49 protein-coding genes and 2 pseudogenes (2 of these 51 cut by a window edge) are annotated in these 57671 nt (G+C 36.0%); 30 read left to right on the top strand and 21 right to left on the bottom strand.

All coding sequences use genetic code 11. The annotated features are described in order from the left end of the window. A protein-coding gene (gene dmsA / locus JEP36_RS04295) for a dimethylsulfoxide reductase subunit A (protein WP_198629894.1) crosses the window boundary here: on the bottom strand, positions 1-1292 show its 5' portion. Its footprint begins 1147 nt before the window's first position; 1292 of the gene's 2439 nt are visible here — the first part of the coding sequence; its start codon is at positions 1290-1292; its stop codon lies off the left edge, out of view. Between the two features lie 677 nt (positions 1293-1969). On the opposite strand from dmsA, the gene JEP36_RS04290 reads away from it, so the two are divergent. The 12 genes from JEP36_RS04290 to JEP36_RS04235 all read left to right on the top strand — a co-directional run bounded on the left by JEP36_RS04290 (position 1970) and on the right by JEP36_RS04235 (position 14081). Then, positions 1970-3340 carry a sucrose-specific PTS transporter subunit IIBC gene (locus JEP36_RS04290; protein ID WP_102086687.1) on the top strand — a complete coding sequence of 457 codons (1371 nt, stop codon included), beginning with the start codon at positions 1970-1972 and terminating at the stop codon, positions 3338-3340. Further along, a complete protein-coding gene (locus JEP36_RS04285) occupies positions 3341-4747 on the top strand; it encodes a sucrose-6-phosphate hydrolase (RefSeq protein WP_198629893.1) in 1407 nt (468 codons plus the stop codon). It abuts the gene before it with no gap. A gap of 63 nt (positions 4748-4810) precedes the next feature. After that, positions 4811-5821 (top strand): substrate-binding domain-containing protein, encoded by a 1011-nt coding sequence (locus tag JEP36_RS04280; protein ID WP_102086689.1) that lies wholly within the window; start codon positions 4811-4813, stop codon positions 5819-5821. Positions 5822-5910: 89 nt separating this feature from the next. Next, positions 5911-6624, top strand: a complete 714-nt coding sequence (locus JEP36_RS04275; RefSeq protein WP_232805408.1) for an AzlC family ABC transporter permease — start codon at positions 5911-5913, stop codon at positions 6622-6624. Beyond that, entirely contained in the window at positions 6621-6935 is a 315-nt protein-coding gene (locus tag JEP36_RS04270; RefSeq protein WP_075673103.1) for an AzlD domain-containing protein, read from the top strand. Before JEP36_RS04275 ends, JEP36_RS04270 begins: the two co-directional genes overlap by 4 nt. Positions 6936-7248: 313 nt before the next feature. Next, the gene (locus JEP36_RS04265; protein WP_102086690.1) at positions 7249-8493 is read left to right on the top strand and encodes a PfkB family carbohydrate kinase; all 1245 of its coding nucleotides are present in this window, start codon (positions 7249-7251) and stop codon (positions 8491-8493) included. Next, positions 8493-9437, top strand: coding sequence for a tripartite tricarboxylate transporter substrate binding protein (locus tag JEP36_RS04260; RefSeq protein ID WP_102086691.1), 945 nt, complete (start codon positions 8493-8495; stop codon positions 9435-9437). The genes JEP36_RS04265 and JEP36_RS04260 overlap by 1 nt, the downstream gene beginning before the upstream one ends. A gap of 31 nt (positions 9438-9468) precedes the next feature. Next, positions 9469-9906: a tripartite tricarboxylate transporter TctB family protein gene (locus tag JEP36_RS04255; RefSeq protein ID WP_102086692.1), complete on the top strand. Its 438-nt coding sequence runs from the start codon at positions 9469-9471 to the stop codon at positions 9904-9906. A 15-nt stretch (positions 9907-9921) separates the two neighbouring features. Then, entirely contained in the window at positions 9922-11412 is a 1491-nt protein-coding gene (locus JEP36_RS04250) for a tripartite tricarboxylate transporter permease (RefSeq protein ID WP_102086693.1), read from the top strand. A gap of 135 nt (positions 11413-11547) precedes the next feature. Continuing rightward, the gene (locus JEP36_RS04245; protein ID WP_102086694.1) at positions 11548-12543 is read left to right on the top strand and encodes a dihydroxyacetone kinase subunit DhaK; all 996 of its coding nucleotides are present in this window, start codon (positions 11548-11550) and stop codon (positions 12541-12543) included. A 2-nt stretch (positions 12544-12545) separates the two neighbouring features. Then, complete coding sequence (locus JEP36_RS04240) at positions 12546-13151, top strand: DAK2 domain-containing protein (protein ID WP_232805407.1); 606 nt, start codon at positions 12546-12548, stop codon at positions 13149-13151. Between the two features lie 18 nt (positions 13152-13169). Further along, positions 13170-14081, top strand: coding sequence for a dihydrodipicolinate synthase family protein (locus JEP36_RS04235; protein WP_102086695.1), 912 nt, complete (start codon positions 13170-13172; stop codon positions 14079-14081). Between the two features lie 110 nt (positions 14082-14191). Here JEP36_RS04235 and JEP36_RS04230 read toward each other — a convergent pair whose 3' ends face one another. The 9 genes from JEP36_RS04230 to JEP36_RS04190 form a co-directional block, all read right to left on the bottom strand. Further along, positions 14192-15160 carry a threo-3-hydroxy-L-aspartate ammonia-lyase gene (locus JEP36_RS04230; RefSeq protein WP_102086696.1) on the bottom strand — a complete coding sequence of 323 codons (969 nt, stop codon included), beginning with the start codon at positions 15158-15160 and terminating at the stop codon, positions 14192-14194. Positions 15161-15164: 4 nt separating this feature from the next. Continuing rightward, a complete protein-coding gene (locus JEP36_RS04225) occupies positions 15165-15554 on the bottom strand; it encodes a RidA family protein (protein WP_102086697.1) in 390 nt (129 codons plus the stop codon). Positions 15555-15638: 84 nt separating this feature from the next. Then, entirely contained in the window at positions 15639-16385 is a 747-nt protein-coding gene (locus JEP36_RS04220) for a hypothetical protein (protein ID WP_102086698.1), read from the bottom strand. Positions 16386-16671: 286 nt separating this feature from the next. Then, positions 16672-19122 (bottom strand): glycogen/starch/alpha-glucan family phosphorylase, encoded by a 2451-nt coding sequence (gene glgP, locus JEP36_RS04215; protein WP_102086699.1) that lies wholly within the window; start codon positions 19120-19122, stop codon positions 16672-16674. A gap of 44 nt (positions 19123-19166) precedes the next feature. Then, positions 19167-20600, bottom strand: coding sequence for a glycogen synthase GlgA (gene glgA / locus JEP36_RS04210; protein WP_102086700.1), 1434 nt, complete (start codon positions 20598-20600; stop codon positions 19167-19169). Continuing rightward, a complete protein-coding gene (glgC, locus tag JEP36_RS04205) occupies positions 20597-21946 on the bottom strand; it encodes a glucose-1-phosphate adenylyltransferase (protein WP_102086701.1) in 1350 nt (449 codons plus the stop codon). Before glgC ends, glgA begins: the two co-directional genes overlap by 4 nt. Before the next feature lie 21 nt (positions 21947-21967). Beyond that, the gene (gene glgX, locus JEP36_RS04200) at positions 21968-24037 is read right to left on the bottom strand and encodes a glycogen debranching protein GlgX (RefSeq protein ID WP_102086702.1); all 2070 of its coding nucleotides are present in this window, start codon (positions 24035-24037) and stop codon (positions 21968-21970) included. Position 24038: 1 nt separating this feature from the next. After that, positions 24039-26222: a 1,4-alpha-glucan branching protein GlgB gene (gene glgB / locus JEP36_RS04195; RefSeq protein WP_102086703.1), complete on the bottom strand. Its 2184-nt coding sequence runs from the start codon at positions 26220-26222 to the stop codon at positions 24039-24041. Positions 26223-26586: 364 nt separating this feature from the next. After that, the gene (locus JEP36_RS04190) at positions 26587-27468 is read right to left on the bottom strand and encodes a LysR substrate-binding domain-containing protein (protein ID WP_102086704.1); all 882 of its coding nucleotides are present in this window, start codon (positions 27466-27468) and stop codon (positions 26587-26589) included. A gap of 135 nt (positions 27469-27603) precedes the next feature. Between JEP36_RS04190 and JEP36_RS04185 the strand changes: the two genes are divergently transcribed. Together JEP36_RS04185 and JEP36_RS04180 are read left to right on the top strand one after the other, a co-directional pair. After that, complete coding sequence (locus JEP36_RS04185) at positions 27604-28329, top strand: sulfite exporter TauE/SafE family protein (RefSeq protein ID WP_180949069.1); 726 nt, start codon at positions 27604-27606, stop codon at positions 28327-28329. 124 nt (positions 28330-28453) lie between these two features. Beyond that, positions 28454-29053, top strand: coding sequence for a sugar O-acetyltransferase (locus JEP36_RS04180; RefSeq protein WP_102086707.1), 600 nt, complete (start codon positions 28454-28456; stop codon positions 29051-29053). 53 nt (positions 29054-29106) lie between these two features. On the opposite strand, the gene JEP36_RS04175 is transcribed toward JEP36_RS04180, so the two are convergent. Together JEP36_RS04175 and JEP36_RS17720 are read right to left on the bottom strand one after the other, a co-directional pair. Further along, positions 29107-29874, bottom strand: a complete 768-nt coding sequence (locus JEP36_RS04175; RefSeq protein WP_102086708.1) for a GNAT family N-acetyltransferase — start codon at positions 29872-29874, stop codon at positions 29107-29109. A gap of 9 nt (positions 29875-29883) precedes the next feature. Further along, the gene (locus JEP36_RS17720) at positions 29884-30237 is read right to left on the bottom strand and encodes an FAD-binding oxidoreductase (RefSeq protein WP_102086709.1); all 354 of its coding nucleotides are present in this window, start codon (positions 30235-30237) and stop codon (positions 29884-29886) included. A 533-nt stretch (positions 30238-30770) separates the two neighbouring features. On the opposite strand from JEP36_RS17720, the gene leuE reads away from it, so the two are divergent. Further along, positions 30771-31418, top strand: coding sequence for a leucine efflux protein LeuE (leuE, locus tag JEP36_RS04165; RefSeq protein WP_102086710.1), 648 nt, complete (start codon positions 30771-30773; stop codon positions 31416-31418). Positions 31419-31491: 73 nt separating this feature from the next. Here the strand turns inward: leuE and JEP36_RS04160 are convergent, their stop codons facing one another. Then, on the bottom strand, positions 31492-32514 hold the full coding sequence (locus JEP36_RS04160) for a methyltransferase (RefSeq protein ID WP_232799493.1): 1023 nt from the start codon (positions 32512-32514) through the stop codon (positions 31492-31494). Between the two features lie 318 nt (positions 32515-32832). On the opposite strand from JEP36_RS04160, the gene JEP36_RS04155 reads away from it, so the two are divergent. The 3 genes from JEP36_RS04155 (at position 32833) to yqfB (ending at position 34749) form a co-directional block, all read left to right on the top strand. After that, the gene (locus JEP36_RS04155; RefSeq protein ID WP_102086711.1) at positions 32833-33441 is read left to right on the top strand and encodes a DNA-3-methyladenine glycosylase family protein; all 609 of its coding nucleotides are present in this window, start codon (positions 32833-32835) and stop codon (positions 33439-33441) included. A 77-nt stretch (positions 33442-33518) separates the two neighbouring features. After that, the gene (gene ada / locus JEP36_RS04150) at positions 33519-34367 is read left to right on the top strand and encodes a bifunctional DNA-binding transcriptional regulator/O6-methylguanine-DNA methyltransferase Ada (RefSeq protein WP_102086713.1); all 849 of its coding nucleotides are present in this window, start codon (positions 33519-33521) and stop codon (positions 34365-34367) included. Between the two features lie 61 nt (positions 34368-34428). Then, positions 34429-34749 carry a N(4)-acetylcytidine aminohydrolase gene (gene yqfB, locus JEP36_RS04145; protein ID WP_102086714.1) on the top strand — a complete coding sequence of 107 codons (321 nt, stop codon included), beginning with the start codon at positions 34429-34431 and terminating at the stop codon, positions 34747-34749. 59 nt (positions 34750-34808) lie between these two features. On the opposite strand, the pseudogene JEP36_RS04140 reads toward yqfB, so the two are convergent. The 3 genes and pseudogenes from JEP36_RS04140 to JEP36_RS04130 form a co-directional block, all read right to left on the bottom strand. Beyond that, positions 34809-36557: pseudogene (locus tag JEP36_RS04140) on the bottom strand (ABC-F family ATP-binding cassette domain-containing protein). Positions 36558-36937: 380 nt separating this feature from the next. Further along, the gene (locus JEP36_RS04135) at positions 36938-38113 is read right to left on the bottom strand and encodes an MFS transporter (RefSeq protein WP_102086716.1); all 1176 of its coding nucleotides are present in this window, start codon (positions 38111-38113) and stop codon (positions 36938-36940) included. A 139-nt stretch (positions 38114-38252) separates the two neighbouring features. Beyond that, entirely contained in the window at positions 38253-38684 is a 432-nt protein-coding gene (locus JEP36_RS04130) for a helix-turn-helix domain-containing protein (RefSeq protein ID WP_180949070.1), read from the bottom strand. Positions 38685-38885: 201 nt separating this feature from the next. Here JEP36_RS04130 and ddlA point away from each other — a divergent pair, with 201 nt between their 5' ends. Then, positions 38886-39986, top strand: a complete 1101-nt coding sequence (ddlA, locus tag JEP36_RS04125; RefSeq protein WP_102086717.1) for a D-alanine--D-alanine ligase — start codon at positions 38886-38888, stop codon at positions 39984-39986. A gap of 25 nt (positions 39987-40011) precedes the next feature. After that, a complete protein-coding gene (locus tag JEP36_RS04120; RefSeq protein ID WP_102086718.1) occupies positions 40012-40398 on the top strand; it encodes a VOC family protein in 387 nt (128 codons plus the stop codon). 56 nt (positions 40399-40454) lie between these two features. Here the strand turns inward: JEP36_RS04120 and JEP36_RS04115 are convergent. Both JEP36_RS04115 and JEP36_RS04110 read right to left on the bottom strand, forming a co-directional pair. Beyond that, positions 40455-40700, bottom strand: a pseudogene (locus JEP36_RS04115) (EamA family transporter); the annotation flags it as partial. Between the two features lie 211 nt (positions 40701-40911). Further along, positions 40912-42000: an alpha/beta hydrolase family protein gene (locus JEP36_RS04110; RefSeq protein WP_102086719.1), complete on the bottom strand. Its 1089-nt coding sequence runs from the start codon at positions 41998-42000 to the stop codon at positions 40912-40914. Positions 42001-42551: 551 nt separating this feature from the next. Between JEP36_RS04110 and JEP36_RS04105 the strand changes: the two genes are divergently transcribed. The 4 genes from JEP36_RS04105 (at position 42552) to JEP36_RS04090 (ending at position 46254) form a co-directional block, all read left to right on the top strand. Then, a complete protein-coding gene (locus tag JEP36_RS04105) occupies positions 42552-42929 on the top strand; it encodes a lysozyme inhibitor LprI family protein (protein ID WP_102086720.1) in 378 nt (125 codons plus the stop codon). A gap of 207 nt (positions 42930-43136) precedes the next feature. Next, on the top strand, positions 43137-43670 hold the full coding sequence (locus tag JEP36_RS04100; protein WP_102086721.1) for a carbapenem self-resistance protein CarG family protein: 534 nt from the start codon (positions 43137-43139) through the stop codon (positions 43668-43670). Positions 43671-43886: 216 nt separating this feature from the next. Further along, entirely contained in the window at positions 43887-44687 is an 801-nt protein-coding gene (locus JEP36_RS04095; protein ID WP_102086722.1) for a MetQ/NlpA family lipoprotein, read from the top strand. A gap of 283 nt (positions 44688-44970) precedes the next feature. Beyond that, a complete protein-coding gene (locus tag JEP36_RS04090) occupies positions 44971-46254 on the top strand; it encodes a cystathionine gamma-synthase family protein (RefSeq protein ID WP_102086723.1) in 1284 nt (427 codons plus the stop codon). A gap of 65 nt (positions 46255-46319) precedes the next feature. Here JEP36_RS04090 and JEP36_RS04085 read toward each other — a convergent pair whose 3' ends face one another. After that, the gene (locus JEP36_RS04085; protein WP_102086725.1) at positions 46320-46877 is read right to left on the bottom strand and encodes a GNAT family N-acetyltransferase; all 558 of its coding nucleotides are present in this window, start codon (positions 46875-46877) and stop codon (positions 46320-46322) included. 287 nt (positions 46878-47164) lie between these two features. Here JEP36_RS04085 and JEP36_RS04080 point away from each other — a divergent pair, with 287 nt between their 5' ends. Continuing rightward, positions 47165-47944 carry a helix-turn-helix domain-containing protein gene (locus JEP36_RS04080; protein WP_232797448.1) on the top strand — a complete coding sequence of 260 codons (780 nt, stop codon included), beginning with the start codon at positions 47165-47167 and terminating at the stop codon, positions 47942-47944. A 174-nt stretch (positions 47945-48118) separates the two neighbouring features. After that, the gene (gene nifJ / locus JEP36_RS04075; RefSeq protein WP_332872984.1) at positions 48119-51673 is read left to right on the top strand and encodes a pyruvate:ferredoxin (flavodoxin) oxidoreductase; all 3555 of its coding nucleotides are present in this window, start codon (positions 48119-48121) and stop codon (positions 51671-51673) included. 76 nt (positions 51674-51749) lie between these two features. Here the strand turns inward: nifJ and ydeE are convergent, their stop codons facing one another. Next, positions 51750-52937 (bottom strand): efflux MFS transporter YdeE, encoded by a 1188-nt coding sequence (ydeE, locus tag JEP36_RS04070; protein ID WP_102086728.1) that lies wholly within the window; start codon positions 52935-52937, stop codon positions 51750-51752. Between the two features lie 305 nt (positions 52938-53242). Here ydeE and accA point away from each other — a divergent pair, with 305 nt between their 5' ends. Together accA and JEP36_RS04060 are read left to right on the top strand one after the other, a co-directional pair. Beyond that, positions 53243-54205 (top strand): acetyl-CoA carboxylase carboxyl transferase subunit alpha, encoded by a 963-nt coding sequence (accA, locus tag JEP36_RS04065; RefSeq protein ID WP_100158242.1) that lies wholly within the window; start codon positions 53243-53245, stop codon positions 54203-54205. Between the two features lie 78 nt (positions 54206-54283). Beyond that, positions 54284-55171, top strand: a complete 888-nt coding sequence (locus JEP36_RS04060) for a LysR family transcriptional regulator (protein ID WP_102086831.1) — start codon at positions 54284-54286, stop codon at positions 55169-55171. Positions 55172-55174: 3 nt separating this feature from the next. Here the strand turns inward: JEP36_RS04060 and JEP36_RS04055 are convergent, their stop codons facing one another. Further along, entirely contained in the window at positions 55175-56677 is a 1503-nt protein-coding gene (locus JEP36_RS04055; RefSeq protein ID WP_102086729.1) for an MFS transporter, read from the bottom strand. 153 nt (positions 56678-56830) lie between these two features. Here JEP36_RS04055 and JEP36_RS04050 point away from each other — a divergent pair, with 153 nt between their 5' ends. Both JEP36_RS04050 and JEP36_RS04045 read left to right on the top strand, forming a co-directional pair. Beyond that, positions 56831-57427 carry a TetR/AcrR family transcriptional regulator gene (locus tag JEP36_RS04050; RefSeq protein ID WP_102086730.1) on the top strand — a complete coding sequence of 199 codons (597 nt, stop codon included), beginning with the start codon at positions 56831-56833 and terminating at the stop codon, positions 57425-57427. 22 nt (positions 57428-57449) lie between these two features. Further along, positions 57450-57671 carry the 5' portion of an MFS transporter gene (locus JEP36_RS04045; protein WP_308301892.1) on the top strand. It continues 9 nt past the right edge of the window, so 222 of the gene's 231 nt are visible here — the first part of the coding sequence; its start codon is at positions 57450-57452; the stop codon falls past the right edge of the window.

Here is a 57671-nt window from a genome sequence, read left to right as displayed (position 1 = left end):
GGCATACGAACAAAAGGAATACTGTAAGAGCCTTCACGAGCGCCAGTATTACCGCCGTTAATTCCCACATTACCTGTTAAAATAGAGAGCATTGCGATAGCACGAGAAGCAAGCTCACCGTTAGAACGACGTTGAGGACCCCAGCCTTGTGTAATATAAGCAGGTTTCGCTGTTGCGATTTCACGGGCTAATTTAACAATGCGTGAAGCAGGAATACCAGTGATCTGCGCCGCCCACTCAGGCGTTTTTGGCTGACCATCTGCACCATTACCTAAAATATAGGCTTTATAGTGGCCATTTTTTGGCGCACCCTCTGGCATAGTGGTTTCATCGTAACCAACACAATATTTATCTAAGAAAGGCTTATCAACTAAGTCTTCTTTGATCATGACATAAGCTAATGCATTAACTAATGCAGCATCTGTTCCTGGACGAATTGGGATCCATTCATCTTCACGACCAGCACCCGTATCGGTATAGCGTGGATCGATGATAATCATTTGTGCATCAGATTTTTCACGAGCTTGTTCAACGTAATAGGTGACACCGCCACCACTCATACGGGTTTCACCCGGATTATTACCGAACATCACGACAAGTTTGGTGTTTTCAATATCTGAAGGGCTATTACCATCTGCCCAACCACCATAAGTATAATTTAAGCCCGCTGCGATTTGCGCCGTACTATAGTCACCATAATGATTCAGATAACCACCACAACAATTCATTAAACGTGCAATTAATGTTGCACCTGGTGGCCAAGACTTCGTCATGGTGCCACCTAATGTTCCTGTACCGTAGTTTAGATAAATAGATTCATTACCATAATCTTTGATTAAACGTTTCATGGTATCTGAAATAGTATCAAACGCTTCATCCCATGAAATACGTTCAAATTTACCTTCACCACGTTTACCTACACGTTTCATTGGATAACGTAAACGGTCTGGGTTGTAAACACGGCGACGCATAGAACGACCACGTAAACAAGCACGCACTTGATGTAATTCTTCGTAGACATCATTGCCCGTGTTGTCGGTTTCAACGTATTTAATTTCACCATCAATCACATGCATACGTAATGGGCAACGACTACCGCAGTTTACAGTACATGCGCTCCACACGACTTTTTCGCTATTCGTTGTTGGTTTTGTTTCCGAGGCAATGGCTTGATGAAAGGGGAGTGATAATCCACCTGCGGTTATCGCTAAACCACCCGCTGCACCTGTTTTTACAAAACGACGGCGAGATAAGGGAGTGGAAAGTAACGCCATCTCTTTGATGTTTTTCATACATTACTCACTTGATTATTAAAATTTTAAGAAAAAACAGCAGCTAATAAGCTTATAAAGAAATAATGATTGTTATTGTTGTTAAAAAATAAGCACTTTAACGTAGGCAATAAAACCCAACTGTTAATGTGGATACTACGTATTTCCTGAAAGTTGTAGTTGCTTTACATCAAAGAAAAGTGATTTATTACAAGCGTTACCAGTTTTTAAGGTTATCTTAAGTTTTTGTATTGGTTATATTTAATCATTTGATTAACAACCTTTATATAAATAAATATATAACTATTAGTTAAGTGTTTGGATGTTATCAGTAACATTTATTAAGCCTGCTTACTTGTTTATATCTATATGATTTTGTTGGTTCAATAGTCATTTTTATTCATGCTTAACTATCATTTTTAGGGGCTATAATTATCTAACAACTAATTAACCCATTTAGCTAAACAAAAATTAAAGATAGTTTAGCTTTTCGTTGTTTTTAATTATTTAAAAGAGTCAAAACATGATTAATAAACGTGCTTTTTTGTAATTAAGATCACAATTAAACGACCTTTACCTGAGTTTTTATTGCTATCTTGAATTGATTTTTATTTAATCCAATTGTTAGCTAAACCGTTTTAGTTTTCAATTAAACTAAATACTCGCTACATAAATAAAAAAGAATGACAGAGGCTATGATGAATATTGAAAAAGTTGCTCACCAGCTTGTGCCTTTATTAGGTGGTGCTGAAAATATCGCAAGTGCAGCACATTGCGCTACGCGCTTAAGACTTGTTCTTGTTGATGACTCAAAAGCAGATAAAGAGGCAATAAATAAATTAGAGGGTGTAAAAGGGTGTTTTAGTAACGCTGGGCAAATTCAGGTCATTTTCGGCACAGGGTTAGTTAATAAAGTACATGCTGCATTTATTGCTGCCGCAGGTATTGGTGAATCTAGTAAATCTGAGGCTGCAAATATTGCGGCTAAAAAGCTCAATCCATTTCAACGAATAGCTAGACTGCTTTCTAATATCTTTGTCCCTATTATTCCTGCCATTGTAGCGTCAGGCTTATTAATGGGATTGCTGGGATTAATGAAAACTAACCAGTGGGTAAGTCCCGATAATGCACTCTATATCATGCTTGATATGTGTAGCTCCGCGGCTTTTATTATTTTGCCCATTCTTATTGGTTTTACTGCTGCAAAAGAATTTGGCGGAAATCCTTATCTTGGCGCGACATTAGGCGGAATTTTAACGCATCCAGCCTTAACTAACGCGTGGGGGGTTGCGGCTGGATTTAATACCATGAATTTTTTTGGGTTAGAAGTCGCCATGATTGGCTATCAAGGAACTGTTTTCCCAGTATTACTGGCAGTTTGGTTTATGAGTGTACTGGAAAAACAATTACGTAAAGTTGTTCCTAATGCACTTGATTTAATTATCACGCCATTTTTAACCGTTATTATTTCAGGCTTTGTTGCGTTATTAGTGATTGGACCTGTCGGTCGTCTTTTAGGTGATGGTATTTCATTAATACTAAGTACGTTAATTACGCAGGCAGGTTGGATTGCAGGGCTTATTTTTGGTGGTCTTTATTCTGTTATTGTTATTACAGGAATACACCATAGTTTCCATGCAGTCGAAGCTGGATTATTAGGGAATCCGAATATTGGCGTAAATTTCTTATTACCTATTTGGGCGATGGCTAATATTGCACAAGGAGGAGCCTGTATTGCCGTTTGGTTTAAAACCAACGATGCGAAAATTAAAGCTATTACGATCCCATCGGGTTTCTCCGCGATGTTAGGTATTACAGAAGCGGCAATTTTCGGGATTAATTTGCGTTATGGTAAACCTTTTATTGCTGCACTAATTGGAGGTGCTGCTGGAGGCGCTTGGGTTGTTGGCTCTCACGTTTATATGACCGCTGTTGGTCTTACCGCTATTCCGGGTATTGCGATTGTACAAGCGGGTTCAATTATTAATTATGTTATTGGTTTAGTGATCGCATTCTTAACAGCTTTTGTTCTTTCTCTTTTACTGAAATATAAAGTGGAGTCTGCATAAATGACAAAAAGCGAAGGATTATCTGCAATTTTACAAGCGGTTATGCGTAATAGTGCTAAAGCTGCAAAAGATAAATACTATCCGCGTTGGCATTTAGCGCCAATAACTGGGTTATTAAATGATCCCAATGGGTTTTGTTTTGATGGTAAGTATTATCATCTTTTCTATCAATGGGCGCCTCTGCCTTGTGAGCATAAAAATAAATGTTGGGGGCATTGGCGTTCAAAGGATCTTATTACTTGGCAACATCAACCTATTGCTTTATTGCCTGATGAATTTTATGACAAAGATGGCTGTTATTCTGGCAGTGCTGTGATCAATCAAGGACAATTAACGCTTTGTTATACCGGAAATGTAAAATTTGATGATGGCTCTCGCACTGCATGGCAGTGTTTAGCAGTTGAAAACCAGCAAGGTGGTTTTGATAAGTTAGGGCCTGTTTTAGGGCTTCCTGAAGGTTATAGCGGACATGTTCGTGATCCTAAAATTTGGCAACACAACGATAAATGGTACATGGTGTTAGGGGCGCAAACGTTAGATAAACAGGGTAAGGTTTTACTTTATCGCGCATCTCACTTATATCAATGGCAATTAATAGGCGAGTTAGCAGGAAGTCATTTAGGTGGATTAGATGATGTGGGTTATATGTGGGAATGCCCAGATCTCTTTGAACTTAGTGGACACTTTATTTTATTAACCTGTCCTCAAGGAATAAAAAAAGAGCAATATCGATTTTTAAATTCGCACTCTAGTGCTTATTTAATGGGCAGTTTTGATTATTCAACATTGCAGTTTCAACATGGTGATTTAATCGAACTTGATGCAGGTTTTGAGTTTTATGCGCCGCAAACCACACAAGTTAATGGTAGGCGTTTATTATTTGGTTGGATGGGGGTTCCTGATGGAGAGGAAATGTATCAACCGACCATTGCTAATGGCTGGATACATCAAATGACCTGTCCTCGTGAATTACAAATAAGCGAAGGGCAACTTTATCAGCAACCCGTAAAAGAATTACAGCAACTCAGACAAAATGTACAATATTGGCAAGGCATTGCAGATGATGCGCCTGAAATTAACGGGTTTTGTGTTGAATTAGAGGTGGAATTAATAGACTCTCTCTTAATTCAATTCTCTGATTCACTTGAATTAACCATTGAGAATAATCAAGCAATATTAAAACGTCGTAGTGTTAAAAATGGTGAATGGCAATCACGTTTCTGGTCTGGTGATATAAAACATCTTCAAATATTATGTGACAGTTCGAGCGTGGAGATTTTCTTTAATCATGGTTTGGGTGTGATGAGTAGTCGTTTTTTCCCTTCAGCAAAACAGATCATTAATTTTTCGGGTAAAAACACAATAAAGCTAACAACTTGGCAATTAAATGATGCATTGTTTAGTTAAATAAGATTAGATAAACAATAAATTAATTTAAATTCAGCAAATGCAGCCTTAAGTAAAATAATAGTGAAAAAACAAAAGCGTACGACTATTACAGATATTGCAAAACTAGCAGGTGTATCAAAAACAACAGCTAGTTTGGTATTGAATGGCCGAGGTAAAGAGATGCGTGTTGCTGATGACACCATTGCGCGTATTACCTCTATTGCCCAACAATATCAGTATCAACCTAACATTCATGCTCGCTCTTTACGTGATAATCGCAGTTATGCATTGGGATTGGTTATTCCTGATATTACTAACTACGGATTTGCCTCAGTGGCTTATGAACTAGAAATATTATGTAGAGAAGCGGGTATTCAGCTACTTATTTCCTGTACGGATGAAAATGCGGCTCAAGAGACTCTTGCAATAGAACATTTGTTATCACGACAAATCGACGGTTTGATTGTGGCTTCTTGTTTACAAAATGATTTTGAATATCAGCGCTTAAGTAAACAAATTCCCGTTGTGTTATTTGACCGTTATTTTAACGGTACAACATTACCTTTTGTTGTCACAGATTCAACTACCACGACACAACAACTTATTGCGGAGATTGCTTCAACAAAAGGCATTGATGAATTTTACTTTTTAGGTGGACAATCAACGATTTCACCCACAAAAGATCGCCTTTTAGGTTTTACGCAAGGGCTTTCTCAAGCCAATATTAATTTGAAAACAGAGTGGATCATTCACGGGCACTATCATCCAAGTTCAGGCTATGAAATGTTCGGCTCTTTATGTGCGTCTTTAGGTCGTCCACCCAAGTTTGTTTTTACTTCAGCCTGCGGTTTGCTAGAGGGTGTATTACGGTATTTAAGCCAAAATAAAATCATGCAAGATGATGTTTATTTAGCGGGTTTTGATGATCACTATCTTTATGATTCATTATCGATACCAATAGATACTATTGCACAAAATAATCCTGAATTAGCCTCTCACTGCTTTCGACTCATTATGGGATTAATTAACCAAGCAAATTTAGAAACTCACCAAATTTTTGTTCCAGCAAAAATACACCAACGACATAAATAAGATTGAGCAATTTTATGCAATATCATTTATCTTTACTGACTGATAATTATTCTCTATAGAATTAATGTATTAAAAGTGAAGACAGGTAAATGGAAAAAATCAAAAATAATAATGAAGATAGGCAAGTAATGCGTGCTTTTGGCCTTGGTGCTTTGCATGTTTTACCTTTATGCCTTGCGGTTATTCCTTGGGGACTATTAGCGGGATCAATGGCCGTTGATGCAGGATTAACCTTTGCACAAAGTGTCGGAATGTCTGCAATTATATTTGCAGGGGCGGCGCAATTGGTGACATTAGGATTAGTGGTTTCTGGTGCGGGAATGCTGACCATTATTGTTTCTGTCTTTTTTATTACAGCTCAGCATCTTTTATACGGACTAACCTTACGTCCTCATGTTGCCCATTTAAAATGGTATCAACGCATTACAATAGGTTTTTTATTAACGGATGAACTTTTTGCTGTTTCGGCACAACCTAAAGTAAAACTCACACCCGCTTATATGATAGGTGCGGGATTATGTTTTTATTTAGCGTGGGTTGCCGTTAGTATTGTTGGTATTATTATGGCAAGCCAAGTTTCTGATTTATCTCGTTATCATCTTGATTTTTCTATTGTTGCCACGTTATTGGCAATTGTTATTCCGTTAATAAAAACATTTAGTACATTAGTAGGCGTTATTGTCTCTTTTTGCCTATCTATTATTTTCAGCTGGTTGAATATAGAAGGTGGCGTAGTGATTGGTGGATTAACAGGCATGTTTATTGCTGTTTGTGTTGCTAGAGCCAGAGGAGAACAAAAATGACATGGTCGTTATTATTAATTTTGGCACTCGTCATTTTTATGTTGCGTTATTTCTTTCTTGAACCGGCGATCCCCGTCAAATTACCGTCTGTGATCAGACAGGCATTAGGATATTCTGCACCTTGTTTATTAACTGCAATTTGTGCACCCATTGTGCTGTTAGAAAAAGGCGAATTTAAAGGTATTCTAGATAATCCTTATCTTTGGGGAACCTTATTATGTGTAGGATTAGCGCTTAAAATACGTAATACCTTAGTGGTCGTGTTGCTGACATTAGTGGGCTTTTATCTGCTTAATGCCTTGTTAAACTAAATACCAAGGTGATTTTATTTAACATGATATTTACATTTTAAAACTATCACATCTGTAATAATCTAAGTTATTATTTTATCAGCCGTTCTTGAACGGCTGATTCTACCTCTCTTTTCTAAATCTCCATTCATTATTCGACTCGTTTCACCTCTCATTTTTAACGTATGCCAATTGATGTTGTGTTAAAAAAATGTGATCTAAATTGCTTTGATTTGGTTTTGCTTCTGTTTTTGGTTTTTTGTTTTGAATACCATCGCAGAATCACTGACCTAATCTCCTTATTCTCGTTATCAATGATACGGAGGCACTTTATATGTTTTCAGAAGAACGGCGACAGGAAATTTACACCATCATCAGAGAACAAAAGAAAGTTAAAGTGGCTCAGCTTGCGGAAAAATTCAGTGTCACATTGGAAACTATTCGCAGTGATTTGAAATACCTCGAAGGAGAAGGGTTGATCAAACGTTGTCATGGTGGCGCCATACTAGGGAAACAAGAAATTAAAAAAATAAGTAAATTTAGTGATAGTTTTGATATTTCATGTTTATTGCACGATTTATTAATCGTGAGAGAACGTAAAGATAGAAAGCCAGAAGGCAAAGTCTGTGTACTTGGGTCATTTGTGGTAGATATTATTGCCAATGTCGATTCTTTTCCAAAAGTCGGAGAGTTAATTAACTCTAAAAGCAATTCGATAGGTCCTGGTGGTAAAGGAACAAATCAGGCAATGGCTGCCAGTTTTTCTGATGCGAAAGTGCATTTAATAACAAAAGTTGGTGAAGATCATTTTAGTAAATATGCATATAAATATTTACAAGAAAGTGGAATTGATTCTTTCACTATTTTTCAAACAGAAATAGAGCCAACAGGCAGTTCAATTAGTTATTTAGCAGATAAAACACAAAACAATATTACAGCGACTTATTTAGGTGCGAACAATACATTCTCTGAGCAGGAGATTGATATTTCTTTGCCTTATGTAAGTGAGGCAGATGTGTTATTGCTCCAAGGTGAAATTAATATAGAAGCCAATATTAAAGCAGCGATGTTTGCAAAGTCTGTTAATAAAATTATCGTACTTAATGTTGCACCTTATAGCGAAGATTTAAAGCAACTTTATTCCACTCTTGATTTTATTACGTTAAATGCAAATCAAGCATCACACTGGGCTGACATTGAAATAAACGATATTAAAGACGCAACACAAGCGATTAACGTTATTTCAGGTGATGAAAATAAGAAAGTCATTATCTATATGGATGAGCTTGGTGTGGTCTATTTTGACGGACGCGCCACTTTTCATATTCCCCCTATGCCATCGTTACGAGTGGATACGATGGCAGCCACGGATGCTTTTAATGGCGCATTTGCTTCAAAAATAGCGGCAGGAGGCACAATGCATGAGAGTGTATTATTTGCCAGTGCTTTCCTCTCTGCATTTATAGAACAAAAAGGCGTAACAGCAATGCCTGTACTTTCTCAGGTTCAGGCTCGCCTTAAATCAAGGCTCGAAGATATTCGACCACAAATAATCTGCAATGAGAAAAGGTGCATATAATGAAAAAAACACTTCTGGCATTTACCCTATGCAGTTCCATTTTTACACTTCCAGCTTTTGCTCAATATCCAGAAAAGCCGATTACTATTATTGTTCCTTGGGCTGCGGGAGGTAATACTGATACTGTTGCACGCCTAGCGGCTAAAGGGCTACAAGAAGAATTAGGCGTGACCGTTAATGTGGTAAATAAAACTGGAGGTAGTGGTGTTGTAGGTCATGATGCCATTAAAAATGCAAAACCCGATGGTTACACATTAGGTATTGCAACGGTTGAAATTACCATGATGCATCATCAAGGAATGACAAATTTAACTTATCAAGATTACACACCGATTACACGTCTTGCCGTTATTTATGGTGGATTACAGGTTGGGAAATCTTCACCATTTAAAAATGCACAGGAAATTATTGATTACGCAAAAGCAAATCCGGGTAAATTAAAAGCATCTGGCAGTGGGTTAAATTCAATCTGGCATCTCAATACTATTGGTATGTTGCGTGCCGCAGGATTGCCTGATAACGCCATTCGCTTTATCCCATCTCAAGGTGCAAGTGCTGCATTACAAGAGCTTGCTTCTGGTGGTGTTGATATTGTGACCTCTTCATTAGGTGAGGCAGACAGTATGGTAAAGGCAGGATTAGTGAAGCATATGGCAATTATGTCAAATGAGAAATCGGCTTTTTATCCTGATGTACCATTATTTAAAGAAGCCACACCTTATAACTGGGATTTGCAAGCATGGAATATGCTAGTTGCGCCAAAAGGGCTAGATAAAGAAGTGCAAGATAAACTCACGGCTGCAATGAAAAAAGTGTATGCATCTGGTGAATTAGCCGAGTTTGCAAATAAACAAGGATTTGAAGTGATCGAGCTATATGGAGATGATGCCACTCAATTTATGGCCAATGAAGATAAAAAGTTTGGTGAAATTATAAAGAAATAACTGAGGAAACGGCTGAACAACAGCCGTTTTTATGCCTATGCTAAATCGTCATATTCTATCGCTAATATTTTGCTGCTTTGGTTTATTTCTTATTGTTTATAGTGCGTATTCATTAGGTGATTTTAGTGAATATGGCGCCGCATTTATGCCTTCTATTATTGGCGGTGGCATGATTATATTTTCATTAATAGATATATTTTCACGCAATCAAGAAAGTGATATTCCATTAGTTTCATGGCATGAAATAAAATTTGTTTTATTAATTATTGGAATTATTCTTTTTTATGTTTTTGTATCAGATTATCTAGGTTTTATTTTAACAGGATTAATTATTACCGCACCGTTAATGATAAAGTATGCAACAACAAAACCTATATACAGTTTTATTATTTCAGCCAGTGTGGTGTTAGGTGTGTATTACTTATTTACCGCTGTACTGTTAGTACCGCTACCTCAGCTATTTTCATAAATAGAGAACAACAGTATGGATATATTAATTAGCGCCCTTGCTTATATTGATTACACAACAATACTTGTCGTTATTGGTGCTTGTTTATTTGGCTTATTTGTTGGTGCAATTCCTGGATTAACATCAACAATGGCTATCGCATTAATGGTGCCATTTACTTTTTTTCTTGATCCCATTCCTGCATTAGCCTTAATGATTTCTGTTGGCGCGTCTTCTATATTTGCAGGTGATATTCCTGGTGCTTTATTAAATATCCCGGGTACGCCTGCATCAGCGGCTTATACCAATGATGCACACAGCTTAGTTAAAGAAGGTAAAACCAACCGTGTATTAGGTATGTCGTTAACAAGCTCTGTGATTGGTGGCGTTATTGGTACAATTATATTAGCGTCAACAGCGCCAGTTTTAGCTGAGTTTGCTTTAAAATTTAGTTCTTATGAATATATGTGGTTGTCTTTAATTGGGCTTAGCTGTGCAACTATTGTTTCAGGTTCACATATTAGAAAAAGCTTATTAGCACTGTTCTTTGGTATTGCATTATCCACCATTGGTTATGATGAATTTACAGGGCAAGCACGCTTTACTTTCGGTGAAGTCTCTTTAATGCAAGGTGTAAGTTTTATTCCAGCAATGATAGGATTATTTGCAATTTCCGGTGCAATTAAATATTACGTTGAGCGTTGGAAAGAAAAGCAAATCACGCTAAGTGAAGTGAATGCTGAAAATAATTCTTACAATATTTTTAAAGGGATTGGTGGTGTTGTTCGCCAGCGTAAAGGCGGCATTTTTCGTAGCGGAATAATAGGAACATTAATTGGTGCTTTACCCGGTGCGGGTGCCGATATTGCGGCATGGATCTCTTATGCCGTTTCAAAGAAACTCTCTAAAAACCCAGAAAAATATGGTCATGGTTCTGAAGAAGGTATTGTTGATGCTTCAGCAAGTAATAATGCAAGTTTAGCGGGAAGTTGGATCCCATCTTTAGTATTTGGTATTCCGGGCGATTCTGCTGCTGCAATTATTATCGGTGTCTTGTATATGAAAGATATGCAACCAGGACCAACACTATTTTTATTCAACCCAGATAAATTGTATGCTGTCTTTATTATTTTCTTTATTGCTAATTTAATTTTATTACCGATTGCTTTTATTGTTGTCAATTTATTGAAGAAGATCGTTGCTATTGATAATGCAATTATTTATCCAGCAATTATCTTATTTAGTCTCGTAGGCTCTTACGCAATTACTAATACGATGTCTTCTATTGTTGTTATGTTAGTAATGGGTGTTATCGGCTATTTCCTTCAAGAACGAAAATTCCCAATATCACCCATTATTTTGGGCATGATTTTAGGACCAATGTTAGAAAAGAATTTACTTTCATCATTAATGAAGTCAGATGGTGATTTTATTAATTTTGTTAATAGACCTATTTCGATGATATTAGCCAGTGTGTTTTTATTCATTGTTATTATGCAAATTAGAGGTGCGTTTAAAGCTAAATAAAGCCTCGTTTATTTATAAACAATTATTTAAATAGAGATGCTTTTTAAGTATCAGGGAAAACTCATCTTAAATAAACGAAATGATTTTTTTAAGATGATAAAAATCAGCAGATAAATAAAAATATCGGGTGATCACATGAAAAAAATATTAAATAAGCCAGAAAATTATGTCGATGAAACATTAGCAGGCTTATGCCTTGCTCATGGTGGTATTTATCGTCAACCACAGCCAAGATTGATTACTCGTTCGAAAAAAGCCAATAAGCCCAAAGTGGGTATTGTAACGGGTGGCGGGTCGGGTCACTTACCTGTATTTACAGGATATGTCGGTGAGGGCTTATTAGATGCAGCCGCCGTAGGCGATGTTTTTGCTTCACCTTCAGCCGATTTAATGGCAGATGCCATTCGTGAAGCAAACAGTGGCTTAGGTGTATTGTTACTTTATGGCAATTATGGTGGCGATATCATGAATTTTGATATGGCGACCGAAACTGTCGATTTTGAAGATGATATTCGTTGTACAACCGTTTTAGCTACTGACGATGTGGCTTCAGCAAAACCAGAAGAAGCGCACAAACGCCGTGGTGTTGCTGGAATGATCTATGGTTTTAAAATGGCGGGCGCCAAAGCCGAAGAAGGTGCAACACTTGATGAAGTCACGCGTGTTGCTCAAAAAACCATGGAAAATACTCGAACCATTGGTTGTGCGCTGACATCTTGCACCTTACCCGCAGTAGGACATCCTACTTTTGAAATTGGTGACGATGAAATGGAAATGGGGATGGGTATTCACGGTGAACCGGGAATTTGGCGTGATAAATTACGCAACGCAGATGATATTGCACAAGAGATGTTTGATCGCTTACAGACAGAATTATCATTAAAAACAGGAGATAAAGTCTCTGTATTAGTTAACTCTTTAGGCGCAACACCATTAGAAGAGCTTTATATTCTGTACAACAAAATTGCACAGCTGATTGATAAAACAGGTGCAACAATTGTGCATCCGTTAGTTGGACGTTATGCCACATCCATGGAAATGACCGGTGCAAGTTTAACATTATGCAAATTGGATGATGAGCTAGAAGCCTTGATGAATGCACCGGCTCATTGTGCATTCTGGAGGGTATAGCGATGAATATTACGCTTGATATGCTCAAACAAGCGGTGATCCGTATCGCTATTGCTTGCGAGCAATCTCAATCAATGCTATGTGAAGCAGATAGTCGTCTAGGTGATGGGGATTTAGGGATCACCATGCAAAAAGGCTGGCGACAAATTGCAGATGATTCACAAGATTGGCCTGAAGATCTAAGCAAAGCACTTTTCCAATGCAGTAAATCATTACAAAAAGCCTGTGCTTCTTCTTTTGGTACATTGCAAGCAACCGCTTTTATGGCAATGGCCAAATACTGCAAAGAAAACCAACTTCAAGAAATATCGTCCTCCGACATTTCATCGCTATTAACTATTGCATACCAAAGCATGATGGCAAGGGGAAAAGGGGAGTTAGGGCAAAAATCCGTACTCGATATTCTTTACCATTTATCTGAAGCGCTAAAACCAACTTTAGCTATCGATAATTTAAAAGCAGCAGCCTTACAAAGCGTCGATAGTACGCTTAATGAATTTCGCCAAAAACCTAATTTATTAGGTCGAGCCCGTATGTTCCCAGAAAAATCTATTGGTTTAGATGATCCGGGTATGTTGGCAATTAAAGTTATTGTTGAAGCAATCTGATTTAATAAAGGTCTTTATATGAAAAAATTATTTGGCGTTACAGTGGCAATGGTTACTCCGTTTGATTCGAACGATCAAGTAGATATTAAAGCGTTATCTGCATTAACTGAAATGCTAGTAACCAAGGGCGTTGATTGCCTTTATCCTTGTGGTACAACGGGTGAGATGTTGCGTTTATCTGCATTAGAACGTAAAAATGTTGCGAAAACCGTTGTTGAAACAGCGAATAAGCGTTTACCTGTCTTTATTCATGTTGGTGCAATGACATTAACTGAAACCATTGAATTAGCCAAACACGCAGTTGAAATTGGTGCCGATGGTATTGGTGTGGTGACGCCACAATTTTTTGGTGTGACAGACAGAGAATTAGAAAACTATTTTGTGACAGTGGCAAATAGTGTGCCGGATAATTTTCCTGTTTATCTGTATAACATTCCGCAATGTGCGGCAAATAATATAAAACCTGAATTAGTGGCAAAAGTACAACAACAGTGTAAAAATGTAATTGGTATTAAATACAGTTTTGCTGATAACAATACAACATTAAGCTACCTTGCTGTAGCCGATAATTTTTCCGTCCTTCATGGCTACGATAAATTATTCCTAGGTTTATTAGATGCGGGCTGTGACGGTACGGTTTCTGGTTGTGCTTGCGTATTCCCTGAGCCTTTTGTAAATATGTATAAAGCTTATATCGCAGGTAATTACCAAGAAGCGAAACAGTGGCAACAATTTTGTGTGAAATTTAGTGATGCACTTAAGTCTGGCGCGAATATGGCAATATTTAAATCGGCATTAACCATGCGTGGTTTAGAAGGTGGTCATATGCGTTTGCCACAACTCGATTTATTGCCTGAAGAAAATCAACAATTAAAAGAAAATCTGACTCAATTATGTAAAGAAGCAGGTATCACTTTTTCACTTAATTAAAATTTGTTAAACAAACGCCCCCGTTATTTTAGTTGATTGGTTGTATGTTGGTGTTTTTAAGCAGTATAGGTTTTTCTATACTGCTTTTTTTCATATTAGAACATGCAAGTTTATTGCGCTAAAAATAGACCATATTGCGCGATATCGACATTGCCACCGCTGATAATAATACCAATTTTTTTTCCTTTTAACTTATCTCCAAATTGACGAGCAGCCGCTAAACTTAAACAGCCAGTTGGCTCTACAATTATTTTCATTCGCTGAGCGTAAAACTGCATAGCCAAAATTAATTCTTCATCTGTTGCCGTTAAAATATCGTTCACATGGTTACGAATAATCTCAAAAGTATAATTGCCTAAGTGCTGAGTTTGCGCACCGTCTGCAATTGTTTTCGGTGTATCAATATGAATGATTTCGCCTTTGCGTAATGATTGTTGTCCGTCATTTCCGGCTAAAGGCTCCACGCCAAATATTTTACAATCTGGTGAGAGAGCTTTGGTTGATAATAAAGAGCCAGAAAGTAAGCCACCACCACCTAATGGAACAAATAGCATATCTAATGCACCCACTTCATCAAACAGCTCTTTTGCAGCAGTACCTTGTCCAGCAATAATATGAGGATGATCGTAAGGTGGAATTAATGTTAGGCCTTCCTTTTGTGCCAGTTGTTGCCCAATTTCTTCACGATCTTCTGTATAACGGTTATAGGTGATCACGCGACCACGATAGCCTTTTGTGGCTTCCATTTTTGCCTTTGGTGCATCTTCAGGCATGATAATTGTTGCAGAAATACCTAATAGCTTTGCCGATAAAGCTATAGCTTGTGCATGGTTGCCTGATGAGAAAGTCACGACACCATTTTTACGTTGTTCTGCGGTAAATTGAGATAACGCATTCATCGCACCACGAAATTTAAATGCACCCATTCGCTGAAAGTTTTCACATTTAAAATAAAATTGCGCCCCTGTTAGCTCATTAATAGTGCGAGAGGTTAAAACCGGTGTTTTATTAAGATATGGCAGAATGCGTTGATGAGCTTCAGTAACATCTTTATAAGTGGGAGCAAGTAACTTATTCATAAGATTATTCCTTAATAACAACAGCTTCAATTTCAATTTTACTCCCAAAATGTAGCTCTTTTATACCCGCCACTAATCTTGCTGGTCTATGCTCGCCAATCCATTTTGCATATAACTCATTTACGATAGGCCATTCATTAATATCTGTCACATAGACTTTAACTTGAGCAATATCGGTTTTCTTTGCATTTATTCCGATAAGGCAAGCTTGTAAATTTTCAAGGACTTGTGTGATTTGTACTTCAACAGGTTTGTCTGCTAAAGGTTTACCTTGTTTATCTAAGGGTAATAACCCTGAAATAAACGACATATTGTTTGCAGTCACGACATGAGAGTAATGCCCACCAGGTAAAGAGAGTGCTTCAATATTTTGTTGGATAAGATGTGAGGTCATTGTGTTTTCCTATTTCACTTAAGTTAGATAAAATGTACATCTGGTTATACATAATGTCTATCATTAGATCAATAGTTTACTTTTTTATAAAAAAATAAGAGTACGCGTAGAATAAGGAGAAGCTAATTTATCTTCAGGAGTAACTAAATTTCGTTCAGCGATTTCTTTCACTGCATCTTTTATTTTAGAAAAATCAACTTTATTTTCTGATAAAATATTGTAAATATATTCAGCTATTAAACAATAAGTTTCATATTTTGAATATGAATCATTAGCAATTCCTAATTCATCTATTGCTTTTACAACTTCAGGGATATCTTGTAAATGTTGGATTATCGTGCTTTGAGCCGCATTATTATCTAAATCTAGATTAAATTTTTTAGAAATTAAAAAAAATAAAATTTTTTTAGTCTCTTTGTTCATAATAAATTTTTCATCATGATATAGATTGTCAATTTCTCGATTAATTCTTGAAGAAGGAAAAATTTTTATTTCATTTTCCCACCAGTCTGAAATATATCCATCTATTTTTCCATAAGCTTTATTTAATAATTTTATTGATTTTTCTCTGTTTTCGGTATTAATTTTGTAAGAGGATATTTTGGTGGGTGTATAAAGTTTTAGTATTTTTGATAGTAATTCACGACTAATTTCTGCAATATTTACACTAACCTTTTTTCCATTACAACCACAAGATATGTCTTTTAAAGGGGTGTTTTTAATATCTTTAATATTATTAAAAAGTTTCATATAACCTTTTAAATTATAGTCATTAAAAAAAGCTCCTGTATTTTTCTTTTTAATTACAAAGCTATTGGAAATGTTTTTCATAAAAACTCCTTTTGTCATTAAAGGAAATTTTGACAGAATAAATGATAAAATCTTTCATAAATAAAACAAATAAATCTAATAAGAAACAGGTAAAAACATATCACTACTTTTTTATAATATTAAGTATAAGATTTAATAAGAACAACGTGTTATTTTCCACGCTGTATAAATCGCCATTAATGGTGCTAATGCTAAAAATAAAAAGAATTTTGTCTTAAACGATAAAAGCAAAAACCGCGCAATAAAGCGCGGTTACTGTTCTGTCCTTAGAAGTTTAGCTTAGTTTTTACAATGTAATCGCAGAAGCTTTCCAAATTCGTTGCATATATTCTGTTACCGCACGATCCGCAGAAAAATAACCCATTTGGCAGATATTTAACGCAGATTTTCTCAACCAAGCATCTTCATCTTGATAGAGAACATCAACACTATCTTGAGTATCAACATAACTACGATAATCGGCTAATACCTGATAATGATCGCCAAATTCAATTAAGCTATCGAAAATTGATTTGTACTTATCAGGATCCGTTGGGTTAAAGAAACCATTAGCGATTTGATTAAGCACAGTGTGTAACTCAATATCTTCATCGTAATAACGACGAGGGGAATAACGTTGTCTTAATTCCGCCACTTCTTGTGCATTGTGGCCAAAGATAAACATATTATCGAAACCAACATGTTCGCCAATTTCAATATTCGCGCCATCAAGTGTACCGATGGTTAATGCACCATTTAGGGCAAATTTCATATTTCCTGTACCAGAAGCTTCTGTTCCTGCTAATGATATTTGTTCAGATAAATCTGCCGCAGGGATAATATGTTGCGCTAAACTTACGCCGTAATTAGGAATAAAGATCACTTTTAGTTTATCTTTAATACGCTCGTCATTATTAATCTTACTTGCAATATCGTTGATAAGATTGATAATTTTCTTCGCATTATAATAGGCTGATGCAGCCTTACCGCCAAAAATAAATACGCGAGGTACCCAGTTTTTCTCTGGATTTTCTAAAATGCGATTATAACGAGTGATAATGCCTAACATATTCAGGAGTTGACGTTTATATTCATGAATACGTTTGATTTGTACATCAAACAGTGCATCAGGATTAATATCAATATTTAAATTTTCCTTAATGATCTGAGCAAGATTTTGTTTATTGATACGTTTTGAATCTTTTAATTGGTGCAAGAAATTTTTATCTTTTACCAATGGCATTAATTCACCCAATTGCTCTAAATTAGTTCGCCAGTTTGTACCAATATGGCTATCAATTACTTTAGAGAGAGAAGGGTTTGCTAATGCCAACCAACGACGTGGTGTGATCCCATTGGTAATATTGCAGAATTTCTTAGGATAGATCATCGCAAAATCAGCAAATAAAGATTGCACCATTAGTTGGCTATGAAGTTCAGAAACACCATTAACCTGATGACTAATAATAACCGCTAACCATGCCATACGAACATTACGGCCATTCTCTTCATCAATAATAGAAACACGACGCAATAAATCGTTATCGTTAGGGAATTGTGCTCTAACTTGTTTCAAGAATTTATCATTGATTTGGAAAATGATTTGTAAATGGCGAGGAAGCGAACGGCCTAGCATGTCAACAGGCCAAGTCTCTAATGCTTCACCCATTAATGTATGGTTGGTGTATGAGAATATATGAATAGTTTGTTCCCATGCCTCATCCCAGCTAAATCCATGATTATCAATCAGCTGACGCATTAACTCAGGAATAGCAAGAACAGGGTGAGTATCATTAAGATGAATTGCAATAAAATCTTTTAAATTATCAAAGCGTTGATGCAGATGATAATGACGTTGCAAAATATCTTGAACAGAAGCACTCACTAAGAAATATTCTTGCTGTAAACGCAACATTTTACCTGACATTGTTGAATCATCAGGATAGAGAATACGAGAGATATTTTCAGAGCGATCTTTTGCTTCTGTTGCTTCTAGATATTCACCTTTATTAAATTTACCTAAGTTAAACGCAACATTTGATTTGGCTGACCACAAACGAATGGTATCTGTCGCTTGGGTGTTATAACCAGGAACAATAGAATCATAAGGTTGTGCCATAACATTAAAGGTATCGACCCAATAATTTTTCTCACCTTCTTGTTGCAAACGTCCGCCAAAATCCACTTCAAATTGCAGATCATGACGAGGGAATTCCCAAGGATTACCTTTTTCAAGCCAGTTATCCGCAACTTCATGTTGTTCGCCATTTTTAATTTGTTGGCGGAACATTCCGTATTCATAACGAATACCATAACCTGTAACGGGATAACCTAGTGTGGCACAAGAATCAAGGAAGCATGCAGCCAATCGACCTAAACCCCCATTACCTAAACCTGGATCGGGCTCGAGTTCGATTTGTTTTTCAAGATCAAGACCTAACTCTTTTAATGCCTCTTTGACTTCGTGATAAACACCTAAAGAGAGCATGGCGTTTGTCAAAAAACGCCCCATGAGAAACTCCATCGAAATGTAATAAACTTGTTTTACTTTCGGTGAAAGCTCTGCTTTGGTCGATTTTAACCAACGCTCTACTAAACGGTCTCTAATAGCGTAAGAGGTTGCATTTAACCAATCTGTTGGTGTTGCATATTTTGGCGACGTACCAACGATAAACATAAGTTTATAAACAATGGAACGCTTTAATGATTCAATATCCTTATCGGGTGATAAATAATCAAATTCACATAAATTTTTCATTATAAATCTCTTTTGTTATCCACTGGTTCAAATAGACTTCATGTCTATAAATTTTGATACAGTGTCGCATACGTTTTTGCCGCGGTTTCCCAACTAAAAATAGTTTGATTCATGCCATCAGTTTGAGCTTGTTGCCACTGTTTAGGCATACCCCATAAGGTAAAGGCTCGGTTTATAGCTTGACGCAGAGAGTCAGGAGTCGCTTCATAGAAAACAAAACCAGTCGCTTGGTGATGCGCTAAATTTTCTAATGAACAATCATTAACCGTATCGGCTAATCCACCTGTGTGTCTTACTAAAGGTAGGGCTCCATATTTCAAGCCATATAACTGAGTTAACCCACAAGGTTCAAAACGACTAGGCACCATAATCACATCAGCACCTGCGACAACTTGGTGTGAAAAACTCTCGTCATAGCCAATATGTACCGCTACATTTTGCGGATACTGTTGTTGTGCATGTAAAAATGCCGCTTCAAGGTGACTATCGCCAGTACCTAATAAAATAAACTGACCGCCTTGTTCAACGATATCAGGGAGCGTTTCAATCACTAAATCGAGCCCTTTTTGCGAAGTTAAACGACTGACAGCTGCAAAAAGTGGGGCGCTATTGTTAACAGGTAAACCACATTTTTTCTGTAATGCGGTTTTATTTTCTAAACGCTTATTCAGGTTTTTAACATCGTAACGACGCGTAATTAAGCCGTCTGTTGCAGGATCCCAAACGGCCTCATCAATACCATTTAAGATGCCACTTAATCGCTGTTCATAAGCGCGTTGGCGTAATAATCCCTCTAAACCGTAACCAAATTCGTGAGTGGTTATCTCTTTGGCATAAGTTGGGCTGACTGTCGTAATATGGTTAGCATAAAAAAGACCTGCTTTTAGGAATGAAATTTGCCCGTAATATTCCAGCCCATTAATTGAAAAACTGTAATCAGGTAATTCAAGCTGATGCAGATGATAGGGTGAAAACTCGCCTTTATAAGCCAGATTATGAACAGTAAAAACAGATTTTGCGGAGTAATGTTTAACCGCGAGATAAGCACAAGCTAGTCCTGCATGCCAATCATGAGCATGAACAACATCCGCTCGCCATAAGGGATCTAATCCCGCTGATAGCTCACTTGCCACCCAACCTAACAGGGCAAAACGAAAAACATTATCACCATAAGGATGTTGATGTTGATCGTGATAAGGACTACCTGTACGTTGATAAAGATGAGGTGCATCAATAAGATAAATATCAACACCGTGGTATTGTCCGTAAAGCAGAGAAACATTACCTGCAAACGTATCGATATTAGTCACTAATTTGAGATCGGGAATATTATCTTTGATAGCAGGAAACGCGGGAATAACCACCCGCGCATCTAAGCCTATTTTTTTCTGAGCTAAAGGCAAAGAGCCCATAACATCAGCTAATCCCCCTGTTTTTAGCAGAGGGAATAATTCAGAACAACAGTGAAGGACATTCACGAAAATGCCTCCTCATTTTGAGGTTTTTGTTCTGCACTTGTTTCAGTTGGATTTTCTTTTTCTTTACGTGCTAGTTGCTCAAGCATTTCTCTTGTTACAAGCACGATGCCTTCTTCAGTGCGGTGGAAACGCGCAGCATCTTCTTCTGCATTCATCCCAATCACTGTGCCTTCTGGAATTGTACAGCTACGTTCAATAATGCAGCGTTTTAAGTAGCAATGATGGCTCACCGTCACATCAGGTAAAATCACAGAATCTTCAATATGGCAGAAAGATTCAACACGAACTAATGGGAATAGAATAGATGAATAGAGCGTTGAACCATTGATAATACAGCCGTCAGCAATCAGCGAGTTCATCATTTGTCCATGTTCACCATGATTATCTTGAACAAACTTGGCTGGTGGTAAAGGTGTCATAAAGGTGCGGATTGGCCAATCTTTCGCATACATATCAAGCTCTGGTGTTACAGAGGCTAAGTCGAGGTTAGCTGCCCAATATGCTTCAATAGTACCTACATCGCGCCAGTATGGTGGTACTGAAGGATCTGAGCTGACACAAGAGAGTTCAAATGGGTGGGCAAGAACATCTCCACGTTCTGTGATCTTAGGAATGATATCTTGGCCAAAGTCATGATGTGAATTTGGATCGCTGCTATCTTCTTCCAATAAATCAAAGAGATAATCTCTATCTACCACATAAATACCCATACTTGCTAATGAGTGTTCTGGATCATCAGGAATACAAGGTGGGTTTGATGGTTTTTCTAAGAAATTGAGCACTCTACGATTTTCATCGATATCCATAATACCAAATTGGAATGCATCTTCTTTAGGAACACGAATACAAGCTACGGTGAATTTTGATTTGTTTTCAACGTGATCAAGTAATAAACGCGCATAGTTCATTTTATAAATATGGTCGCCAGCTAAAATCACGACATATTTTGCTTTGTAACTACGAAGAATATCGAGGTTTTGATAGATAGCATCAGCTGTACCCATATACCAATGTTCGGTATTACGACGTTGCTGAGCGGGTAATAAATCAACGAACTCATTCATATCTTCGTTAAAGAATGACCAACCACGTTGAATATGTTGAACCAAAGAGTGCGATTGATATTGGGTGATTACACCAATACGACGAATTCCTGAGTTAAGACAGTTTGATAGCGTAAAGTCAATAATTCGAAATTTCCCACCAAAGAAAACCGCCGGTTTTGCACGTTTTGAAGTCAATGCTTTTAAGCGTGTACCACGACCTCCCGCTAAAACGAGTGCAATTGCCTCTTTAGGAAGTTGTTGTGCCAACATTAATTTTTGGCCTTGTTCTGTTGTCATCATAGTTATAGCACTCCAATCAAATTACTTAACTTGGGAGGAAATAATGGGTAATTTTTCAGTAGAAGACTGAGTATAAAAAACGCTATTTCGCCAAAGGGTGATACTGTTAGGTTGTATTTCACAATGCTGAGATTGTGTCGGGTGACAATCAGGCCAGCTAACCGTATCAAGCAAGCAAGACCAAGACCCTTCAGGTAAAGAAAAAACAGCGCTGTTTCTTAATGGGTTAAACATTAAGATCCATTGTTGCGCTAAAAGAAGTTGTAATGGTGAGGGTGGAAGTTGTTGCCATTCTTCATGACTCATAGGTTGAGCATTCTGATTTAACCAAACCACGTTTTGGCTATCTTCTTCCCACCACTTAAGCGAACTTAAAGGTGTAATTTGGTGACGTAATTCAATAAGGTGGCGAATGTAATCAGTTAAGTCATAAGGTTGTTGAAACCATTTGATCCAACTGACTTTATTATCCTGACAATAAGCGTTGTTATTACCATATTGCGTATTACCCACTTCATCACCGGCGAGTAAATGAGGTGTTCCTCTAGAAAGCAGTAAGGTTGCAAGCATATTCCGAGTTGCAAGCAATCTGTGTTGACTTATTTTTTCGTTGACTATCAAACCTTCTTCACCAAAATTCACACTGTAATTGGTGTTATGTCCATCTAGGTTTGATTCTCCATTCTCCTCGTTATGTTTATTCTGATAACTCACTAAATCCCGTAGTGTAAAGCCGTCGTGGCTTGTTATCATATTGACGCTAGAATAGGGAGGTCTGCCATTTTTGTGATACAGCTTTGCAGAGCCCGTAATATTGTCTGCAAATGTCGCAATAGCCACATCACGCCATAACCAAAAACGACGAATAACATCGCGATAGCCATCATTCCATTCTGTAAATGGAACAGGGAAATTACCGACTTGATAACCATCAGAGCCTAAGTCCCAAGGCTCTGCGATAAGTTTGATACGTGACAGCAGCGGATCTTGTCGTATCGCTGTCAGTAGTGGTGATTGAGTATCAAAATAAGGAACTCGACCAAGACTTGTCGCTAAATCAAAACGAAAACCATCGATATGAAATTCTGTCACCCAATAACGCAGGCAATCCATAACCCACTGCACTGTTTCAGGGCGACTTAAATTTAGAGTATTGCCACAGCCAGTCCAATTTTGTGCTTTATTTTCGTCGTTTAGCCAATAATAGCTTTGATTATCAATACCGCGCTGCGAAACAATATAACCTTCATATTGATCACTTAATTCTGCTGTGTGGTTGAATACCACATCTAAAATCACTTCAATATTGGCTTTGTGTAAACACCTTACTGCTTCTCGGAATTCATCCATAATATTCCGACCTGTGTTGGAATAATATTGTGTCGATAAAGCAAAGGGCGCTAATACGTTATAACCCCAATAATTTTTTAATCCGATTTTATGAAGATGTGGCTCTGTTAAATGGTATTGAACGGGTAACAGTTCTAATGCTGTAATACCTAATTTTTGCAAATGCGCAATAAAGGCAGGATGCCCTAATGCTGCATAAGTGCCCGCAATTTTCTCGGGTATTTCAGGATGAAGCTTTGTCAGCCCTTTTACATGTCCTTCGTAAATAATGGTTTCTGACCACGGCGTATTTAAACGCTGATACGTGCCTTTTTCTTTATAAGAATGGCAAAAACAACCACTATCATCTGTGATAACTGCTTTAGGTGTAATCGCACTATCATCATGCTCTAATGCATTAAAAACAGGGGAGGTGTAAGGCAATGTATTATCAACAATACCTGTCACCTGTTTTGCATAGGGATCTAATAATAGTTGCTGAGGTTGATAGAACAATCCTTGCTCTGGGTTCCATTCGCCTTCTACACGATAACCATAATGTAAACCTGGCCCTGCACCAGGCAAATATCCATGCCAAATTGCGCCCGTTTTACCTGGTAATGGGTAGCGGATCTCTTTGCCTGCTTTATCAAACAGGCAAAGAATGACTTTAGTGGCATTTTCACTAAAGAGTGTAAAGTTTACTCCATAGCCATCATAATGACTGCCCATAGGAAAAGGGCGACCATAATCTAAAGACATATTAATCCTTCAATCTTAAATACAGCGTCGCAAGCGGAGGCAGTGACAATGACAAGGAGTGAGGTTTGCCATTAAATGTACTTGCGGTTGCTTCTATTTCACCTAAATTTCCTACATTACTGCCGTTATAAAACTCAGAATCACTGTTAAGAATTTCCTGATAAGTACCTGCTTTATTTACGCCGACAACGTAATTGTGATGAACAACAGGCGTGAAATTACTGATAATAATAATTTCATTGCCTTGCGCATCTTTACGGCAAAAAGCAAAGACAGAGTTATCGTGATCATCAACGGTAAGCCATTCAAAGCCTTCGCGTTCAAAATCACATTCATAAAGCGGAGCATTAGCTTGATAGGAAAGATTTAAATCACGTACAAAGTGTTGAACACCTTGATGTGGGCTATTTGGTTCTTCGAGAAGATGCCAATCTAAGCTACTGTCGTGGTTCCATTCACGCCATTGTGCAAACTCACATCCCATAAATAGCAGTTTTTTGCCGGGATAAGCCCACATAAAACCGAGATATGCACGTAAATTGGCAAATTTTTGCCAATCATCGCCCACCATGCGGCCAATCAACGAACCTTTACCATGTACAAATTCATCATGAGAAAGAGGCAGAACAAAGTTTTCGTTATAGGCATAGAGCATGCCAAAGGTCATTTGATTGTGGTGAAATTTACGGTAGATAGGATCACGTTGCATATAAGCTAACGTGTCATGCATCCAACCCATATTCCATTTGTAATTAAAACCTAAGCCACCATCATCAGGCGGTAAGGTAACACCCGGAAAATCAGTAGATTCTTCTGCAATTGTGACAGTACCGGGGCAAGTTGTGCCCAGTAATTTATTGGTATGGCGAATAAAATCAATGGCTTCTAAATTCTCACGTCCACCGTGTTTATTGGGTATCCATTCGCCTTCTTTTCGGCTGTAATCACGATAAAGCATGGAGGCAACAGCATCGAAACGGAAACCATCTAGTGCAAAATGCTCATGCCAATACAATAAATTACCAGAAAGGTAATTCAGCACTTCATTGCGCCCATAGTTATAAATTAAAGTATTCCAATCGGGATGAAAGCCTTCACGTCTATCCGCATATTCATAGAGTGATGTGCCATCAAAATTACGTAAACCGTAATCATCTTCAGGGAAATGACCAGGAACCCAATCTAAAATAACGTTAATTTCTGCTTGATGTGCTGCTTCAATAAAGTCACGGAAATCCATTGGGGAGCCAAAGCGACGAGTTGGTGAATATAACCCTAATGGTTGATATCCCCATGAGCCATCAAAAGGATGCTCATTAATAGGGAGCAACTCAATATGAGTAAAACCCATTTCTTTAACATATGGAATTAACTGTTCAGCTAATTCGCGATAGCTTAACCAGCTTTGATCGTCAGTATGTCTACGCCATGAACCTAAATGAACTTCATAAATAGACATAGGTGCATTACGCTGATTCGCTTGCTGACGCGATAATGGCATTGGTTTGATTGGTGGTAATGTATTGATAATTGATGCGGTTTCAGGGCGTATTTGTGTTTCAAAAGCATAAGGATCGGCTTTTAATCGACGTTCACCATTCGCATCAAGAATAGAATATTTATAACAATCACCTAGATGAGCTTGTGGAAGGAAGAGCTCCCATATTCCACTTTCACGGCGTAATCGCATTGGAAAACGACGTTCATCCCAGAATGAGAAATCGCCTACAACACTTACGCTTTTTGCGTTGGGCGCCCATACAGCAAAAGTAATACCATCGATATCACCCAGTTTTGCAGGGTGTGCGCCTAAACATTGGTAAGGGCGGGAGTGATGGCCTTGCGCTAAAAACCAAATATCCATTTCTTGCAATAAAATGCCAAATTGATAGGGATCATCAACGACACCTTGTGCATTTTCCCACGTTACATCTAAACAGTAACTAAAACGGCGTTTACGTCGGGGGATAGCACCACAGAAAAAACCACTAGGGTGCTTACGCTCTAGTGTTGCTACTTTTCGGCCATTTTTTCTATCGATGACACTGACTACAACTGCATCTGGTAAAAAAGCACGAACCTCTAAACCTGCCGATGTTTCATGCATACCAAGAAGTGCAAAAGGATCAGATTCATACCCATTAATTAGTTTTTCTATTGCTTTTTTTGTCACAGCTACAGACATCTTATCGTCCTTCGTTGCTAGCAAATAAATTAATAAATTTTATATATAAATATCAGCATAGAACGTTAATTTAAGTTAAACAATAAGTGTTTATAACAGATTATTTAAAATCAAAATAATTTAAATAAGTTAATTTACTTATTTTTTGATATTAATATATTGAATTTAAATGAACTTAATAATATGACAGAGAAAGATCGCGAATTATAAAAACAGCACGATTAGCATTTTTACCTATTCACAAAAAGAAGATAAACATTAGATGTTTTTAATAAAATGGCTGTAAATTAGTTGTAAGAAGTATAATGCATAGGATTGAAATCGCTATTTTTATGAAAAAAAATCACTAATTTCATTAGTGAAATTAACTTTTTTGTTGGGTGAGCCATTGTTCAAAATCAAGATGTGTTTTGGTTTTTTGTACACCCAATGGTGTTAAAGCGTAGTAGCTTATCGGTACAATTTGGATATTTGGAAATAACACTTTTAAAGTACCGCTATTTATTTCATTCGACAAAATCGAAACAGGGCCAATACCGAGGCCTAATCCTTCAATAATGGCTTGAAGAGAAATATGAAAGTGATCAAAGCGATAGTGACGTGAAAATGAACGCTGAGTATTAAGATGAGTCGCCATTAACCATTGTTGCCAATGCCCGGGGCGGGTAAGTGTATCAATAACGGGGCAGTCAAAAACATCTTCAAATCTAGTGACGTTGTAACGTTTTAAGAATTTTTCAGAAGCAATTAAACAATGTTTATCCTCTAAAAAAACAACGGATGAATACTCTTGTTGCTGAGGTTGAGGGCGAATTATCAGATCATCATGACTAATCAAATGAAATCGCTCGCTATTTGCAGAAGCAACTTGGATATTTGCATTAGGATATTGAAGATAAAAATCCTCCATTCGCGGAATAAGCCATTTTAAACAAAGTGTTGTAGGAACACTGATATTTAAAATATCGTTTTTTCCACCATTACCATAACGAAAACCAATATCATTTAATTTATCAAAAACGTCACTTAACTCTTGCGCTAGCGTCAATGCATAAGGAGTGGGTACGCGGCGTAAACCTTGTTTATTGAATAAGGTGACACCAAACCATTTTTCTATAACTTGGATATGACGACTGATCGCACCATGAGTGACACATAATGTCTGTGCGGCTTCAGTATAACTTTGGCTATGGCAAGCGACTAAGAAAGCACGCAATGAAGGTAATGGAGGAAGGTTTCTCATCATAATTTTCTCATTATAGTTATAAATAAAGCAGCTTTCTGATTAAAACTCACAATACCGTGACATTTTATCACAGGTAAAAATAAAGAAGACGGGTATGATACAACGTCTTTAACTTATTGAACTTAAAGGATGATAATGAGTTTTATCGCGGTTATTTTATTGGCAGTAGTGTCTGGTGTAATCAGTGGCGTTGTAGGAACGGGCTCTTCTATTTTATTAATTCCCGCTTTGACTTATGTATTTGGTGCTAAGGAAGCCGTACCGATTATGGCATTAGCGTCAGTGATGGGAAATTTATCACGTATTTATTTATGGCGTCACAGTATTCGCTTTAAACCACTATTTTATTATCTATTACCCAGTATTCCAGCCGTTATTCTTGGTGCTAATACATTATGGATAATGTCTGAAAAATGGCTAAATATTGGTATGGGAATATTTTTTATATTGATGATCCCCGTGATCCACTTATTACGCAAACATCAAATCAAAATGAAAACTTACCAAGTTATTATTGCGGGTGCAGTTATCGGCTATTTAACAGGGATTGTGTTTTCTACAGGACCATTAACTATTCCAATATTCTCTGCATATGGTCTGACATTAGGGCCATTACTTGCAACTGAAGCAGCTGTCTCATTTGTTATTTATCTCACTAAAGCCCTGACATTTAGCCAACTAGGTGCAGTTAATAGCTTTATCTTTATTAGTGGAGTGTTAGTAGGTTGTGGCTTAACCGTAGGAAATTACTTTGGTAAAAAACTGGTATTAAAACTGACACCAAAACTTTTTCAATGGCTATTAGATGCCATGCTAATTTTTGCTGGTGGCTCACTGCTATTTAATGGCATTTATTCTTAATAAAATGTGAGCCGCACTTAATGGACTTAAAAAACACCGCTAATTTAAGTCAATTAACGCTAGAATAAGAAAATCAATATTGACGTTTATCTAAACTGTTTTATTTCAAATTTGGAGTATCACAATGACGGAATACGAAAAAATGGTATCAGGTCATCTTTATCATGCTAGTAAAGATGATAGTTTAGAACCACTTAGAGTAAAAGCGCGTGAAATTATTTATGATTTTAATATGACGCGTCCTTCTGACGTTGAAAAGAGAAAGACATATTTAAAACAGCTTTTAGGAAAAACGGGCAATAATTTTACTATTGAGCCACCATTTCATTGTGACTATGGTCAGTTAATTGAAATTGGTGAATCATTTTACGCTAATTTTAATCTAACGATATTAGATTGTGCTCCAGTAAAAATTGGACACAATGTGATGTGTGCGCCAAATGTCAGTATTTTAACTGCAACTCATCCGATTGATCCTGAAATACGCAACAGTGAATTAGAATATGCATTACCGATTACTATCGGTAATTCAGTATGGTTAGGTGCAGGGTGTATTATCTTACCTGGTGTGACTATTGGTGATAATTGCGTTATAGGTGCCGGCAGTGTAGTCACAAAATCTATTCCAGCTAATTGCGTTGCTGTTGGAAATCCTTGTCGAGTGATAAGACAAATTAGCGATAAAGATAAACAAGATGCTGAGAAAAAGCTTAGTCTTTATTAATATTTAAAAAATAGGCTCAACAAACATGATTGAGCCTATTCATATAGCTGCTTTTATTCTTTAATAAAACTAAGATAGTTAAAGAGCGATTTAAAACCAAACTTACGGTATAGCGCTAAACCATCTGCTGATGCATCTAAGAAGCAACGTTCAACGCCTTGCTCACGGCAAAACTCTAAAACATGCTTAATCAAATGTGTCGCATAACCATTACCTTGATAGGCAATATCTGTCCCAATATCATCAAAACGCGCTAATTTATCGTGTATTGTTAACGTTAATGAAGAGACTGGCTGACCATCAACTAATAACGCGTAATGGAAAATAGCTGCGCCATTATCTAATGCTTTCTGATGATAGCGAATATATTCATTAACAATCGTATCATCACTATCATTTCCTACTGGAAACGCCGTTTTTAATGGGTGTGCCCACTGTTCAAGGTTGTGATTGGTTAAAATAATATCACAAGGATTATTTCTATAAGATGGAAATACCGCTTCCGATAATGTTAAATACATTGCGGTTGTCATACCATCACCGGTATAACCTGCATTTTTTATTATTTCTTCAAATTCAGGCAACAATGACTCGGGTAATACCAAAATATGATTTTTTTTCTGCGAAGTAAAAAGGGTGCTGGCTTGCTGGAATGAACTTTCTGTTGCGCCTTGGCGCAAATAAATAAAGTTAAAAATGGCAGCATCCATTGGTGTCATAAAGCAGTGAGTATGATCACCAATACGAATATTATTTTCACAAATTTCTGACCAAAAGGCTTTTTCTACTATTTTAAATTCTTTATACAGTTGTGCATCCATAATGGTTCTCTAGCTGAATCGTGATACGCGATAAGGCGTTAATAGAGGTTCCGCTTTTTCGTAAATAAGTTCTTGTGCAACTAATTCACATAATAAAGGTGACAGTGTCACGGCGGCGTGCATAGTAACAAGATATAATCTCTGATAAGGAGATATTTCTCCAATAATTGGCATTTCATCTTTAGGCATAGGCCTTTCACCGACAGCAATCTGTTTTATTGTTAGTTTACCTGTTTGTGTAAAATTATCATAAAAAGTCGCTTGTGCTTGGCATGCAATACGCTCAGGGTGATGTACATCACTATTATCAATGTAATCTTCAGCTGCAATAGTCTCATTTTGAGCAAAATGGCGTAACTCCATCTCTGGTGTGAAGATAAATGCAAGATAAAGGTAAAAATGAAAAACAACTTAGAGTAATGGTTTTGGTAAATATAATCTTTTTTATTCCCTCGCTTTTCGTGCTAATTAACTCACCGAATATCAATAAAAACACTTATTTTTCATAAAATTAATGAGTAAGGCTGTTTTAATGTTAAAAATAAAATATCGCCTAAGATCACAAAAAGAATAATGCACCATAACATAAAACAAACAATAGGGTATTGCATCTGAATTTAATTCACTATGCAGTTTATAATTCCATACATGTGACTTTAATTAGATACTAAGTCTGTATAAATTTTAATTTCAGCATCATACTATAACACACATTTAAATTGGTTTTTTAATCCAAAATTAATTGTAAAAAAAGACTTATAAACTGCTTTTTACATACAAAAGCAGAGCAACTAACTTATCTTTAGATGGTATAAAGATTATTGTTTTACAAAAAAAATATTGTAGATATGATAGCTCACATATTCAGCATGTTATTTTTTTAAAAAAGGCGTCGTATGTTAGAAAGTATCGGTATTTCAAATATTTGGACATACCTTTTAGGCGTTATTTTTATTACTTTAGTACCAGGTCCAAACTCGATTTTCGTCCTTACTTCCAGTGCGAAGCATGGCGTAAAAGGGGGGTATAAAGCCGCTCTTGGTGTTTTTACGGGTGATGCATTATTAATCTTTTTGGCATTTTTGGGGGTTGCTTCATTAGTCAAGACTTCACCCGTCTTCTTTATTGTCATTAAATATGCTGGTGCACTTTATTTAACCTATTTAGGGTTAAAAACGTTATATGCAACGTTCCAAAAGAAAAAAGAGACGCCAGAGCAAGTGTCTGAAGTAACTGTAAAAACAAAAGATGGTCTTTATGTTAAGGCGTTATTTTTGAGTATGCTTAACCCAAAAATGATCATTTTTTATGTTTCTTTCTTTATTCAGTTTATCGATCCTAAGTATGAAAATGCGGGTGTTCCATTCTTTGTATTAGGTGCGATTTTAGAAACATGCAGTATGCTTTATTTATCAGTTCTTATATTTGGCGGTGTTGCTATTACTAATAAAGTAAAACATAACAAACGGTTAGCTTCATTATCAAATAGTTGTATTGGTGCAGTGTTCTTACTTTTTGGTGCCAAGCTGGCGTTAACTGCATAATCTTTTTTTAACTTAAAAAGCCACTTTTGAAAGTGGCTTTTTTTTGCTACAAATAAATGGTTATTCCAATAGATTATTTAATAACAACTTCTAGTATTGAGTTATATGTTCCTGTTTTAATCACTTTATTGATTTTCAAATCTGCTTGATCTAGTAAAGCAATAAATTCATCTTCTGTACGTTCACCTGATTCAGGAAATGCAGACATGCATAGAAGATCCATATATTTAGCCATATCAGGTACATTCTTTTTAAAAATAACCGGTTCAATAATAAGTATTTTTGAATTAGGCTTCATTGCGTTACGGAAGTTTTTAAAAAATTTAATGACGCTTTCATCATCCCAATCATGAATAATATATTTTATTAAATAAATATCAGATTCTGGATACTCTCCAAATAAATCACCTGATATTAATTTCCAGCGACTATCGTCATTTAATTCAGTCAATAACGTTCTTTCCAACACATGTGGCCTATCAAATAATTGTCCCTTCAGAGTCGGATTTTCTTTTAATACGTTTAATAACAGCCCACCCAATCCGCCAGCAATATCTGTGATAGTTATATCTTCAGGAAATTCGTAATGCTTAATAATAAAATAATTTTCTATCTTTGAAAGTGAGTTCATACCTGCTTGAAAATCATGATCATCTCTTACATTATCTTGCCAATATTGATAAAAAGGCATGCCATATAAGTTTTCAAAAGCGGGGTTGCCCTGAACTGACTCAATAACATCACCTACTGGGCGCCATAGCGTTTCATTTGTTAACATTAATACGGCATCACGCAAGCTATATTCATGGTCGCTTAATAAAAAGTATCCCGCAGGAGCAAGAGAATAGCGAGATCCTTCTGACTCAGAGAATATACCTTCAGAAGCTAACATTCTTAATATTCTATTTAAAACAACAGGGATGGAGTTTGTTTTTTCTGCAAGTTCATTAATATTCTTAGAACCTTCTTTTAATAAATCTGCGATATTTAATTTAGCAGCAACTCTTAATGCGGCAGGAATAGTAAAGCTCATTGCTTTTTTCATTACTGCCAGCGCATCAGCTTTGTTTTGTAAATTGAGTGCATAATTTTTCATATTAAATCCTGAAATTACAGAATAACTAAGAATTGACCTAAGTAAAAATTCAAAAAATCAAATAAAGTATAGACGGTAATTTAAATTTTATATTTTTTTATAACTTTTAATATGAAACTATAGTTTTTAAATGTGATGATATTTTTGATTGACTAACTTCTTCTAAAAAACAATTAAACTCTTTTGCCAAATATTATCTTCTTTGCCTACGATAAAAGGTAGAAGGTTCAATTCAAAAAAAAGCAAGAAATAGAGTACGTAATACACTTATCTTCACGTTATACTGACATAAATATTTTATTTAAATTAAGTTAAATTATGCACTTTCAGTATGGCGAAACAGAGATAAACACATTAAAAAAACGTGATAAGCGCTTAGCCAAACTCATTGAAAGAATAGGAGAAATTAAACGTCCATTAACACCTGATTTATTTACAGCATTAGTTAAAAACATTATTGAACAACAAATTTCGGTTTCTGCTGCCATAACCGTTAATCAGCGGTTACTCAATTTATGTGACGGTATTTACACACCAGAACGTATCGCAAAATTATCAGAACAAGAGATACAACAGTGTGGAATGACTATGCGCAAAGCTAGTTATATTATCGGTATTGCTGACGCCGTTATTTCAGAAAGATTAGATTTAAATAAAATTCCTGAGATGACAGATAAAGAGGTTATCGATACTTTAATTCAACTAAAAGGTATAGGGGTTTGGACTGCAGAAATGCTATTAATTTCTTCGCTTAATCGGCCAGATATTTTAAGTTGGGGAGACTTGGCTATTCAACGTGGAATTATGCGTCTATATCGCCATAAAACATTAGATAAAGTACGCTTCGAACGTTACCGAAAACGCTATTCACCTTATGGTTCCACGGCATCGCTTTATCTATGGGCATTATCTAAAGAATCAGAGTGATTGAGCAATAAACGGAGTTCTTTATTCATTATGTTTGTCAATAATAGCCATAATCCCGCATTTAAAGGACTACCATAATGGAAAGTGAACATAATCAACTTATTGAGCGAGCCTGCCGTTTTATTGAAGAAAATAACGGTGACGTGTCGCTTACCTGTATTGCAGAGCATGTTATGGCAAGCCCATATCATTTCCATCGCTTATTTAAATCAACGATGGGGATCACACCAAAAGATTATGCTAATGCTTATCGTCAAAAATTAATAAAAAAAGCGTTAGTTCAAGATGGCAGTATTACAGATGCGATTTATCAATCAGGCTTCAATGCGAATAGCCGTTTCTATGAAAATGCAACAGCGATATTAGGAATGACGCCAACAAATTGGCGTACAGGTGGTAAGAATATTGCTATCTTTTTTGCTATCGCTCAGTGCTCTTTGGGAAGTATCCTTGTGGCGCAAAGTGAAAAGGGGATTTGTGCCATTATGTTGGGGGATGATGCAGAGCTGTTATTAGAAGATTTGCAAAAACAATTCCCTCATGCTGAATTAATTGGTGCCAATGAAGAGTTTGAGCAAGTCATTGCACAAGTCATCGGTTTTATTGAATTACCCAAACAACCCTTATCTTTACCTCTTGATATCCAAGGTACGGTATTTCAGCAAAAAGTTTGGCAGGCATTATTAGATATCCCTTTTGGTAGCACGATGACTTACCAAGAAATCGCCGACAAAATTGGAGCACCTAAGGCATATCGCGCTGTCGCTAATGCTTGTGCAGCTAATAAGCTAGCAGTTGCTATTCCATGTCATCGTGTTATTCGACAAAATGGTGAATTATCTGGTTATCGTTGGGGCATTGAACGTAAGGCTAAGTTGCTTCAGACGGAGGCTTTAAATAATACCCTTGCGGGTAAAAAAGAATAAAAAGTAGTTATTGCATGATAAGATAATCAGTAATTTATCAATAAATTTATGAGTCAATATTATGTCAGCAATACCAACAGAAATTACTTTTTTTGAACGTTTGATCCCTTCCATTCTTGAAGAAAAAAAAGTGATTACTATCAGAGATGAAAGTGAAAGTAATTACAAACCAGGAAGCATTGTTGAATTATTTGCTAATGAACATCGTACTCATTATGGAAAATTGAAAATCATAGCGGTATCTCCTTTACGTTATGATGATATCAATGAGTATCACGCACAACAGGAAGGCATGACACTTCCAGTGTTGAAAGCGCTTATCAAAGATATTTATCCGACAACAAAATCTTTATATCTTATTGAATATCAATTAGTAAGATAAGAATAAATAAAAAAGGATCACAGCGTGATCCTTTTTGCTTAAACAAAATCTTATCTATCTTAAATCAAATTAAGTGCTTGCTTTAGCTGGTTAATCTCTAATTTCCATTGTGCTTGCAAAGCAGGTTTTTGATGGTTAATTTTACGTGCTAAATCGGCCTCTAATTTTTCTTCTAGCTCAATTAACTTAAAGAGTTTTTCATCATCATCATGATGTGAAACTAATGGAACTGATGAGATATTCTGCAAATTATTGAGTTTATCCACTAGCAGAGTTTCTGGCATTTCTTCTTCAGCAATAAGCTGATAAATCGCTTCAATATCATGATGTTCTGTTAAAACACCATTATGAATATACCAAAAACGATTACAGCTATTTTCAATCAATTCCCTATCATGGCTAACTAATAAAACACCACCGGGAAATTGACTAATTTGTTCAGATAATGCCTTTTTGCCTTCCATATCAATATGGTTTGTTGGCTCATCCAACATTAATAAAGAATAGTTTGCTAAACTCAGGCCAACAAACAATAAACGCGCTCGTTCACCACCACTTAATGTACTCACTTTCTGCCCGTGGCGCGTATAAACAAAGCCAGCACTAATAAGCGCCATTTTTCTCTGTTCATCCGTTAATGGTGCAAAAGGTTTTAATGCATCAGAAAGGGTATCATTATCAACTAATTGAGCAATTTTTTGATCGTAATAACCCAATTCAACTCGGGGATGCAGCTTTATTGCATTTTGTTCATTTATCTCAACTAAACTAAGTGACCAAATCATTTTTAATAATGATGATTTACCTGTTCCATTAGCCCCAATTATTGCTACTCGATCACCACTTTTTATACGCTGATTTTCAACAGTATATAAAACGGGTGTATTTTCAGCAGGAATAACAGCAAGTTGATTTAATTCGCAGAGCCTATCAGCACGTAATGCCGTACCAGAAAACTGTAATACCCATTGATTTCCAGACGTCACTTCAGTTTGCTCATCTTTTAAACGAACAATATGCTTTTCCATCTGTTTAGCTTTACGAGATAAATTCTCGTTATCATAAACGTGCCCCCATATTGCGAGTTGTTTCGCACTTTGGGCTATTCTATCTATCTCTTTTTGTTGTGCATCATAGCGATGTTGTGCACTGATATCTTGCTCTTCTTGTGCAACTCGAGCTTGAGAGCAGGGTAACCGAAATATAGATAGCGATTTATCACGAATAATCCATGTGCAATTCGTTACGTTGTCTAATAACGTATTATCATGTGAAACTAGAATGAAGCTACCACGCCACTATTTTAAAAATGTTTCCAACCATAAAATAGTGGGTAAATCGAGGTGGTTACTTGGTTCATCAAGTAATAATAAATCAGGCTCAATAATTAACGCTCTCGCTAATAATAAACGAGTGTGTTGACCACCACTTAATTGCGAAACAAGGAGATCTTTTTCGTGAAGTTTAAATCCCATTTCACTTAGCAATAATTCAGCTCGCCAGCCTTCAGATGATCTGTATTCTTCAGGTAATTTATGAAGTACAGCATCCATTAAAGTCATTGACTGTAATTCAGTGGGTAAGTGTTGTTCTATATACGCCATAACCGTTTGATTAGCGACAGAAATAACACCCGAACTTGGTGATAATTGATGTGAAAGTAATTTTAATAAAGTACTTTTCCCACAACCGTTATAACCAATTAAACCAATCTTCTCACCTTTAATCAGTGCTAAAGAAATATCGTTTAATAATAAACCGTGATTATTATGGAAAGACAGATTTTGTGTAGATAATAATGTGCTCATAGCTTACTCATTCTTTAGGCGTAAAAACGCCTTGGGCAATATCAAGCGATAACCCTGTAAGCTGAGGAGAGGTAATAGTTAACGTCGCTCAGGCAGGTTAACGCAGTAAATTACTGTGAAAGCCTGAGCTGTGGCGATTACCAAAGAAGTGTGAGTATTTAATAAGATCACACAAAAACATAATTAGCCTCCTTCTCTAAGTTTAAAAGTTAATCGGTAGTGTGATTCTATCAAGATAGAGTTACAACATACAATCTTATAAAAGAGGTAAAAGGTGTCATTTTGTGTGAAAACCCGCTATTTAAGCGGGTTTAAGATAATTATGAATAAATAAAGGATCGTTTTATCTACTCTAATTTTCAGGTTTTAACATGGTTGTTCTATTGTGTTGTAACAGGTAAGTACTTTCGTAGTTTTATCGCAATCAATAAAATAATGACGCTAATGACAATACTGATGATATTCGTATTTTGCCAACCGATGAGATAAAAGGCGACACCTCCTGTAATGCTTCCAACTGCACCAAAGAAGAAAATCAGAAAATCATTAGTTCCTTGTACTTTTGCTCGCTCATGAGGTAGGTAAGTATTGGATAATAAATGTGTTGAACTAATCAAATTTAGATTCCACGAAATTCCAACAAGAACAAAGCTGATAAAATAGTGATAAAAACTTATTCCCGTTAAATTAATCACTAATGCGATGATAAGTAAAATAATTGCAGAGAAAAAGAATTTCTTTACACCAAATCGATGGATCAGTTGACCTGTAATAAATGAAGGCGCAAACATTCCCAAAATATGGCATTGAAATACAAAAGCAATGGTGGCAAATTCAAATCCATTTTGCTTCATAGATAGCGGGATCGCAGCCATCATATAAACTAAAATACCATAACCACATGCACTTACTATTGTGACTAGAAATAACAGTGGCTGACGATAAAGTTGCAAATAACTTCTGGATTTTTCCTTATGTGTTGCTACTAATTTAACTACTTTTTTTAATGGAATTTTCCACAACAGAATAAACGCTAAAATATAAATTACCGTAAGTGAAAGGAAAGGACCAATAAAAGGATAATTAGCAAAGAATTGACGAGTAACAACCGCTAAGGTAGGGCCAATAATAGCAGCAATAATACCGCCACTCATGACTAATCCAATCGCTTTTGCGTGCATATTAGGGGGTGTTTCTTCAATAGCCGCAAATCGATATTGTTGTGCTGTACCAATCGCAACACCCGTAAATAATGTGCCTACCGAAAATAAAATTAAATTTTGATAATATATTCCAGCAATAGCAAATAAAGCACCAATTAAACCGGCAAGATTACCAATAATAAAGCCCGCTTTACGTGAATATTTCATCATAAAGTAGGCCATAGGAATGGTGGCTGAAATAATACCAATATATTGGCTTAATAATGGAACTGTTGAATAAATAGGATCTTTAGCAAGTTGTTCACCAATAACAACGGCGACAGAAAGGACTAATGCATTGCCTGTAATAAAAAGTGCTAAAGAAAATGCCAACCACCAAACTGATTTAGGCATAAAAGGTCTCCACTGATACAAATAAAGAAAGAATTTGTATCATACAACTTGAAGTTAACTTCAAGTCAATAGAAAGGCAGTTTGATCAAAGTTGTTTTTAATATATTGTTTTTATTATTAAAAATGAAAATTGTGTCGATTATTCAAGCAGTCGTTTCTTATTCTTTTCTAAACTTAATGCGAGATCATCTTGAAAATGCTTGCACTGAAAGTGATTCTTTTCAGGACAAAATAAAATATGCTCTAATCCATCTCGTAACTGAATTAATTCACTAATTTTAATATCAATTTCTTCAATTTTTGAGCGCACCATATTTCTATCAATTTCAGGTACTTTTTGATTAAGACTCAGTTGGGCTATTTCATCTAAAGAAAAATGAGCTTGTTGTGCCAAAGAGATTAACGCTAAACGAGTCAGAACATCTCTATGATATACGCGCTTAAGTCCTTTGCGACCTATCGAATGAATAAGCCCTTTTTTCTCATAATAACGGATCGCGGAAGAGGCGAGTCCCGTTGCTTTTGCAACTTCAGTAATATCCATCTCAATCGGTTGTTTTATATCAGTCATGGCATTACTCTTTTTCTATAGCATGGTCATCGTTAGAGAAACTCTATAACTTGAAATAGTGATGTTTTAACACTCTAAATCATAGAATTTCATCATTTTATCGTAATTTTTCGCAGATAAGAACTATCCACCTACATTGGGGGTTTTTATCATGATATATTGCTACCTATTCGCTATAGCTGTCCTATAAAAGGTTAGAAAATGAGTAAATTAAGAGTCGCTATTATTTTTGGTGGTAAATCCACAGAACATCAAGTTTCATTACAGTCAGCAAAAAACATTATTAATGAATTAGATCGAACGAAATTCGACCTTTGCTTAATCGGTATTAATGAACAAGGTCAGTGGCATGAATATTCAGAAACTGATTATTTACTAAATAGCGATAATCCTAAAACTATTTCATTAAGCAAACCTTTAAGAGCGGTTGCTATTATTCCTGGTAGTGTAAAAAACCAATTTATTTCACTTGAAGATGGCCAGGCATTACCTCAAATTGATGTTGTATTCCCAATTGTCCATGGTGCGTACGGTGAAGATGGAACACTCCAAGGCTTATTACACATGATTGATATGCCTTATATAGGACCAAATATCATGAGTTCAGCTGCTTGTATGGACAAAGATATTACTAAACGCCTACTTGATGGTGCCGGATTAGCGGTTGCGCCATTTATTACTATTATGGCGCATCAAATTAATGATATTCCTTACAACGAAATGGTTCGTCAATTAGGACTTCCTTTATTTATTAAGCCTGCAAACCTAGGTTCTTCTGTAGGAATTAGCAAAGTTAATAATGAAGAAGAATTCAACGCTGCATTAGCAATGGCTTTTGAATACGATCTTAAAGTGATTGTTGAAAGTGCTATTGTAGGTCGTGAAATAGAGTGTGCTGTTTTAGGTAATGAGGATCCAGAAGTTAGCCCTTGTGGTGAAATCGTATTAAACGATGCTTTCTATGCCTATAATACAAAATATATCGATGAAGACGGTGCTAGAGTCGTTGTCCCTGCGGTAATGGAAGAAAATACGAGTGTGAATATTCGCCAAGTTGCATTAAAAGCATACCGTGTTCTTAATTGCTTAGGTATGGCTCGTGTAGATGTGTTCTTAACTCAAGATAATCGTGTTGTGATCAATGAAATAAACACACTACCTGGTTTTACCAATATTAGTATGTATCCAAAATTATGGCAGAGTGCAGGTTTAGGCTATCAATCATTAATTACTAAATTAATTGAGTTAGCACTAGATCACCATAGAAAAACGGCTGTTTTAAAAACGAAGTGTGAACTTTAATTGATGTATAAAAAGTGAGAGCTTGATGAAAATTACACACCTTGATCATTTGGTATTAACGGTTGCTGATATTCAGATGACCTGTGATTTTTATCACCGCGTATTAGGCTTTAACGTTATTACGTTTAAAGAAGGACGCAAAGCACTCACTTTTGGTTCTCAAAAAATAAATCTTCATCAATTAGGAAAGGAATTTCTTCCCAAAGCAGCAAAACCAACCGCCGGTTCGGCTGATTTGTGTTTTTTAACACAAACACCGTTATCAGAGATTATTGAGCATTTAAATCAGCAAGGTGTAGAGATAGAAGAAGGGCCAGTTCCTAGAACGGGTGCAACTGGCGCTATTATGTCGGTTTATTTACGTGATCCTGATAATAACTTGCTTGAAGTTGCCAATTTAATTGAAGAATAAAACACGCGAAATAACCCTATTTAGCGTGTTTTTTAGTTTTTTAAAGCAAGCTTTAATTAAGCATATTTTCTTGAGCCAGCAACACAAAAAATAACACCAATAGTGACTAACAACATCAATAAATTGACAGATTCATGAAGTAATACAGCGGCTAAACCTAAGCCAAAGAATGGTTGTAATAATTGAAGTTGTCCTACTGCCGCGATCCCACCTTGTGATAATCCTTTGTACCAAAATATAAAGCCAATCAACATACTAAAAAGCGAGACATAGCCTAAGCCTACCCATGCTGAAACACTAATATTACAAATATCTGTTGCAACCGCTGAGCCTTATGCCACAACGACCAATATTCCTCATGCAATTCGTATTGCACTAGCTTCAATTGATATTAATTTATTGCGTGATGCATTAATAAAAATCAGAGAAATCATTGAGTATCAAATTGATTTATAATATATTTTTACACTTTAACGCCTAAGGAGAAACTCTCATTTAGGCGTTATTTACATTTTATTTTAAATTTGTATTCCTATTTTCACATTTAAAATCAATGTAATCAGAAGATATTGTCGTCTCTTCAGTGATCCACGATGTTAAGTAATTTAAAGCATCTGGGGAATAACTATCTTGTCCTTGATAAATGAAAAGCATCTGCTTCCACCAAGGCCATTGATTATCTAACTGGTAATTAAAGAAAGGCGCTTTTAATAAACCATGAGAAGCATTGGGGAATAGGGTGACTGTTTTATCTACATGATTTCCTAATAGTGTTCTATATAAACATGCGTTTTTTGGAGCATCGACATTAAGATCTAACTCACCAAACATAGCCAGTACCCGCCCATTCATGTGCGGTAAATATTGAGATGAATCACTTAAATAGTTTTGAACAACAAAATAGAAACGATCGTCAGACATATCTCCTTGCGCTGAAATATCATGGTTACCATTAATACCAAACACACGATCATTTTGTTGCAGTTGCTCTGAGACTCTTCGAGAAATTTCATTATCATCAATATTGTCGGCTTTTAAACGTACTTGCTGATAATAAACGCCTTGAGCTCGCCAATTCACAGCTCCACCAATAATAACGGAAAAATCAGGTTTAGATTGCGTCGCTGCAATAGGGATAACCCATCCAGCCTGTGAAAATCCTAAATAACCAACTTTAATATCTGTATGAGTAAATTTTTTTTGAATAATTTTTAATGCTATTTGTGCTTCATCTGCTCTATCTTGCATAGATTGAAGCAACCAATTTCCTTGGCTCTCTCCTACACCGGCTTTATCCCATGTATACACACCAATGCCAGAATCCAGCAAGCTATTAATTAATGGCAAATATCCACTATTTGAAAAGCGATCTTGAGCACCATCACCATGAACAAAAATAGCAACTGCTTTTATATTATTCTGATTAGGTAAAATTAATGTTCCAGATAAAGTATCTGTTTTAGAAGTAAAATTAATCGGGGTTATCGCTAAGGCATGATCATCCAATTCAAAATCAGAATACTGGCCACGACTAATGATAATCACAAAAAGAAGTACAATAAATCCTAAATAAAACCAAATTGATTTGAAACATTTTTTCATATCTTGAAAAATCCACTATGGGTGTAGACCCGTGAGTAATATAAATAAATCATTTATGTCTCTATTTCATATAATATGTACCAATTAGACTGGTTAGTCTAATTAATTAAAATTATTTTATTAAAATTTGCTTAAATAGAAACTGGTAAGACGAGTTACTTATTAAAGTAAAATTGATTAGATATTTTCAATAAACGTGATTCACTACAAAAAAACAAACAATAGAATATAACTACTGTTTTACTTAGTTTTTTTACAAATGACATTTATTGTTAAAGAAAAGAGATATTGAGTTATCATTTTTTTAAATTTTTATTAAATAGATATTCTCTCTAAACAAAATATCAGTATAATTACTCAAGGTTAAATATTGTTGTCTAAATCGGATTATCTAAAATAGAGTATTTTTGCGTTATCTTCACGTAATTGTCATGTAAGAAATATTGCTAAAATGATAAATGGCTTACTTTGTTTTTATCTTTTAAATTAAGTAGTAAAGGAATGAAGTAAATATCTTTAGCGATATTTTTAATCAAAAAACGGACGGTGTGATGAAAAAACTTATCCTATTCGGTGCAATATCTGGCGGTATACTATTTTGGTCTATACATTTACAAGCAGATAATTTTGATTGTCGAAATGCGGCAACTCAAACTGAAATTAATCAATGTGTACATCAAGATTTTCAGCAAAAAGATGAAGAACTTAACCATATTTATCAACAATATTACGCTAAATTAGACGGTGATCGAAAAGATCAGCTTAAACAAGCCCAGTTGGTTTGGATTAATTTTAGAGACCTCTCTTGCCAATATGAAGCTGACTATTATCAAGGTGGTAGTTTAGCACCAATGGTATATAGCAGTTGTTTAAAAGATAAAACAAAAGAAAGAATTAGCGACCTTAAAAATTATATTGCTCTATATTAAAGAAAAATGTTCAATCTAAAAAAATATAACCACTAAAAATATATTCTTTTTATAATAGTCAAATAAGTATAGTGGTTATCATGAAAATAGTTTATAAATAATATAAATGTAAATTTTGTATTATTTTGAAACATAAAACCCCTTGACTAATCACTGTTACAAAGTAGTCTGATGTGCAAGTAATAAGCAAAAAAAGAAGTGAATTCAATGAATAATATATTAAAACTTGGGCTAGGATTACTTTTTTTATCGTTGCCATTTGCTTCAACAGCAGTAGATATTAAACTTGAATATGGAGTAAATCTTATCGATTTTAATGGTGATGGTGTTCCTGATGTTGTCGTTAAATCTAGACGAGCATTAAATGATTCAACCTCTGTTGATCTGGCAACGGTTTATATCAAAGGAAGTGATCAAAAGGTTTATATTGTTCCGTCCATATATGCTAATGCTTTGAGTCTTTTTAACAATAAGATTAAAGGTACAGATATCACTATCTCTGATTTCAAATTTATTGAGAAAAAAAATCACGTTGTATTGTTAAGTGCTGAAAAAATAGGAAACAACCTACAAAAAGCCACTCCAATCCGCTTTTCAAGTTATTCTATTTTAGAAAATAAAAAAGGTGATGAAATTCAATTTAAATGGCAATTTAATAGTTATTGTGTAACTGAATCATCTTATCTTAGTGTAGAAGATGCGTATTCTGATAATTGTATAAAAAAAATTATTAATGAATAAATCTACAATTAAATAACAAACACATCATATTATGATGTGTTGTTTTTTGTTTTATAAAACAACACATTGTGTAAATATAAATAATATTCCTTTCTTTATATGCATTGGGTACTTGTATCATTTCTTGTTCCTTGTTATTAATCTACTGTTAGGATATTTCTTAATCAAAATGATTTTTATGGCGCTGTTTTATCAAAGTCTGTTTAAGAGGAAGATATGAAGGAAATTATTACAGGTTTACTTCTAGCCTCAATATCACTATTTACTGTATCTTGCTCACAAGAAGATACACATAAAGTAAAAGTGGCAATTAATACAGGGCCTGATCAAGTGATTTGGGATGAAGTAATTCGTTTAGCGAAATTAACTGAAGGGTTAGATGTTGAGATTGTTGCTTTTAATGATTATGTTCAGCCTAATAAGGCATTGAACGATAAAGAAGTTGATGCGAATGTATTTCAATCAATTCCTTATCTTCAAGCTCAAATAAAAGAACATGGCTACCAATTTCATATTGCCAGCAAAACGTATATCTTTCCTTTAGCCGCATACTCTAAAAAAATTAGCGATATAAATGAATTAAAGTCTGGTGATGTCGTTGCAATTTCAAATGAAGTCAGCATGAAAGGGCGTGCCCTTTTATTACTCGCAGAAAATCATCTCATTACTCTTAATGATGATGTTGGTTTCACGCCAACAGTAGATGACATTATCTATAACGCAAAAGAAATCACTTTTGTTGAAGTCGACACACCTAAGCTGACTGAAGCATTAAATGATCCAAATATCACAATGGCTATAATCAACAATAATTTTTCATCTCAAGTTGGGCTCATTGCGACTCGTGATGGGCTGATCTTAGAAACTAAAAATTCACCTTATGCTAATGTTGTTGTTACGCGTGAAGATAACAAAAATGATGAAAATATAAAAAAACTGGTTTCAGTTCTGCATTCAAGACAAATCGAGTTAAAATTCAAAGAAATGTATAAAGGTGATGCGGTAAGAGCTTGGTAACCGCCCTTAACTTAAAGGTAAAAAGAGGCACTCATTCTTTTTATCTTTAAGTTTATCCTACTGTTTTTTCCTTCTTTTTAACTAGAATAATCAACTTTTATCTAGTCAAATTACCTTGATTAAATATCACTCAACAAATAGAACCTTTTATTTAACGTTATTTTTATGTTTAAACGCGTTATGTTTATATAACTACTGGTTTTTATTCTATATAAAACATTCTAACAACATGAATTTTTTTCAGTATGATAAAGATCCTTCATTAAACATAAGAAATAAAAAAATGACTGACTCTCAACTGAAAAAACAATATATCGGCGAACATAAACTCTCACCAGAAACACTAATGATGAGTTATGGTTATGATCCATTACTCTCTGAAGGCTCAGTTAAACCACCTGTATTTTTAACATCCACCTTTATTTTTAAAAGTGCTGAAGAGGGTAAAGCTTTTTTTGATACCGTAAGTGGTAGAAAACCTTTACCAGAAGGTGAAAAAGCCGGTTTAGTTTATTCTCGCTTTAATCAACCTAATAGTGAAATTGTTGAAGACAGACTGGCGGTTTATGAAAATACGCAATCTTGTGTATTATTTTCATCAGGAATGTCCGCAATTACCACAACATTAATGGCATTAACTCAGCCCGGTGATGTTATTTTACATTCACAGCCACTTTATGGCGGAACTGAAACGTTAATTGCCAAAACACTTGCTAAATTTGGGATCCAAGCCACACCATTTACTGATGGGCTAAACCGTTCACTTATTCAAGAACAAGCAGATAAAGCCTGTCAAAAAGGGCGTGTATCCGTTATTTTTGCAGAAACTCCTGCAAACCCAACTAATTCATTAGTCGATATTGAAGCATTAAAAAACGTTGCTGATCAATTAGAAAAAGTGCAAGGCTATCGTCCTATTATTGTCTGCGATAACACATTACTTGGCCCTGTATATCAACATCCGATAGAACAAGGTGCTGATATCTCAGTCTATTCTTTAACTAAATATGTTGGTGGGCATTCAGATTTAGTCGCTGGTGCCGCAATGGGCTCTCGTGAACTTATTAATCAAATCAGATTATTAAGAGGAGCAATAGGGACACAACTGGATCCGCATTCTTGCTGGATGCTAGGCCGTTCTTTAGAAACGTTACAAATTAGAATGGAAAAAGCCAATCAGAATGCATTATTAGTTGCAGAGTTTCTGCGTGATCATGAAAAAGTAAAAACAATTCATTATTTACCTTTTGCTGATAAAAATTCTGTTGAAGCCCAGCTTTTTGCTAAACAATGTACAGGTGCGGGATCAACTTTCTCATTTGATATTGTAGGTGGAGAAAGTGAAGCTTTCCGTTTTCTTAATGCAATGAAAATTTTTAAACTTGCAGTAAGTCTGGGGGGAACGGAATCTCTAGCATGTCATCCAGGTTCAACAACGCATTCGGGTGTACCAATGACATTACGACATAGCATTGGCATTCAAGACACCACTATTCGTTTATCTATTGGGATAGAAAATCCACAAGATTTAATTGCTGATTTATCCCAAGCATTAGCAAGTGCTTAATTAAATTGCCCTGTTAATATTAAAAAACACCAGATAATGTGAATTTCACACTCTGGTGTTTTGTTTTAATAGACTTGTTTTTGGATTTCAATCCACTCATCTTTAGTTAAGCGGCAAATATTTTCAATTTTCACTTCATCTAAAAATTCTGCGTACTGTTCTTCAATGACGTGATGGAATTTAAATCCACATTTTTCTTGTGTTTTTTGTGATTTCTCATTATCAGCGAAATAGCCACACCATAAATTATCTAATTCCAGTGTTTCAAAGCTATACCGACTGATTTCTTTTACGGCTTCTGGTATTAAACCTTTGCCCCAAAATGGAACACCAATCCAATAAGAAACTTCAGCATCATTATCCCCAATCGGGAAATTACTCTCATTTGCGAAAGATAATCCAACTAAGCCTATGACAAGATCATCATCAATTAACGTAACGGCATAAACATCATCACGCATAAATATAGTGCGAATAATTTCGGCACTTTCTTCAACACTTCTATGCACTGGCCAACCTGCAATTGGGCCAACGCGTTCATCTTTTGCATATTGATACAAACTTGACGCATCAGAAAGTTTCCATGGTCGTAATATAAGTCTCTCTGTTTTTAATATTTTCATTTCAATAACTTCTCTTAGTTTTCAAATATTCTGCAAATTATCTTACGTCTTTAAGATGTATGTATTCTAAAGAAAACAACTAAAAAACCGAATGTCATAAAAGAGGTAAAATCGGTACTTTTGACAACTAAATGAGAGGGGATACTTGTTATTACGTTCAATATCGTCAAATATAAAAACATAAAGTGGGTTAAGTCAGGAGCAAAAGAGGTAATGGATTTATGCTGAACCAAGTATTGTCACAACTTAATACTTCACCGCAATATGCCATTATGGGTGAAAGTAATATGATGAATGAAATAGGTTATCCTTTACCATTATCCTATATCGTAGTCATGATTTGCTTAGAAGGGAGGGCGGTAATCAATATTAGTTTTCAAAAACAGGTGATCAAAGCGAATGATATTCTTATTTTAGGCGATGATATGATGGCGGTTTTGAGTCGAAAATCAGCGAATTTTCGCTTATTCTATTGTTTTCTCGATAAATCTTTTGCTTCAGAAATTGCTTATTCTCTTTCAAATACTTTATTTGCTTTTCTCCATGACAACCCTATTTGCCATCCACATAAAGAACAATATGAAGCCTTAAATAGATGGATTCAACAATTAACACATATAGATAGCAGTTATTCTGAACACAGAAAATTAATGTTAAAAAACCACTTACAAAATCTCTTTTTTGCTATTACTGAATCAATACCCGCTCATTTCTCTATCGCCAAAAAAGAATTTAGTCGTAAAGAAAAGCTCTGCTGGCAGTTTTGGGAATTGATTGGCAAGCATTGTTTAGCACATAGGGAGGTGGCTTTTTATGCAAATCAGCTTAACATTACACCGTTTTATTTATCTCAAATAACAAAGCAATTCTTTAATGATGCGCCTAAGGCTTTGATTAATCGTCAAGTTATCCTTGAAATAAAGGCGTTATTAATGCGCACTTCGCTGTCGGTAAATGAATTATCAGTGAAGCTCCATTTTGATGATCCCTCTTATTTATGCCGATACTTTAAAAGAGAAACGGGTAATTCTTTATCTGGTTACCGTAAACAACACCAACGACAATAAAACTATTATTTAATTCATTGTTAAATAACAATTTTATTTATTTGCCAATGTTGACTAAAATCATCTAATTGGCAAATAAATCGCTCTTGAGCCACAAATACGATAATTCCTTGTAATTAATTTCTGCTAATTTCAAAAGCATAAGAAAAAAGATCAACAACAAAGGTAATTATTGTGAGTCATAAACTGCACCCTTATATCACAACAGATGCTAACCAAGCTGTTGCTTCTATCGCTTATCGCTTAAATGAAGTTATTGCTATTTATCCCATAACACCTAGCTCGACGATGGCGGAATATGCTGATCGTTGGGCAGTTGCTCACCAGCCCAATCTTTGGGGGGATATACCTCGATTAATGGAAATGCAATCCGAAGGCGGTGCGATAGCAACGGTTCATGGTGCATTACAAACAGGTGCGTTAGCCACCACATTTACCTCATCTCAGGGATTATTATTAATGATCCCATCACTTTATAAAATAGCAGGGGAATTAACGCCTTTTGTATTGCATGTCGCTGCACGTACTGTCGCAACACATGCTTTGTCTATTTTTGGTGATCATTCGGATGTAATGGCAATACGACAAACGGGCTGTGCGCTACTTTGTGCCAATAGTGTGCAAGAAGCGCAAGACTTTGCGGTGATTGCGCAGATAGCAACGCTCAATAGCCGTATTCCATTTGTTCATTTTTTTGATGGATTTAGAACATCACATGAAATGAATAAAATAATGTCTATTTCTGATGATGAACTCAAGCAGCTTATCCCATACTCTGCGATTGAAGCTCATCGCCAACGTGCATTATCGCCAGAATCGCCTGTGATAAGAGGAACTTCCGCCAATCCTGATACTTATTTTCAAGCTAGAGAAGCCTCGAACCCTTGGTATAACAGTGGTTATCAACATGTTGAAGAGGCAATGAATTTGTTTGCCAAAGTGACTGGGCGTACTTATCAGCCATTTGAATATTATGGGCATCCTCAAGCTACACGAATTATTGTTCTAATGGGTTCAGCCGCGGGTCCTTGTAAAGAAGTTATTGATATGCTCAATACACAAGGCGAGAAACTCGGCTTACTTTGTGTACACCTTTATCGCCCATTTTCGGCGTGTCATTTTCTTGATGCTATTCCAAATTCAGTTGAGTCTATTGCTGTTCTTGATAGAACTAAAGAGCCAGGCGCACAGGTTGAACCTCTCTATCTTGATGTTATTACGGCATTTGCCGAAGCCTATCATCAAGGTGAACGTGAAATATTGCCTCTGACTATTTCTGGTCGTTATGGATTATCTTCAAAAGAATTCGATCCAGATTGTGTTATGGCTGTGTTTAAAGAATTACAGCAATCTAAACCTAAACGTCGGTTCACTGTTGGTATTTATGATGATGTAACACATTTATCAATTATGCCTATGGATGCCAAATTACCTGAACATCATAAACTTAGCGCACTCTTTTATGGATTAGGTAGTGATGGTTCTGTTTCTGCGACTAAGAATAATATTAATATTATTGGTAGCAACACACCGTTATATGCCCAAGGCTATTTTGTTTATGACTCAAAAAAAGCGGGTGGATTAACTGTTTCTCATTTAAGGATCAGTCAAACGCCTATTAACTCAACTTACCTCATTAAACAGGCTGATTTTATTGGTTGTCACCAATGGCAGTTTATTGATAAATACCAAATTGTTGAGAAATTAAAAGTAGGGGGCACACTTCTATTAAATACCCCTTATTCAGCGCCAACCGTTTGGGCTAAATTACCGCAAGAAGTTCAAGCGCTACTTATTGAAAAAGAAGCGCGCATCTATGTTATTAATGCTTATAAGATTGCGCGTGAATGCCAATTAGGCGCACGAATTAATACCATAATGCAAACAGCATTTTTCCACTTAACATCTCTTTTCCCTGCCGAAAAGATAAATGATTATCTGCATAAGACAATTATTAAAAGTTATCAAAATAAAGGCGAAGCATTGGTCAATGCAAACTTAATGGCGATTTCACAAACATTGTCTGCATTAGAGCGCGTTCCTGTTGGGGCTGTATTAACCGAAAGTCCTTATAAATCCCCGATTGTCGCTGATAATGCGCCTGATTTTGTCAAAACAGTCACCGCCATAATGATAGCAGGGCTTGGTGATAGTTTACCTGTTTCGGCATTTCCACCTGATGGCACATGGCCAACTGGCACAACACAATGGGAAAAACGTAATATTGCTGAATTTATTCCTGTCTGGAAACCGTCTTTATGTACACAGTGCAACTATTGCGTTGCCGCTTGTCCTCATGCTGCTATTCGCGCTAAAGTGACCAAGACTAGCCTGTTAGAAAATGCACCAATAACCCTTGAAAAACTTCCTGTAAAATCTCGTGAAATGAAAGGGTTAGACTATATTTTACAAGTTGCACCTGAAGATTGTACTGGCTGTAACTTATGCTATGAAGTTTGCCCAGCCAAAGACAGACAAGATCCAAACATCAGGGCGATCAATATGATTGAAAAGCTTGGTGTATTAGAACAAGAAAAACAAAACTTCAATTTCTTCAATCAATTACCTGATTTACATCCTTCTGAATTAGAAAAAATAGATATCAGGACATCACAATTAATTACGCCACTATTTGAATATTCAGGTGCATGTTCTGGCTGTGGTGAAACCGCCTATATTAAATTATTAACTCAGCTTTATGGCGATGAATTATTAATTGCAATTGCCACAGGGTGTTCATCTATTTACGGTGGTAATCTCCCAACCACACCCTATACCACAAACAGAGAAGGCAGAGGGCCTGCTTGGGCTAACTCCTTATTTGAAGATAATGCCGAATTTGGTCTAGGTTTTCGTCTCACCTTAGATCAGCATAAAAAACGTGTTGAGCGCTTATTAAATCGATTTGCAACAGAAATACCCGCTTCACTTTATCAAACGTTGACTGATACGAATAATTCTAATCAGGATAAACGCAATGGAATTAATGAGTTATCCACCTTATTAGGTCTCAGTAGTGATCCACTAGCCAAAGAGTTACTCCATGATGCGCACTATTTAATGCAAAAATCTGTATGGATGGTTGGCGGTGACGGTTGGGCTTATGATATTGGTTTTGGCGGACTTGATCATGTATTGAGTAGCGGTGAAAACGTTAATGTACTGGTGTTAGATACACAATGTTATTCCAATACTGGTGGACAACAATCTAAAGCAACCCCAATGGGCGCTATTACTAAATTTGGTGAGGATGGAAAAAATAAAGCTCGCAAAGATTTGGGTATCACCATGATGATGTATGGCAACATTTATGTTGCTCAAATCGCTATTGGTGCTCAAATGAACCAAACTATTAAAGCCATTCAAGAAGCGGAGGCCTATCAAGGACCTTCACTGATTATTGCTTATAGTCCTTGTGAAGAGCATGGTTATGACTTGGCCTTTAGCTATGAACAAATGAAGCAACTGACTGCATCAGGTTTCTGGCCTCTCTATCGATTTGATCCTCGCCGTGAACAAGAGGGCAAAAATCCATTAATGCTAGATTCAAGAGCTCCTAACCAAGTCGCTTCTGCGGTGTTAAATAAAGAGCAACGTTTTAGTCGACTATTTAAAATCTATCCTGATAAAGCAATGGCATTAGCGAATCAAGCACAACGTAATATTGAAAAGAAATATGCTTTACTTAATCTATTGGCAGAAAAAAGCATAAAGTCAGAGACTGAATAAACTATAAATCCCACTCGGCTAAAAATCATAACCACTCGTAAGATGGGTGGTTATGATTTTATTAATACCTAATATATTAAACAGATATCATTTTATTTCGGCTGGCATTCATACCTTGGATCATACAAAACCAAGCCAATGCAGAAACCACCATTAAAATAGCGAATAAAGAGGCGGGCGGAAATGCAGTTAAAATAAAACCACTGGCAAGTGGATTAAGTGCCGCACCTAACCAACCGAGTGACTGTGCAGAGAAATAACTTGCTTTCATTCCTAACGGTGCAATGTTATCAATCATCATATACTCGCCTGGTGCATAAATTAATTCACCAAAGGTAAACACAGCGATAGCTAGTGCCCAAAAGATTAAATTGTCACCAGCAAACATAAAGCCAAGTAAGCCTGTCATAAAAAATAACGTACCTAATGTCATTAATTTACGTAGCCTTTCTGCGGTAACATGTTTACCCACTATATATTGTAAAGAGACTACAATGGCAGCGTTTACAGGTAATACCACGGCGATAACAGACTCTGCTAATTTTGCATCGTAAACCACTAAAATATATTGCGAAATACATGAGGCAAAAGAGCCAAACGTTAATGTACCGAAAAAAGTTGAGAATACAAACCAACTTAATGCTCTATCTTTTAGCATTATTTTCGGATCCCATTTCACACTATTTTCTTCATCTGTATTCACCGCTTTTGAGCGTTGAACAAAAACTTGGATCATAAATAGTGGAAATGTTGCCGAAATAGCCGCAAGCCAGAAAGGTAATTGTGTTCCATACATTAATAATAAGGTGCCGATAGGGGGCCCCACCGTCCATCCCATATTGATAAAGGTATAGTTTAGAGAGAATATTTTAGGTTTTGCTGAAACTGATAAGGTTTCGGCAAAATACGCTTTTAATACGGTTGAAAACACTAAATAAGAGCAGTTAATCACAGAAAAAAAGATAACGACTAAAATAGTGCTATGAACAAGAGGGATTGCAGCAAATCCAAAAATAAACGTTAGAATTGCAAGGATCATATAACGTTTTTTCTCAAATTTATCAGCAAGCATGCCAAAGCCAAGGCTGAAGAAAATCCCCGTTGTTAATGCAATAGACATGGCAATACCAATATCATCGACAGGTAATTGATACTCCCTCGACAAATAGATAGCCATAAACGGTAATGTTGCACCTCTTCCTATTGTAAGAAGAAGTGATGAAAATAGCAGTGCAGCTGTTGAGCGTGTTTTTTTTGAGAACATATTATCTTTATTCTAATTATTTGTATTTTATGGCGTGTTTTATAATTCGTACGATTTTTTACGGGTGAAAAAAAGAACAAATTCGCACTGTATATTAATACATAACTTAGTAATTACTGTATAGCTTAAAGTCAGAAAAAAAGCTCTTTTTGATCTTATCTTTTTTCTTGCTGATCTTGTTGTAATGTTCAATTATCCCATTTTTGATAATAGTGTTTATCAAATTCCAATCTATTAACACATTGTTATTTTTTCTAAACTGAGCCAATCATTGTTTTATTTACTGAATTAAATCTGAGGTCGTTATGTCTTTTATTCATCTTGAATTTGAAAAACCTATTGTTGAATTAGACGAAAAAATAGATGCATTGCTCACCTTTAAGCAATCTCAAGATGAACCAACAGGTATTAATTTAGATGAAGAAATCGCACGTTTAAGGCAAAAAAGCCTTTCGCTGACAAAATCTATTTTTACTGATTTAGGTGCTTGGGAAATTGTGCAACTCGCTCGTCACCCAATGCGTCCATATACCCTTGACTATATTAAAGCGGTTTTTACTGATTTTCAGGAGTTGGCGGGTGATAGAGCTTATGCCGATGATAAAGCGATTGTTGCGGGTTTAGCGCGTTTAGACAAAATGCCAGTCATGGTGATTGGGCAGCAAAAAGGGCGTGATACAAAAGAGAAAATTCTTCGCAATTTTGGTATGCCGTCACCAGAAGGTTATAGAAAAGCATTACGTTTAATGAAAATGGCGGAGCGCTTTCATCTACCCGTAATTATTTTTATTGATTCTGCGGGAGCGTACCCTGGTGTTGGTGCTGAAGAGCGCGGACAAGCTGAAGCTATCGCACGTAATATTCTTGAAATGTCACGATTAAAAACACCTATTATTTGCACTATTACTGGTGAAGGATTTTCTGGAGGTGCGCTAGCTATTGGTGTTGGTGATAAAGTTAATATGCTGCAATACAGTACTTATGCAGCAATTTCACCAGAAGGCTGTGCATCTATTCTGTGGAAAAGTTCTGATAAAGCGCCAATTGCGGCAGAAACCATGGGAATGACAGCACCTAAATTACAATCATTAGGTATTATCGACGCCATTATTCCAGAGCCATTAGGTGGAGCTCATCGAGATCATCAACAAGCTGCCGAATTTCTTAAACAACAGTTATTAACTGACTTAGCCTTATTAAAAAGCTATTCAACCGAAGAACTTTTAGATAAACGCTATCAAAAACTCATGTCTCATGGTTACTGTTAATTATTAACGAGTGAAAAGAAAATGAATGATACACTGCCTATATTGAGTAATAGAAATACAGTAGGCAGTGAATTATTTATGCAAATCGATCTTAATTTATTACGTATTTTTTCTGCCGTAGCAGAGCAAGGGCAATTTGCAGCAGCAGCTCGGCTATTATCTATGCCTACCTCAAATATCAGTCGTGCAATTAAACAGCTTGAACAGCAACTCAATTGTAAACTTATTGATAGAACAACTCGAAAAATGCGCCTTACTGAACAAGGCAAAATACTCTATCAGCAAGGAATAAAAACCTTAACTGAATTAGACAATGTTGTAAGCAATATCACTAGTGATGGACCATTAACGGGTACTTTCCGTTTAACTATTCCGAGTGAATATGGCAGTGAGCTACTTGGTGATATTTTGGCTGATTTTGCTGCACTTCATCCTAATTTACTTATTCAATGTGATACCCAACTAATGCCAAGAAATATCATCGATGATGATATTGATTTACTGTTAACTTTTCATCGTGGAAATTTAGCGGATAGTAGCTATCACTCACGCTTAATTAAATCATGGCGCAGTATTGTTGTGGCATCTAATGAATTATTAGAAAAAACAGGAATACCCACACATATTGAACAATTAAGCAAAATGCCTTGTATTTCTAGCTTAAGCGCACTAGAAGGGCAACCTTGGATATTTATGGATGAAGATAAAAAGCCAATCAGAGTAACCATTAATAGTAATTATCGAGTAAACAGTGCCATATTAGCAAAATCAGCAGTATTAAAAGGATTGGGATTTGCTATTTTAGCTGAGCATTGCTGCCTTGATATGATTAAAGAAGGGAAGTTACGAGCTATCGAGTTTCCTCAACAACCCGCAACGATTAACTTAGTGGCAATATATGCAACTCGTAGCACACTCTCACGTAATATTGAGTCTTTTCTTGAATTTCTAGCTCAACGTTTATAGATATTAATCTGTGATTTGTTGAGTAAGTGCCTTATGTTTTGCTTTAACAGGAAAGAGCACAATAAATAAAGTCACAAAACATGAGATCCCCGCGATCGCAATTGCATAAGCAAACCCCGAATTAAATGCCTCTGGTAATAGAGTGACAAATCCTTTGTCTAAACTATTTGTCGTATTTTCAGTCACCAAACTAACAATATCGGTATAACTTACAGATATTCCCAATGTCTGACTTTGGAGCACCATATAATGAATTGCTTGCTGCACCATCAAAGTGCCTAATAAAGCAATTCCCATTGTCATACCCGTTTGTCTTAATGCATTCATGGTTGCAGACGCCATACCAGAACGAGATGGTGACACACTTTTCATCACTAAAGCACCTATTGCGGGTGTTGCTAATCCCATTCCAGCACCTAATACAAACAGATAGCTTCCTGTTATTCCATAATGGCTATTTGTTGCTAATGTCGCTAATAAACAAGAAGAAATAGCGATTAATAAGAAACCACAGATCATAAGTTTTCTAACAGAGAAATAAGAAGATAACCGTCCAAAAGACATAGAAAATAGTGCCATTGCAATAAATTCTGGTGCCATTCTCCAACCCGCTTCTAATGCACTCCAACCTTGTGCTTTTTGCAAAAAGAATGCGATAAAAAATACATTACTGTATGTAGCAAAACCCAAGGTAAAAGAAGAAAGGTTATATTGAAAGAACGCGCGATCTTTAAATAAAGCCAGTGGTAATAAAGGACGCTCCACACGTTTTTCTATCATTAAGAAAAGGGCAAGGAATATAATCCCCGCAATCAGTGTTGATACTGTTCTATAATGTGACCAACCCACAGAGCCAGCTTCAATTAAACCATAAGTCAGTAATCCTAATCCCAACATACTGGTTAATTGACCAAAAGGATCTAAAGCAACATTTTCAGGATCAGCACTCTCACTTAATCCATACCAACCTAATAAGACGGTAATAATGCCAATAGGAATATTAATAAGAAATATACTCGCCCAGCCACTCACATAAACTAAAAAACCGCCTAAAATAGGACCAATAATTAACGATAATGCACTGACTGAAGACCAAATACCGATAATGCGAACCCGTTCAATATCAATAGGAAAAGCATGAGTAATTAAAGACAATGCACCCGGAATAAGTGCAGCCGCGGCAATACCTTGAATAATACGTCCAAGAATTAATATTTCATGTTGCTGTGCAATCGCACAAATTACTGAACCTAACGTGAAAATAATCACGCCCCATAGCCATACCTTCTTTCGCCCAAAGCGATCGCTCAAAGGACCTGATGACAAAATACAGGCTGACAAACAAAGCGCATAAGCATCAACAATCCACTGCAAGGTTGCCATATCAGCATGTATATCATTTTGAATAGTTGGCAGAGCTACATTCACGATACTAATATCGAGAGTTGCCATAAAAGTACCTAAACAAATGGCACAGATAAGTGACAGTCGTTTTAAATAAGTCATAAGCTTTTATTGCCTTAATGATGAATAATAATGGCATAATAATACTCGACCGACCGTCGGTCAATTGATATTGATAATGAGTTTCATTTATCATCATTGTGACTCGCTTTAATATAGAGTACTCTTTACAAGCGACTTTGAGGGAGATAAGCAATGTCATTAGAAGAACAAATAACAGATAAACCAAGAACAAAACCCGCAGAGGTTCGTTTAGAAGAGTTAATGAATGCCGCAGAAGCGTTATTTCTTGATAAAGGTTTTGATGCCACAACCGTTAGCGATATTGTAAAAAAAGCAGGGGTAGCAAAAGGAACATATTATCACTATTTTTCTGCCAAAACAGACGTTCTTGATGCGCTCAGAACACGTTATATGGATTGGTATTTAAATAAAATAGATAACGCCATGGATGCCTGCTCACAACAAGATCATCGTGAGAAATTAAAACAGTGGTGTGAAATCAGCGTTATTGCTTATGTTGAGAAACAAGAATTACACGACATGCTTTTTCATCAAGTATTTCATCAAAGCAGCAATATTCATGAAAATAGAGCATTACAGCAAATTCAAACACTGTTAATTTCGGGTACAGAAAATAAAACTTGGCATGTTACACAACCGGAATTAACCAGTACATTGATTTATCATGGTATGCATGCTGCGGTTGATAATTTAGGTCATAGCGAAGAATATACCGCAAAAACATTAGGTAATATGCTATATCAGCAATTTACTCAATTGCTAAAATAAGCGTTAATGATATATCGTGACAATGTCACTTATTGAGAAGATAGTTCCAGAAAATCAGCTTACTGAAGGAATGACATGGTTACTTTCAGGATTAAATGTAGGCACAGCAATTGGTGCAACATTAACAGGGCAACTTGTTGATTATTCTGGTGTTCAATCTGGCGTATGGGTTGCCATTGGCGCAAGTACTTTAGTGATGTTAATTGCATTTATTGGCTTTAAACGCATAAATAATCACAACAGT

Source organism: Proteus sp. PR00208, assembly GCF_016238545.1.
Lineage (GTDB): Bacteria > Pseudomonadota > Gammaproteobacteria > Enterobacterales > Enterobacteriaceae > Proteus.
The sequence above is the reverse complement of the archived record's forward strand: the minus strand, read 5'-3'. Positions and strand labels throughout refer to the sequence as shown.

Coding starts and splice junctions, on each gene's coding strand:
- JEP36_RS04290 (WP_102086687.1), top strand. CDS start 1,970: ATGAATATTGAAAAAGTTGCTCACCAGCTTGTGCCTTTATTAGGTGGT.
- JEP36_RS04285 (WP_198629893.1), top strand. CDS start 3,341: ATGACAAAAAGCGAAGGATTATCTGCAATTTTACAAGCGGTTATGCGT.
- JEP36_RS04275 (WP_232805408.1), top strand. CDS start 5,911: ATGGAAAAAATCAAAAATAATAATGAAGATAGGCAAGTAATGCGTGCT.
- JEP36_RS04270 (WP_075673103.1), top strand. CDS start 6,621: ATGACATGGTCGTTATTATTAATTTTGGCACTCGTCATTTTTATGTTG.
- JEP36_RS04265 (WP_102086690.1), top strand. CDS start 7,249: ATGTTTTCAGAAGAACGGCGACAGGAAATTTACACCATCATCAGAGAA.
- JEP36_RS04260 (WP_102086691.1), top strand. CDS start 8,493: ATGAAAAAAACACTTCTGGCATTTACCCTATGCAGTTCCATTTTTACA.
- JEP36_RS04255 (WP_102086692.1), top strand. CDS start 9,469: ATGCCTATGCTAAATCGTCATATTCTATCGCTAATATTTTGCTGCTTT.
- JEP36_RS04250 (WP_102086693.1), top strand. CDS start 9,922: ATGGATATATTAATTAGCGCCCTTGCTTATATTGATTACACAACAATA.
- JEP36_RS04245 (WP_102086694.1), top strand. CDS start 11,548: ATGAAAAAAATATTAAATAAGCCAGAAAATTATGTCGATGAAACATTA.
- JEP36_RS04240 (WP_232805407.1), top strand. CDS start 12,546: ATGAATATTACGCTTGATATGCTCAAACAAGCGGTGATCCGTATCGCT.
- JEP36_RS04235 (WP_102086695.1), top strand. CDS start 13,170: ATGAAAAAATTATTTGGCGTTACAGTGGCAATGGTTACTCCGTTTGAT.
- JEP36_RS04230 (WP_102086696.1), bottom strand. CDS start 15,160: ATGAATAAGTTACTTGCTCCCACTTATAAAGATGTTACTGAAGCTCAT.
- JEP36_RS04225 (WP_102086697.1), bottom strand. CDS start 15,554: ATGACCTCACATCTTATCCAACAAAATATTGAAGCACTCTCTTTACCT.
- JEP36_RS04220 (WP_102086698.1), bottom strand. CDS start 16,385: ATGAAAAACATTTCCAATAGCTTTGTAATTAAAAAGAAAAATACAGGA.
- glgP (WP_102086699.1), bottom strand. CDS start 19,122: ATGAAAAATTTATGTGAATTTGATTATTTATCACCCGATAAGGATATT.
- glgC (WP_102086701.1), bottom strand. CDS start 21,946: ATGATGACAACAGAACAAGGCCAAAAATTAATGTTGGCACAACAACTT.
- glgX (WP_102086702.1), bottom strand. CDS start 24,037: ATGTCTTTAGATTATGGTCGCCCTTTTCCTATGGGCAGTCATTATGAT.
- glgB (WP_102086703.1), bottom strand. CDS start 26,222: ATGTCTGTAGCTGTGACAAAAAAAGCAATAGAAAAACTAATTAATGGG.
- JEP36_RS04190 (WP_102086704.1), bottom strand. CDS start 27,468: ATGATGAGAAACCTTCCTCCATTACCTTCATTGCGTGCTTTCTTAGTC.
- JEP36_RS04185 (WP_180949069.1), top strand. CDS start 27,604: ATGAGTTTTATCGCGGTTATTTTATTGGCAGTAGTGTCTGGTGTAATC.
- JEP36_RS04180 (WP_102086707.1), top strand. CDS start 28,454: ATGACGGAATACGAAAAAATGGTATCAGGTCATCTTTATCATGCTAGT.
- JEP36_RS04175 (WP_102086708.1), bottom strand. CDS start 29,874: ATGGATGCACAACTGTATAAAGAATTTAAAATAGTAGAAAAAGCCTTT.
- JEP36_RS17720 (WP_102086709.1), bottom strand. CDS start 30,237: ATGGAGTTACGCCATTTTGCTCAAAATGAGACTATTGCAGCTGAAGAT.
- leuE (WP_102086710.1), top strand. CDS start 30,771: ATGTTAGAAAGTATCGGTATTTCAAATATTTGGACATACCTTTTAGGC.
- JEP36_RS04160 (WP_232799493.1), bottom strand. CDS start 32,514: ATGAAAAATTATGCACTCAATTTACAAAACAAAGCTGATGCGCTGGCA.
- JEP36_RS04155 (WP_102086711.1), top strand. CDS start 32,833: ATGCACTTTCAGTATGGCGAAACAGAGATAAACACATTAAAAAAACGT.
- ada (WP_102086713.1), top strand. CDS start 33,519: ATGGAAAGTGAACATAATCAACTTATTGAGCGAGCCTGCCGTTTTATT.
- yqfB (WP_102086714.1), top strand. CDS start 34,429: ATGTCAGCAATACCAACAGAAATTACTTTTTTTGAACGTTTGATCCCT.
- JEP36_RS04135 (WP_102086716.1), bottom strand. CDS start 38,113: ATGCCTAAATCAGTTTGGTGGTTGGCATTTTCTTTAGCACTTTTTATT.
- JEP36_RS04130 (WP_180949070.1), bottom strand. CDS start 38,684: ATGACTGATATAAAACAACCGATTGAGATGGATATTACTGAAGTTGCA.
- ddlA (WP_102086717.1), top strand. CDS start 38,886: ATGAGTAAATTAAGAGTCGCTATTATTTTTGGTGGTAAATCCACAGAA.
- JEP36_RS04120 (WP_102086718.1), top strand. CDS start 40,012: ATGAAAATTACACACCTTGATCATTTGGTATTAACGGTTGCTGATATT.
- JEP36_RS04110 (WP_102086719.1), bottom strand. CDS start 42,000: ATGAAAAAATGTTTCAAATCAATTTGGTTTTATTTAGGATTTATTGTA.
- JEP36_RS04105 (WP_102086720.1), top strand. CDS start 42,552: ATGAAAAAACTTATCCTATTCGGTGCAATATCTGGCGGTATACTATTT.
- JEP36_RS04100 (WP_102086721.1), top strand. CDS start 43,137: ATGAATAATATATTAAAACTTGGGCTAGGATTACTTTTTTTATCGTTG.
- JEP36_RS04095 (WP_102086722.1), top strand. CDS start 43,887: ATGAAGGAAATTATTACAGGTTTACTTCTAGCCTCAATATCACTATTT.
- JEP36_RS04090 (WP_102086723.1), top strand. CDS start 44,971: ATGACTGACTCTCAACTGAAAAAACAATATATCGGCGAACATAAACTC.
- JEP36_RS04085 (WP_102086725.1), bottom strand. CDS start 46,877: ATGAAAATATTAAAAACAGAGAGACTTATATTACGACCATGGAAACTT.
- JEP36_RS04080 (WP_232797448.1), top strand. CDS start 47,165: ATGATGAATGAAATAGGTTATCCTTTACCATTATCCTATATCGTAGTC.
- ydeE (WP_102086728.1), bottom strand. CDS start 52,937: ATGTTCTCAAAAAAAACACGCTCAACAGCTGCACTGCTATTTTCATCA.
- accA (WP_100158242.1), top strand. CDS start 53,243: ATGTCTTTTATTCATCTTGAATTTGAAAAACCTATTGTTGAATTAGAC.
- JEP36_RS04060 (WP_102086831.1), top strand. CDS start 54,284: ATGCAAATCGATCTTAATTTATTACGTATTTTTTCTGCCGTAGCAGAG.
- JEP36_RS04055 (WP_102086729.1), bottom strand. CDS start 56,677: ATGACTTATTTAAAACGACTGTCACTTATCTGTGCCATTTGTTTAGGT.
- JEP36_RS04050 (WP_102086730.1), top strand. CDS start 56,831: ATGTCATTAGAAGAACAAATAACAGATAAACCAAGAACAAAACCCGCA.